This window comes from Microcoleus sp. K1-B1 (assembly GCF_036704705.1).
Taxonomy (GTDB): domain Bacteria; phylum Cyanobacteriota; class Cyanobacteriia; order Cyanobacteriales; family Microcoleaceae; genus Microcoleus.
In genome coordinates this window covers 28,447-86,117 of sequence record NZ_JAUBSH010000004.1, presented here as the reverse complement: position 1 = coordinate 86,117, position 57,671 = coordinate 28,447, and the positions used below count along the sequence as shown (strand labels likewise).

The following is a 57,671-nucleotide window of genomic DNA, read 5'->3' as shown; positions in this document are numbered from 1 at the left end:
CCGCGACAGCAAGGAGTAACGGACTTGATTTGTTGCTAGGGGAACGCCTCTTGCTGCTAGTATTTTGTGGGCTTGGCGCATCTGTTCTGCTGAATAGTTGCTGACTCCTACTGCTTGAATTCTGCCTTGTTTTACTTCATCGGCTAAGGCGTTCATCAGGGTTTCTTGACTGAGTAAAAAAGTGAAGGGCCAGTGCACTTGGTAGAGGGCTATTTGTTCTACTTGCAAACGTTTTAAGCTGGCACTCAAGGCTTCGGAAACTGATTTTCCTGTAATCCGCCAAGGTACGGGGCCGAATTTGGTGGCTATTTGCACGGGTTGGCTGGTTTTTTTGATAAACTGCCCCAGCAATTCTTCTGACAAGCCGTTACCGTAGACTTCGGCTGTGTCGAAGAAGTTGACTCCGCTGTCAAGGGATGTTTTGAATGCTGCTTCGACTTCGGCGGCGCCGTAGTTGCTGCCGTAGTTCCAAAATAGTTTGTCGCCCCAAGCCCAAGTTCCGACGCACAGGGGAATGACGGCTGGGCCATTTTGTCCTAGGGTAATGGTTGTCACGGTTGGTAAATCCACAGTTATTGATTCTCTTTATTTTTATATGAATTTATACGAATAATCGCGATCGAGCTTCTAGCCGGGGGAGGAAACGCGGCTGGTTGCGATATCTCAGTTACTATAAATGCAAATGCTGTGTTTATTTGAATAGTTATGTCGATCGACCGTTTGCCAGATTCAAGATTAACAGATTCCGCGACTCCTGCCATCAAGAGAGTTACCCTCCTGACTATGTTCCGGTTGGGTTTGTTTCAGATGGGATTGGGCATGATGTCGATTTTGACCCTGGGGGTGCTCAATCGCGTGATGATTAAGGAGTTGGCGATTCCGGCTACTGTGGTGGCTGGTACGCTGGCTATGCACCAGTTTGTCGCCCCGGCTAGGGTGTGGTTCGGGCAAATGTCTGATGCTAAGCCTTTGTTTGGCCATCACCGCACAGGTTATGTGTGGATGGGCGGGGTTTTGTTTGTGATTTCTGCTTTTTTGGCAGTGCAGGTGATGTGGCGCTTGGGTAGCAGTTTGGAGGCTGTGGGGTGGACTACTCCTACTTACGGTTGGGTGGGTTTGTTGGGTTTGATTTTTGCACTTTACGGTATTGCTATTTGTTCGAGTTCGACTCCTTTTGCGGCTTTGTTGGTGGATGTTTCCGATGAGGAGGATCGATCGAAGTTGGTGGGTGTGGTGTGGTCGATGCTGATGGTTGGTATTATTATCGGGGCGATTGTTAGCAGCGGTTTGCTGAAGCAAATTGATGGGGATGTGCCGCGGGAAGTGTTGCAGGCTTCGATTAATGGTTTGTTTGTGAAGGTGCCGGCGCTGGTTTTGCTGTTGGTGGGGATTGCAACTTTTGGCGTTGAGAAAAAGTATTCGCGGTACAAGATGCGATCGTCCGCAGTGAATCGAGAAGATAAAATTACTCTGGGAAGTGCGCTGCGGATTTTGACTGCTAGCCGCCAAACTGGTTTGTTTTTTACTTTCCTGCTGATTATGACAATTTGCTTGTTTATGCAGGATGCGGTTTTGGAACCTTACGGCGGGGAAATTTTTAAGATGTCGATTTCGGAAACTACGCAGTTGAATGCTATTTATGGTACTGGTACTCTGATCGGTTTGAGCGCAACTGGTTTTTTAATTGTGCCGCGCATTGGCAAGCAAAATACGATTAGGTTGGGCTGTTTGTCGGTGGCGGCTTGTTTTGGTTTAATTATTTTATCTGGATTCACAGGTAATCCAATTGTGTTTAAGTCTGCTTTAATGTTGTTTGGTTTAGCTTCGGGTATTACTACGACGGGTGCGCTGAGTTTGATGTTGGATTTGACTGCGGCGGAAACTGCTGGGACTTTTATTGGTGCTTGGGGTTTGTCGCAGGCGATGGCGCGGGGTGTGGCGACGATTACTGGCGGTGCTATTTTGGATTTGGGCAGAAGTTTGTTTGGGGTGCCGATGTTGGCTTATGGGTTGGTGTTTGCTGTGCCGGCGGTGGGTATGATTCTGGCTGTTTGGCTGTTGGGTAGGGTGGATGTTGGGGAGTTTCAAGATAATGCTAAAAGTGCGATCGCCACTATTCTTGAAAATGAATTAGACTGATATTTCCTCAGTTGGCAGTTGCCAGTTGCCAGTTGTTAGTTTCAATAACAAATAACCAATAACCAATAACTAATGAATGATTTTTGGGAGTCTATTTTAAGTTTTTCTCAGACTACTGTCAAGACAGTCGGCGAGCAGTTTTTGAAAGATTTCGGTTCTGCACAAGCGGATGAGAAGGATGATGGGAGTTTGGTTACGCAGTCTGACAATTGGGCGGATGCGGAGATTAGAAGTGCGATCGCATCTACTTTTCCCAGTCACGGAATTTTGAGTGAGGAAGGAGAACACGTTTTCCCAGATAAGGAATGGTGTTGGGTTGTCGATCCTCTGGATGCTACGACTAATTTTGCTAGGGGAATTCCGATTTGGGGGATTTCTTTGGGTTTATTGTATCGGGGAACTCCGGTTTTTGGCTGCGTGCATTTGCCACCGGTGAATCAGTTTTTTCACGGTTTTTATGCAGGGGATTTGGCAGGCGACAATGTACTGACAAATATGCCTCAAGGTGCGTTTTTGAACAATCGGCCGATTTCTCCGAGTGCTGATAAGATGAGCGGGAATCATATTTTTAATTTGTGTTCCCGGAGTGTGGGAATCGGGCCTCATCTTCCGAGTAAAATTCGGATGTTGGGTATGGCTAGTTACAATTTTTTGACTGTGGCTTCTGGTGTGGCTATGGGAGGAGTGGAAGCGACTCCGAAAATTTGGGATATTGCGGGGAGTTGGGTAATTGTGAAGGCGGCGGGTGCGGTTTGGCTACCGCTGGAATCTCAGGCTATTTTTCCGCTGGAAGTGGGGAAGAATTACGGGAGGATTTCTTATCCGACTTTGGTGATGAATCGGCAGGAGTTGGTGTCGGTGTTTTTGCCGTTTGTGGAGGCTTGGAAGAAGAAAAAAATGGGGTGATTTACGCGCGAGCGAAGCTATCCCGTAGGAAATCGAACAATTATCAAATAAAACTGCAGGGCAGGCGTGACGGAGGAGTCTCCCACGCCTGCCGTGCTGTTTGGAAGAAATATACCGACCGATGACCGATGGTTTAAGTATGTCTACTCTTGTCTATTTCTGCCAATCTGCGATCGGGTGGTTTTGTTTTACGTCGATCGGGTGATGCGGTTTTGGTACAATTTGTGGTAATGTTTTCCACGAGCTATTATCTCTAGGAAATAAAATTATACCCGTTTTCAAGTAGAGGCACAAGGGTAAATATATTTACTGCGGTGTGGGAAAAAGTAGATGAGTGGTATATGGGCTATGTCGAAGAGTTAGCCTGTGGGAAGATACAAGAATACACCTGGGAAGAAACTCGGAAAAGTCTGTGGTTGGCGATCGAACTAATCTCGATAGCACAATTCTCGCATCCGAGTTGCTGACAGCGGCAGTCCCAATTCTACCAGCGTTTGTAAATACTCGTCAGGCGTTTTTGGCGGATTCTTGAGCCTGATTCTTTGTTTCTCGGCTGCTTTGCATACACCTTCAAACTTTAAGTTGAGAAAGCGCATGATTAACTGATCTGGGTGCAGCGGTTCAATGTTATATTGTTTGAGATTCTCCACAGGAAAATCCCTGAGATTGAAAGTAACGATAAAATCCGCGCGAGAATGAATTGCTGCTGCTAGAACGTGCCGATCGCCCGGATCTGGGAGTTCCAACTCTGGTATAATTGGCTCGTAGCCAGTCACCACACAATTTTTAATGCTTGCATTCATCAGATTTTTGGTTCTGGCAAGCTGTTCTAATGTGAGATTTGGATTGTTTTGAAGCACGTTTCTCATCCACTCGCCGTGAATCTCTTCTGTCCACCTCGGCTCAAACACATCACCAACTGCTAATTCCATCAAAAAATCGCGGAGTGCGGCTGAATACAAAACATTAGCATCGCAGACAACTTTTACAATTTCCATGAGTTAGTCGTACAAACCGAGTGCTTCTGATTCTGCGACAAGTTCGTCAAGTATTTTACTTCTTTTGTCATAATCCTGCTTTTTATATTTCATTACATCTTCATAACGTATCCGGCGACAGGTACTTACCATTTTGTAAGGAATTTCGCCAGAATCTAGCAACTTCCACACATACTCGCGGGAGACATTGAGTATGGCCTCAACCTGCCAGATATCGAGTTCCTCAGTAATTGGAATCAGCTTGACAGTATTGCCGCTGCTTGTCTGTTGCAAAATCGCTAATAGCAGTGGCAATGCTGCGGCAGGTATGTCAATTGTCTTTCCCTCTTTTTCGTTTAATATCAATTTGAGAGATTCGCCAGACGGATGATTTTGCAAGTGCGATTCTAAAGCGCGGCTACTGGTTTTGGCAACCGCTGCTTCTGCTGCTGTGGGCAAAGCAGGTGCTGAGTCGGGATCTCCGGTGAATGTCATGTTAATTTGGGGTTGAGTATAACAGGCAATCAATTATAATTGTAGCAATTTGAGAATGCGATCGCCAAAATCGAGCAAGGAGGTTAACCTGTGGCATACAGCGACTTTACAACTTTAGCGAAAGTTAGAGAATCTTTTAATTTAACCGTAGAAGAACCTTTAAATTTGTTTAGTGATATCCCAGAGGTACAGCCAAGTTCCTATTTGCAAACTACTTTAACTGAAAACCTGTCTTTAGCTACTGCAATTAATACAGAAAAGGCTCGCGCTGAATTAATTATTGCTCCAATATTATTGGAAGTCAGGCGGCAATTTAATTTTCAAGTTGGTTTTTTCTCTGGTTCAGAATTAAATGTAGATGTAGAAGCGGGCTTAAACGGGTATTGCGATTATATTCTCACTGCATCGAAGGATTCCTATGAAATTCGCGCCCCCGTAATTACTATCACAGAGGCTAAGAATGAAAGTATTAAATCCGGTTTAGGCCAGTGTATTGCCGAAATGGTAGCCGCCCAATTATTTAATCAGCGCAGCGGAGAGCAAATTGAAAGCATTTATGGGGCTGTTACTACGGGTACTGATTGGAAGTTTCTTAAATTGAGTAACAGCACAATTTTTATTGACAAGCGAGACTTTTTTATTAATGAAATTAGTCGGATTTTGGGCATTTTAACAATGCCGTTTCAAGGTTTTTATTCTATGAATCGCACTTGATGCAACCAGCGAAATAACAGATACTAGGATTAGGGACACAACATTGCTGTGTCCCTACTGCCAAATGAATTTATTGCTTCAGGCGATTAATTTCGACAGCACATTAGACAACTTAGCACCGAGATTCTCAACAGCGTCCTGCTGTTTGGGATCTTTCATCGTACCGTCAGCATTAAATGCTTCAAAAGCTTGGGGAATTGCTTTCTGATCCGGCAGTACCAATACGTTAATATTCCCCAGGATCGATCGCAAATGCACTAATCCCCGCAAACCGCCGATTCCGCCTGGGGAAGCACTCATAATTACCGCTACTTTGCCAGTAAATGCCACCAATCCCGGTTCACCCGGTGCTGGGCGCGATACCCAATCGATCGCATTTTTCAACACAGGCGTAATTGAACTGTTATACTCCGGGGAAGCTATCAAAAACCCGTCATGCGCTACCATCAATTCCTTCAAGTGGCGGGCATTTTCTGGCATTCCCTCTTTTGCTTCTAAATCTTCGTCAAATAGCGGCAGCGGCAAATCGCGCAAATCTACATAAGTAACTTCTGCGCCCGCCGCAGTAGCCCCAGCCGCCGCAACTTTTACCAGCAGTTTGTTATATGATCCTTCGCGGGTGCTCCCGGCAAATGCAAGTATTTTTGGTCTGTTTGTCATTGATTTTTTCCTGATATTTTGACAAGATAATCTTGACATTTCCAAAATAAATTTTAGCAAAGGGAGGCGATCGCTGTCTGTTGCCTTAACATATATTAGTTAAATAAATAATCACCAATAAAAAACCGGGCCGGCGTGACTGAGGAGTCTCCCACACGCCTGCGCGCGGTTTGTAGTAAATATAACCGACCGAGGACCGATATGTAAAGTGTGCCTTGGTGCATCGAGTTTCTGCAATCTGCGATCGGGCGATTTAATTTTGTGCGATGGGGTGATGTGGTGGAGTTTAATTTTTATTAAGTCCGATCGTCGATCGCGCAATCTTTGGGTAAGATTCAACTTAAGAAACACCAAAATAATTTTTGAGAAAATACAAAACTGCATTACAAAAAGGCTGGTATCGCCCTTGTGCATTCATTTGTTGACAAACTTGAGCTAATAATTCGGCCTCTTGCTGTGTCATGATTCCTTGCAATGCTTCAAGTGCTTGAATTCGTCCCTGCATTAAGTCATAATGATTGAGTCCCAAAACTTTAATGGTTGTTTGAGCATCTTTTTGATGAGCTAAATTATTTGCAGTTGGCAGTATCTCACCACTGCTAGAGTAATCAAAAAATTCTTCACAGTTGGCTTGTAGTGGCGAAACCCCGATCGCAAGATTCTTCTTCTTATTGCCACAATACTCTGGCCAATCTGGATCTCTGCCACAAGAAGCTAGCATATTTGTGTAATCAACAGATAATTCTAAATCTGTCTTGCTCTGAGGGGCTAGATGTTCAATATGGCTCTTACTTTGCTCAACACTCCTACAGCAGTAGCAGCAAATATAGCCTTGTTCACTTAGCAAAGAAATGTGTACCGATCCTCTCTCAGGGTTGAGAAGACATTTGTAATCATAGTTGTAACCGAGAGACTTCTGTGTAGCCTTCCAGTCGGAAAAATTTTGAGGTTCTTTCCCCTTTTGAATATATTTCATTTATTGAGAATTTCCTTGCGTTGAATTAGCCAATCTGCTCTCACAAATTCAGGATCTTCTTCTCCCATTTGGTCTGCTAAATTTTGGCGAAATTGCCGTGCCTTTCCGAGTTCGCCCTTGTCTATCAAGCGAAACAATTCGCGTAAATATTCCTTAATTTCCTGCCGACGTTCGGGAGTTCCCATAAGCGTTTCTAGAATCCGATTGCTATCTTTCCCAAAGGATGGTACTCGATCGATCGCAATTCCTTCAGATGTTGACCTCAAAAGATGAACCCATTTGAGATCGCTGATTACCTGTGGCGAATGAGTCGTAATTATAAACTGGCAATTTGGGAATGTTTGTTTCAGGTTCGGAATAATCGCCCGTTGCCATTTTGGGTGCAAGTGGAGCTCAATCTCGTCAATCAAAACAACGCCGGAACCCTCAAGCGGATTGCAATCTGGATTTGGATTTGCGATCGCCAAACGCCTTGCTAAATCTCCTGCTAGTGCTAACAAGCATTTTTCACCATCGGATAGTTGATTGACGATCAGTTCATCGCCTTGTTTGTCTGCAGTCATTCGCAAAGGCGATCGCCTAACCCGTAAATTTGAAAAGCCGTCTAGTAAGTTAGCGATCGCATATCTGACTGCTTCTAGTTCGCGATCGCGATACTGATCGGAATCATTTAGTCGTACTTCGTTTTCTAAATCTTCCCGATCTCTAAACCATTCAAAAAAGCGCCTAAAATCGATCTGCCCTCCCGTGAGAACCTCATCATAAACAGTTATCTGCTCAAACGAATGTTTCGTCCTAATCTTCAAAGGAATATCAAGTACGGCACGGTTAGTTGGGTAGTAAACAGCCAGAGGCAATGCTGCGTAAGAATTAGCATCTAACTGACTGTGTATGCGATCGACAATTTTTTTTAAGTCCCCAAGGTTGCTGCTAGTATCCTTGCTTCGCCCTTTACTGACTTTGGTTAAAGACCATACCACTTCCGGCCAGTCATTGATTGAAATTGTAATTTCGTTGTGAGTTTCTTTGCATCCTTTTTTGATATCATCTTCGTTGAAAGAACGTCCATTACTATTGGGAGTTTGAATTCGCTTTGTCAGCCAGGAGAGAAGAATAGCCAAACACTCAAGTATGCTGGACTTCCCCACACCGTTAATACCGATGAACACAGTCGGCTCATCTGTATCAAACTCCAGGGCCAAATCGCTGATGCCTCGGAATGAGTTCATTTTTAGACGCTTGACTTTCACGATTTGGTTCTCCCTCTGGCTTAGTGGGTTATATTTTTGAGATCATATCAAATCAATGCTTCCAAACAAAGTCAGCAATGGGTCTATCTGCCGACAAAACAGGATTGTCATTGGAATTGAGTAAAACCGATCGCATTTTTACATTCCCGACTCCCAAACGCCTCTCGACGCGACTGGGAATGCCGTAACCGTAAATAATGTGTCCTTTCCCCGCCAACACCACAACTTGATAGTCGGGGTTTGCTTTGACAAATTCAGCTATTTTTTCCGCCATAGTTTCGTCCCACAAAACTTGGGCTTGCAAGAATCTTTCAAAAGCCGTACTATTTTCCTGTCCTGCCTTTTGGTGTTGCTGGAAAACTTCTAGCAGCATTTGCCGATATTCCGCGTTGTCGGTGCGAATTTCGGATATTGGCGGAATGTGCTTTTTTTCCTCCGCTGTGAGGCGTTCTAAACCTTGACTGGCAACTTTTCTCGTTACTTCGGATGGTGTATTTAAGGCGAGGACAGGTAGTTGATTTTCTTTGGCAAACCGCAAAGTGGGGGCGTAAGATTCCCAGGGAAAGCGCCATCTGCGATCGTACTCTGTTTGCTCGACTAATTGCTGTTCAGTCAGTTTACCTGCTAAGTAGTTGTCGATCGCACTTTGAAAGGGACGCTGAAACATTTCCATCGCGATCGCAATTTTCCGATTTTGCCGCTGCATTTCTCGGATAATCTTTAGTTGAGCTTGGTGGTCTTCCGCGCTATCGTGGGTTTCTCCCAGATACACGACTTTTGCCTTCACCAACTGTTGCAGAATCTCTTGGTTAGTGTAAGTTTGCGGAGGTTGAGGGTTCGCCGTCGTTTGCGCTGTCACTACACTGCTGCACAGCAGAAAGATGCTGAGCGATAAGGCGCACAGTTTGATGAGTTTGGTTGTTTTCATACACACATTATGCCGTTTCTCGCAGCAGCAAGCACAGCCGAACTCTACTATTTTAGCTGAGCAGCTAGAAAGCTCAATGCTTAATTTAACTTCATCATTCTCCGCCGTTACTTCTAAAAATGTAAAGTTTAGTTGCAGGTACTTGCACTTCTAGAAGAAGGTGCTAAATTAATAATATGAAGCGAACAAAAAGCTTCTCTGACAGATACAACATCTAGATACCACAGCGAAGTTCACAATAGAATCTAAGGAGTAAAAACGCTGTTTAATCTCACATCTGTCTCATTAAAAACCAATAGCAGCACCCACCAACAAAGCTGATACTTCCTCAACTAATTAGAGGGGAGCAATGCAACTGAATCCGAGGATTATTGCAACTCCACATCGAAGTTGAAAAAAGAGGAAATCACTCGGTACATATGGCTGGGTGCTGTTGTTGTTAAAAGAGATTTTCGGTTGATGATCTTTTTTTCAGTAAAGGCAGAGCTTCTAGATATGCGTTACCGGGCAGAACCTGGTAAGGAGCATACAAGGATAAAAACTAGAAAATTACTGGAAAATAGTCTCGTCTTCCTTCCGCCACGCAGGATCGACGATACAAATAAATATTAGTGGCTGTGTGCCACAGTTGTAAATAAACTGCTTGGCGTTTGGGGGAATGTAAACTGCATCTCCGGCTTCCACAAATTGATTTTCGTCGTCGATGTGCATTTCTCCAACGCCGCTGAGGATGTAGTAAACTTCAGAAGTTGTCAGGGAGTGCAGCGCAGAAGTTTGTCCCGGTGGCAAAGTGGCGTGGGCTAAACTGTAACGCAAATCCACAGCTTGTTTGTCTGGATGCAGCAATTCTCGCAGTTGAGTACCGTCGCCAGCAATAAACTCGTCGCAGGCATTTAGTTTTTGAATTAGCATTCTTTCGGCACTCCTTAAAATCTCTTTACCACAACTTAAGTTTAATTGAAAGAGCCAGAGTTGTTAAGAAATATGTAAAGCGTCCGCCGATTTTTTTAACCGTAAGTTCCCGAATGCGATCGATAATCAGGACAGTCGATCGCATCTTCAGAAAAAGCTATTGTAGGCTGAACGGGACACTTGAGGTGGTAGTCGCCCGTGAAAAATACGCAGTTAGCACAAGGGATTTGGTGCATCCTCTGAGCTCGGCGCAGGGAGTCGGTGACAGTACGCCCGACACTCAAACACAGCAAAAAAACTAAGCCCCAAGCGGAGACAAAACACAGCGGGACTAAAACAGGCTGTATTGCCTTAAGCAAAAAGTAAAGCATAGCAAGAAAATTTAGCGTTAGAAGCCACACATACATTAGAGTAGTGGAATTGCCGATCGATCGACCCAAAAGTTTAGAATCCTTTACAGCTCGATCGAGAAACCGGGGAATTATGGCATGATAAGGAACAGTCCTTAAATAAAATTAGAGGAAATCAGTTATGACTCTGCGATTAGGCGATACAGTTCCCAACTTTACCCAAGCTTCGTCTGAAGGGGAAATCAATTTCTACGACTGGGCTGGCGATAGCTGGGTCGTGTTGTTTTCTCACCCGAAAGACTATACTCCAGTTTGCACCACAGAACTCGGTGCAGTGGCCCGTCTCAAGTCTGAATTTGAAAAGCGGGGCGTCAAAACCATTGCCCTCAGCGTCGATGATGTGGATTCTCACATGGGCTGGATTAAAGATATTGAGGAAACGCAAAATGTCACCCTCAATTATCCGATTTTAGCAGATGGCGATCGTAAAGTCTCCGACATTTACGACATGATCCATCCCAACTCGCTGAACAACTTAACAATCCGCACAGTTTTTGTGATTGACCCGCAAAAGAAATTGCGTTTGAGCATTACTTATCCGGCAAGCACTGGTCGGAATTTTAATGAGATTTTGCGAGTAATTGATTCCTTGCAACTTACCGACAACTACAGCGTTGCGACTCCGGTTGATTGGAAAGACGGCGACGATTGCGTAATCGTACCTTCGATTACCGACCCCGCAGAATTGGCAGAGAAATTTCCCAAAGGTTATACGCCGATTAAGCCTTATTTGCGGATGACTCCTCAGCCGAATAAATAGGTTTAACATTCCTGGAAGCAGAACCTAATTATGTAAGGTGTGTACTGCACACCTTACCTCTATAATTCCCGCGTCAAACCAGCTTGTAGTGAGGACTAAAGTCCTTAATCCTGATTTTTAAGGACTTTAGTCCTCACTACAAACAAAGAAATTGTGCAATCTTGTGTAAACACTTTAGATTTGAGGAAAGGCAAAATGCTGTCATCAACAATTGTGTTGCGAATACCGCCCAAATTGCAAATGACAGACGACGAGTTTTTCGAGTTCTGTCAAATCAATAGTGAGTTACGCATTGAACGCAACAAATCGGGAGAATTGCTAATTATGCCCCCTACTGGTTCGGAGACGGGAAACCGAGAAGGTAATATATTTGGGCCGCTGTGGGTTTGGGCAGAACAAAATGGTACTGGTTTAGCGTTTACTTCGAGTACAGGATTTACTCTGTCAACAGGTGCACAAAAGTCGCCGGATGCTGCTTGGATAAAATTTGAAAGATGGAATGCTTTGTCACCAGAACAAAAGCAAAAGTTTGCCCCGATTTGCCCGGATTTTGTAGTAGAACTGAGGTCTGCTTCTGACAAGCTCAAACCATTGCAAGAAAAAATGCAAGAATATATGAGAGAACCCGGAGTGCAGTTAGGGTGGTTAATTGACCGCAAAAATCGCAGAGTTTATATTTACCGTCCTGGTTTGCCAGAAGAATGTTTGGAGAATCCGGCTACAGTTAGCGGCGACCCCGTTTTGCCAGGATTTGTACTCAATATGAGCAAGATTTGGTAAAAGTGGTAGCAATAAATATCAACTTATTGTAAAAATTAATCATAGGATACACACACGCAAAAAATATGGATATTAAAAACGGCTTTGTAGGCACAATCGGCAACACACCACTAATTCGATTAAACAGCTTCAGCGATGAAACTGGCTGCGAAATTCTCGGCAAAGCAGAGTTTCTAAATCCCGGCGGTTCCGTGAAAGATAGGGCCGCTTTATACATTATCAAAGACGCAGAAGAAAAAGGCTTGCTCAAACCGGGCGGCACCGTTGTTGAAGGCACTGCCGGCAATACAGGCATCGGTTTGGCCCACATTTGCAACGCTAAAGGTTACAAATGTTTGATTGTGATTCCCGATAACCAATCTCAAGAAAAAATCGGTGCTTTGAAAACCTTGGGCGCTGAAGTTCGGACTGTTCCCGCTGTTCCTTACAAAGACCCGAATAATTATGTCAAATTGTCGGGAAGATTGGCTTCGGAAATGGAGAATGCAGTCTGGGCAAATCAGTTTGACAATTTAGCCAATCGCCGAGCTCATTACGAGACAACGGGCCCGGAAATTTGGGAACAAACCAACGGGAAAATTGATGCTTGGGTAACAGCTACTGGTACTGGCGGCACTTTTGCTGGGGTAGGAATGTTTTTGAAAGAAAAAAATCCTGCTGTTAGAATTGTCTTGGCAGACCCGATGGGTAGCGGGCTTTACAGTTATTTCAAAACTGGGGAAATTAAGACTGAAGGCAGTTCGATTACTGAGGGAATTGGCACCACCCGCGTCACTGCAAATATGGAGAATGCCCCGGTAGACGACGCCATTCAAATTGATGATACTGAAGCTGTCCGGGTGATTTACCAACTGCTGAGGAAAGAAGGGCTGTTTATGGGCGGTTCTGTGGGGATTAATGTGGGGGCGGCCGTGGCTTTAGCGAAGCAAATGGGGCCTGGACATACGATTGTTACGGTACTCTGCGACGGCGGGGCTCGGTATCAGTCGCGTTTGTTCGATCGACAATGGTTGGCTTCCAAAGGTTTGTCACCAGATTAACCGTAGGGTGCGCTGCGGCGCACCTTAAAATCTGGCTCTATATAAAATCTGGGCGTATATGCGCGCACCTATTCCCATGATAAAAAATAGCATATATGCAGCAGAATGTCAAGTAAAAAATATGAAAATTATCCAATCTTCTAGGCAAGTTCTTGTTTGTCAAAACCGCACTTGTCGCAAGCAAAATTCAGCAAAGGTACTGGCAGCTTTTCAGAAATTGTCGCCCTCAGAAGTTGAAGTTGTTGCTAGCAGTTGTTTGGGACAGTGCGGCAACGGGCCGATGGTGTTGGTGCTGCCAGAAGAGGTTTGGTACAATGGCGTTTGCCCTGAAGAAGTGGCGGCAATAACTGAGCAACATTTGCGGGGAGGAAAGCCGGTGGAGAGGATGCTTTACCGCAAGTTTCACCGACTTTCTCATTAGCCGATCGCGCGCCTTTAAAATTCTTCGGCAAACAACCGGCGGAGAATCTCGGTGACTTCGGCGGCGACTCTGGCGTCTTGTTCGATCGCCAAGCGATCGACACTGCTGGAACCGCCTACAGCTTTTTCTGCCCGCAAACTCATGGCTAAAGTTCTGACTTTTGCCGGCTTTTCCGCCGCTTTGGGCCGCTCGTCAACAAACCGCACTAAAGCCACATAAACTGTTTCTAGGGTTCCCCGGATCGAGCTCAGTCCGTAACCCAATTTTGAGATAATTACTGGAGAAGTGATAAGGCTCTCCATCCCCAAAGTTTTAATTGCTACGTCCACATATCGAGCGCTGTCGTGTCCCATTGCTCTGACAATGCTTTCTAAGCTGTTCCACTGAGATGCTTTCATGCGCGATCGCTGTTCGATGTGGAAGTGCCATCCTAACATGGAAATCAGCCTGGTCAAGTCGTAAGCAGATACGGAATTTTTTTGTTTGGTGCTGTTTAATGCGGCACTTAGCAGCACTTGTTTTTTGGTGAGATCGAATATTTTTGGGTTGGTGAGATAAGGATTTTCGCCGTAATCGCCGCGAAAAATTAGGTCATTATTGCCAGTAGCGCTCTTCAGCCATTGCTCTAGTCCTATGCGAGTATCGAAGCGTTTGAACATCGCAGCTAAGGAGTTTGAACTTCCTATATTTGAGGCATAGCTAATCATGTCTTTTGCTACATCGTAAAAGTAAAAATCGTGTCTTAGCCCGTTGCCATCTCTAACAACGCAGTTGTCAATGTCGCAGTCGGGATATTTGCTATTTATTTGACTGACGATATTAAGGAGTGCGATAATTTTAGTGGCACTCCACTGCTCAGCATTGGTAAGTGCGTTTTTTCCCAGCCACTGCGCCTGAATTTTGCCGTCTACAAAAGTACCAATGCAAACGCAGGCTTCCTTAATTTCTGCGTGCAAAAAATTTAAAGCTTGAGAGTTAATTTGAGGTAGTTCTCCCACGCTGGGAAACGGGGTAAGTTTGAGGGGATTATTGGGGCCGGGAATAGAGCTAATTACTTTTAAGCCGTCGGGTTTCTGTTTTAGATAATCGGGATAGTTTTTAATGTGTTGTTGGTAAGGTGATTTTTCAATTCCTCGGTCTAAAAAAGCTAGTTTGTTTATGTTAGCTTTGGCATCTATTTCCATTTGGAGGTAGTTTTTGTAGATGCGCGCTCGGTCTTTTGCGAGTTCGAGGGAGGTGAGGTTCATAATAATTGTTGGCAGCTTGTTACTAATAAGTAAATAACTATACTAGGATTTACGCAAATAAACCGGGTTTCTCTGTAAAATTTTGGGTTAAGGAACGAAAAATTTATGAAGAAACCGGGCTTCAGACAGTAACTGCGTCCCGGAGTATATATCTGATTTCTGGCCCTACGATCGAGCTTTTTTGCCGCGTACTTGAATGCGTTTGTCGGTTTTTTGTTTCTTAATCCAAGAGACAAATTTCTGGAGTTCTGGGTCATTTTTGAGCTTTTCCAGGGTGTCGAGCTCTTGGGCGAGGTGTTTGTTGTCAAATAGAGAGTGAATCTGGCGGTGACAGGCTGAGCAAATGTCGATTGTCTGGCTTGGATCTTCGTTTTTCCGCTTGGTGTTTTGTTTGGGGATGAGGTGATGGGCGGTTAATGCTTCCATTTGTCGATCGCACAATTCGCACTGCATAATTTTCTCAATGCTGCTGGATACGATAATTGCTACTTTTAGTTTAGCGCGATCGGCTTTGAGGAGGTGAAAGAAAGTCGATCGCACTCTCCAAACAATAAAAAAACCCCCAATAGGGGGTCATACAAATCTCTTGTGGCAGAGGCCCAAAAGCCTCTGGGATCACAAAATATACAGTAACAGAAACAAAACAATCCAAATCACATCGACAAAGTGCCAGTAAATCTCAGTCGCTTCGATGCCGAAGTGGTGCTCGCTAGAATAGTGACCTTGCACGCGCGATCGCCACACCACTCCCGCCATCAGCAGCACTCCAAACGTAACGTGCAAGCCGTGAAAAGCAGTCAAAACGTAAAAGCAACTGGCATACAAATTAGTCGTCAAGCCAAACTCTAAATGAGTGTATTCGTAAACCTGACCTGCCAAGAAAACGGCGCCCATAGCAATAGTTACGAGCAACCAATTCCGCATTCCGGCGGCATCATTCTTTTTGATTGCCGTATCAGCATTGTGAATCACAAAACTGCTAGCAATCAAAATCACCGTATTAATTCCCGGCAGCAATAACTCTCGTCCAGGCGTACCTTCAGGAGGCCACACGGGGGCCATCGCCCGATAAATCAAATACGCGGCAAACATACCGAAAAATATCATGCCTTCAGCGCACAGGAACACAATTACACCTAACATTCGGTGGTCGGGATGCTCTTCGCCGTGTGCTTCTACTTCGCCCTCGTGGTGGTAATTTAGGGCTGTTTTTGTCGGATCGATCGCTGGAATTTGCATAAGAAATTGGTAATGAAGAAGTCAGTTGTCAGTTGTCAGTTGTCAGTTGTCCGTGGGCATCAGTCATCAGTTAACAGTCAACAGTTAACAGTCAACAGTCAACAATGCCCAATGACTGATGCCTGATGACTAATAACTATTCGCCATCTTGACTTTCATCAGCAGGAGAATCAGCATTTACCTCTGATTCAGGAGCGACCAAAGTGGCAGTACCGCCAAAGAAAGTTGAAGCTTGAGCCTCCGCAATAGGAATACCTGTTTTCTGGGCGTTGCGGGTGGCATTTTCCCTCAGCTTGAGCCTGAGACGTTCCCCTGTATGCTGAATTTTTTCCATGCCGTAATCGTAGGGCCCCGTTGCCAATACCGGCACTCCTTCAAAATTTTCGATCGGGGGTGGCGAAGTCGTCATCCATTCCAAACTCAAAGCTTGCCAAGGATTGTCACCTGCTTTCGGGCCGTACCTCCAGCTCCAAATCACATTAATGATAAACGGGATTGTAGACACTGCCAGCATATAAGCACCGACAGTACAAATGACATTAATTGTGGTAAATTTCGGGTCGTACATTGCCACCCGCCGAGGCATTCCTTGCATCCCCAAAGCGTGCATCGGCAGGAAAGTTACAGTAAAGCCAACATAGGTTAAAACAAAGTGAACTCTACCCCACAATTCATTAATCATCCGCCCCGTCATTTTGGGGAACCAGTGGTAAAAAGCAGCGTAAATGCCAAACACTGAGCCACCAAACAGCACGTAGTGTAGGTGAGCGACGACAAAATAAGTGTCGTGAACGTGAATGTCGAAAGGTACGGAAGCCACCATGATCCCGGTGATGCCGCCGAGCACAAATGTTGAGATAAAACCCATCCCAAATAGCATGGCGCTGACAAGCCGGAGTTTCCCTCCCCAAATAGTTGCCAACCAGCTAAATATTTTAATCCCAGTTGGTACGGCGATGATCATAGTTGTGATCATAAAAAACATCCGCAGCCAGCCGGGAGTGCCGCTGGTAAACATATGGTGCGCCCACACGATCAAGCCCAAAAAGCTGATTGCGAGACTGGAATAGGCGATCGCCAAATAACCAAAAATTGGCTTGCGCGAATGCACCGGCAAAACTTCTGAAATCACCCCGAAAAAGGGCATAATCATAATGTAAACTGCCGGGTGCGAATAAAACCAGAATAAATGCTGGTAGACGATGGGATCGCCGTTGCCTGTTGGGTTAAAAAATGCCGTCCCTGCTAACAAGTCAAACGACAGCAAAATCAAAGCTGCGGCTAAGACTGGAGTAGCAATCAAAGTCAGCGCTGAAGTCGCAATCATCGCCCAGCAAAACAAGGGCATATCATTGAGACCCATGCTGGGAACGCGCATGGTAAAGATGGTAATGGCAAAATTTACCGCCCCCAAAATCGAAGAAGTTCCCAGAATCAAAACGCTGAGAATCCAAATTTCTTCCCCGGCTTGAGCAGTAACTAAGCTCAAAGGCGGATAGGATGTCCAACCAGCCTGTGGAGCTCCTACTAAAAAACTACTCAACAGCAACACGCCGCCTACGGGAATCATCCAAAAGGCAACGGCATTCAGCCGGGGAAATGCCATGTCTTTGGCCCCGATCATTAAGGGGATCAAAAAGTTAGCAAATCCGGCTCCGGCGGGTACGATCCACAGGAAGATCATCACCGTCGCGTGAACAGTAAATAAACTGTTGTAGAGTTCGGGGGTGACAAAATCGGCGTCGGGGGTGGCGAGTTCGGTTCGCACCAAAGTTGCCATCACGCCGCCGATTAGATAGAAAATAAATGTTGTTACCAGGTATTGAATACCGATGACTTTGTGGTCGGTATTAAAAGTGAAGTAGTCGCGCCAATGTCTATCGGCGGGCGCTGTTCCGCGAGCCTCAGTGTTTGCACTTTCTTGGAACTGTGCTTGTGTCATAGTTATTAGTCATTAGTTATTAGTCATTAGTTATTAGCTCAGGATCGAAGACCCAGTGCCAGGAACTAATGACTATTTTTAGTGATGAGTTGGGTGAAGTTGTTCTAGGGTTTCGGAATTAATTTTTATTTCCCTGACGTAGGGAGCCAAAAATTCTCCGTCTGACAATTCCCCTGGATTGACTGCAACTGCTTGCTCTAAGTTTTGACTGCTAGCAACTTGCTGGCTTTGCAGCCAACCGTCGAATTCTTCGGGCGTGTGAACGACTGCTACAGCTTTCATCGCTCCGTGATAAGCGCCGCACAATTCAGCACAAACAACCCGGTATTCGCCGGTTTTAGTTGGTGTAAATCTCAGTTCGCTCGGCCGCCCAGGAATTGCATCTTGTTTGAGGCGAAATTCCGGCAGCCAAAATGCGTGCAGCACGTCTTGAGCTGAGATATTTAGCTGTACGTCGCGGTTGACTGGCATATGCAGTTCGCCAGAACTAACGCCGCTTTCTGGATAGCTAAAAATCCAGGCGTACTGCAAACCTGTGACATTTACAACTAAGTCTGCTGGTTTGTCTTCATTTTCTGGGGAAGCGCCTACGCCTAAAGCAACGAGTTTTTGAGACGGAATTTGAGGGGCGTTTTGGGGTGTATCTGAGAGTGTGGCTGCGATCGCACTTCCCCGCATTTTAGAGTGCGCTTGCATCGTGCCGTGGTCGTGATTGCCCATCGGATCGAGGCCTCCCATTGAGTTGTAAATCTCAAAACTGTAGACTCCGATTCCTAAAATAATCACCGCCGGCACGGCTGTCCAAAGAATTTCTAAGGGAAAGTTGTCATGCCAAGGCGGCCCGTCTGTGTTGTCACCTTGACGACGGCGATATTTAATTGCAGCAACAATGAGAATTCCTTGGACCATGATAAATAGTCCCGTGGAAATGGTCATCATTGTATTGAAAAGTGCGTCTATGTCGGATGCTTCATCAGAGGCGGCGATCGGCAGTAAACCGTGATTCTGCCCGTACCAGAGACTGATCAGAGTCACTCCGATGCCGGCGAGCATGGTGAGGATGGAACTTGGAATGTTCACGCTGGTACTTCTTAATAGCGACACTTCTTCGCTTGAAAAATGAAGGAAGCGCCTCTGGGTTATCAATTTTTAATTGTAAATGGTATTTTTAGTAAAATGTCTCTCTTAAGGGTTACTTAAGGCTTAGAATTTTTGACCGATCGCCCGATCGCCTCAAAAGTACGTCTTTTGTACCTTGACAAAAATGAGTAAAAATGGTAAACAATCGCTCTGTTTGGCTGCTAAATTTGAGATTTTTTCTCAAACACCATCAAATGCTGCTGGGGCAACATATCTTTTGTCTCTTTCCATACTAAACCGACGGCGGCCATTTCTTTTTTCACCTGCTTCTGCGTCATTTTGTGCAAACCTTTAATGGGAATCAGCGGGTTTTCGCCCCGATACTCGATCGATACTGTGCGGCCTCCCGGTTTGAGTGCTTTCACAATTCCTTGCATCATTTCTCTGGGATATGCAAATTCGTGATAAGCATCGACCATCACAACTAAATCTACGCTGTTTTCCGGCAAATTGGGATTGTCGATACTGCCCAAAACTGGCTCAACGTTAGCGATATTTTTTTCTTGTTTATTCAATTCCAGAAAATTAATCATTTCCGGCTGCACGTCAACGGCTAGAACCTTTCCTTGTGGAACTAAGGGAGCGATGCGAAAGCTAAAATATCCCGTTCCCGCTCCAATGTCGGCTACAATATCGGTTGGTTTTAAATCGAGATTGTTGACTAATCGAGCTGATTTTTCTTCCATGCCACGAGAGGGTCTTTCTAGCCAACTAGCGCCTTGATATCCCATGACTTGGGCAATTTCTCGACCCATGTAAAATTTGCCGATGCCGTCGGGATTGTGGACAGTTCGCTGTTGATAAATGGTGTCGCTGTTGGCGGTTTTACTTGCTGCTGCACAGGCATTGAGCGGCAACAGGCAAAGAATTGTCAAAATTATTACTGTTAAGGGTTTAATTAATTGTGCTGTTTTTTTCACGATATTTCGGATTTGGTGTTTAAATTTATTTCTCGTTATTTCTCGTTCCCTGGCTTTGCCGGGGAACGCAGATCCAGAGGCTCTGCCTCGGTAATATCCACAAGAATTCAAGACTTAATTGACAGCAGATTCTAACAATCTGATTGTACCAGAATTTGCGTCAATTTCGACTTGTTTGCCGATCGGCAAAGTGAACTGCTCCCGGATGTGTCCCACCATGGAACCATACCACGCAGGAATATTCAAAGGGCGAATGTGGTCGGACAAGACTTGAGGTAAGGTTAGCGACTCTTGGGGTTTTTCAGCTTCGCACTTGGTACACTGCCCGAAAATAAAACCGGATATTTTATCAAGAATGCCCGCTAATTTGAGCTGCGTCAACATTCTATCGATGCGATAAACTTCTTCGCCAACTTCCTCGACAAACAAAATACTATTTTCCCACTGCGGTAAATATGCAGAACCCACCATTGCTGCGATTACTGATAAATTGCCGCCGATTAGTTTTCCCCTAGCTGTGCCGCGCCCGATTGTTTGAACTTGCACGCTTGGGGAGTTTTGCATGGTCACAGAGCCGCCCTCAAACAAAACTTTCTTGACGTAATTTACTGTAAAAGGACTCCAAGTTGACGCACCTAAAGGGCCGTGAAAAGTAACTATATTAGTTTTAGCATAAATCGCCAATAACAGCGCCGTAATATCGCTGAATCCCATAATAATTTTGGGATTGTTGCCGATAATATTGTAATCCAGGAGCGGCAATATCCGACCGCAGCCCCAGCCTCCCATCCCGGTAAAAATAGCTTGCACTGAGTCATCGGCAAAGGCTGCGTTGACATCGGCGGCGCGATCGGCATCCTTGCCGGCTAAATAGCCGTAGCGATCGTAAAAATGCTTTCCCAATTTAACTTTTAAACCCAGGTTATCCAGAACTTTAAAAAATGGCTGCACTTCTTTTTCGTAGTTGAAAGCGGCAGGATTGATTAAGGCTACAGTATCGCCGACTTGCAGGCGGCGCGGATTAGCGATCGCACTTTGGGGAGAAAGGTTGGTTTGCGCGATCCTATTCGAGGGATTCGCTAACGGCAAAAGCTGAGTACCAATAGCAGTCAGCCCAAAAGTTGTGAGCAGAGCACGGCGGTGGAGAGTCATAGGTGTTATACCCTTGTTCGATTAAGTGAGGTACAGGTTGAAATTTTAGATTTTAGATTTTAGATTTTAGATTGGGGGATTGAGGAATTGTTAATTCATTGATGAATGGCTCACGCGAGAACTGTTATAGATGGTTTTTGCTATAATTGTATAGCAAAAATTCTGTCATATCAGTTTAAAATTGCGAGTTTCAAATGAAAACAAACGCTAAAATCTCATCTAAAAAATCTTGGGCTCAAGCTTTAGCCCGTCCGGCTGCAGAGTTTCCGCTGACTCAGCTATTGGTTAAAAGCGGTAAAATTCCCGCAGGATTGCGCGGTACTCTTTACCGCAACGGGCCCGGACGTTTGGAACGCGGCGGTGTTGCTGCGGGACACTGGTTTGATGGCGACGGTGCAATTTTGGCAGTACATTTTACCGATGTCGGTGCTACGGCTGTTTATCGCTACGTGCAAACAGCGGGATATTTAGCTGAAGAAAAAGCTGATAAATTTCTCTACAGTAATTATGGCATGACAGCACCGGGCCCTGTGTGGTTGCGGTGGACTAAAACTGTTAAAAATGCTGCCAATACTTCTGTTTTAGCTTTGCCCGATCGCCTTTTGGCATTGTGGGAAGGTGGCCCGCCTCACCGCCTCGATTTGCAAACCCTGGAAACTCAGGGAACGGACGATTTAGGCAGTTTAGATAGTAAATTTGTTTATTCTGCTCACTGCAAGCGCGACCCGATTACTGGCAATATTTTCAACTTTGGAGTTACCAACGGTGCGACTACAAAGTTGAATCTGTATAAAAGCGATTTTACTGGCAAAATCCTGCAACAATCAACAGTTGCTTTAGATGGAATTTACGCGCTCCATGATTTTGTTTTGGCGGGTAAATATCTGATATTTTTTATCCCGCCGGTGCAAGTCAATTTTTTGCCATTGTTAACGGGAATTAGCAGTTATAGCGAGTCCTTTCAGTGGAAACCGGAGTTAGGTACTCAGATATTAATTTTTGACTCTGAAACTCTCTCTTTAGTTAGTCGCGGCGAAACCGAACCTTGGTTTCAGTGGCATTTTGCTAATGGTTTTGTCAAGGAAGATGGTTCCGTGGCTGTAGATTTTGTGCGCTTCGCTGACTTTCAAACTAATCAGCGACTGAAAGAAGTACCGACTGGTGAAACTAGCACCGATGCGGAGGGTACTCTTTGCCGAGTGCATCTCAATCCTCTGACGGCGAAAGTGACAGGAATAGAAGAATTGTTGGATAAACCTTGTGAGTTTCCGGTTGTACCGGCGGACGAAGTAGGACAAGACGCACGATATATTTATCTGGCAATGTATCGCCCTGACGTTGATATTGTACCGGAACGTTATGGTGCGATCGCCCGTTTGGACACGCAAAGCCGCAATCTCACAATTGCCGACTGTGGCGAAAATCGCTATCCCGCAGAGCCCATCTACGTTCCAGATATTTCCTCGGAGAAAGGTTGGATAGTAACAGTTGTTTACGACGGCAATTCTGATAGCAGCGAAGTCTGGATATTTGACAGCGACGGACTTTCCCGCGAACCTGTTTGTCAGCTAGAATTGCCCGGTGTCATACCTTTGGGCTTTCACGGCACTTGGAAATCCGCAGTCTGAGAAAATTGTAAAGAAGTGTTGCGGAAGATTTATTAAAAATTGTTGCCGCTTCTCTGTCAAGTTGTTAAGGTGTGTGTAGATAGGAAATTCTCATATCTAGGAGGTGTGGAATTGATAATCTGCATTGCTCAATTATCCTGTGCCCATTCGCACGAATCCCCGGCGATTGTAAGTCGCCGCTGCACAGGATTTCGTCTGCCTCTGCGGACTAAAACAAGGGGTAATTAAGCCCCGAACAATGACCAATTCGGGGTGAATATTCCCGGCGAATAAATTCGCGACTACACAGGCCAAGTCCGCCTCTGTGGACTGAAGAAAACCAATTCCCGGCGATTTTATTCGCGGCTACACAGGCAAAGTCCACCTCCGCGAACAGAAGAAAAAGCGGTAATAAAGCCCGCTTGGCCATGATTTCCGACTCGGTTTGCCCATCTCAGGTTTGTCTGCTTGCATGAGGTTACATGACCAGATATTTGACTGATTCCTGGCAAACCAAAAGTTTAGTTCAACTCACGCGCACGTTAGCGATTCAACAGTTTTGGGTTTTGAGTTAACCCCACGAATAAATTAGGCTTATCGGAACAAGATAGCCTTTTCAACAATTATGAATTATGAGTTGTTACCGCCAAAACATCCAACTCATAACTAATAATTCACAACTCACAACTCATAACTCCGTGCCGCGATGAGTATCTACCAAAAGGTTTAATCTATGCAACTTCAAGGAAAAACAGCTCTTGTTACAGGAGCTTCGCGCGGAATTGGGCGATCGATCGCCCTGGCATTAGCGAGACAAGGAGTCAAACGCTTGTTGATTGTGGCGCGCAACCGCAAGCAATTAATTGAACTGGCAGAGGAAATCGATCTTTTTGGCACAGAAGTAGTGCCGTTAGCTTTGGATTTAACTCAGTCAGTAGCGGTGAATATTGCGATCGCCCAAGCTTGGCGAGATTGCGGCCCGATTCACCTGCTAGTCAACTGTGCAGGCGTCGCCCACCAAGCATCATTCTTGCGTTCCCCGCTGCCATTAATCGAGGAAGAAATCGCCTTAAATTTGCTCGGAACCTACACAATTACCCGCTTGATAGCTCGACGAATGGCGACTCAAAAAGAGGGAACAATCGTCAATGTTTCGAGCTTAATGGGCAAAATTGCCGCTCCCACAATGGCGACTTATTCTGCTACCAAATTTGCGATTTTGGGATTCACCCAAGCTTTGCGTAGCGAGTTAACTCAGTACAATGTTCGAGTCACAGCTTTGCTGCCATCTCTAACAGATACCGACATGGTGCGAGACTTGGAACAATTCCGGTGGGTAGTGCCCACAACTCCCGAAAAAGTTGCCCTAGCACTTGTCGCGGGATTGCACAAAGATGCACCGGAAATCTTAGTAGGATATCAAAGTCATCTAGCAGTTTGGTGTCACCGAATAGCGCCTTGGTTGCTGGATTTTGTGTTGCGGATGGCAACTCCCGAACTTCGGGATAAATCGCGGGGCCGTAAATTGCGGGAGGCTTTAGCTAGCGGGCGATAAACCCTTTTATGGGCGGGCTTTCCGGCCCAACCCCTACTCCCCACAAGAAAACTCATTCTTTGTGGAACGGGCAAGATGCCCGTTCCGGGCTCTTCGGCCCATTGGTGTAAACTTAAGCTGTCAGCCCGCCCACCCGGTAGTCCGCCAATCCGCCAGGTAGTCCGCCAGGGATTGAAATCCCTGTCTCATAGCTAAAGTCCTCTCAAAGAGGACTGGGAAGAAGAATTTTTGACGTTGCTGATTCACGCCGCCCACCCGTTAGTCCGCCAATCCGCCAGGGGTTGAAACCCCTGTCTCATAGCGAAAGTCCTCGCTCAAGAGGACTGAGAAGAAGAATTTTTGACGTTGCTGATTCATGGTAGGAATCAACTTGTTGCTTGATGTTACAAAACTCACCCTACTTGTCTTATAGCAATTGGGAAATATTAATTCCTACCTGTATTCAGCAACGCCGAATTTTTAAACTAATTAGTCCTCTTCAGAGGACTTTAGCTATGAGACAGGGAATTCATTCCCTGTCTGAGAAGAAGAATTTTTGAGGTTGCTGATTCACGCCGCCCACCCGTTAGTCCGCCAATCCGCCAGGGGTTGAAACCCCTGTCTCATAGCGAAAGTCCTCGCTCAAGAGGACTGAGAAGAAGAATTTTTGACGTTGCTGATTCATGGTAGGAATCAACTTGTTGCTTGATGTTACAAAACTCACCCTACTTGTCTTATAGCAATTGGGAAATATTAATTCCTACCTGTATTCAGCAACGCCGAATTTTTAAACTAATTAGTCCTCTTCAGAGGACTTTAGCTATGAGACAGGGAATTCATTCCCTGTCGGACTATCGGACTATCGGATTGTCGGACTATCGGATTGTCGGACTATCGGACTATCGGATTGTCGGACTATCGGACTATCGGATTGTCGGACTATCGGACTATCGGACTGCCGGACTATCGGATTGTCGGATTGTCGGATTGTCGGATTGTCGGACTATCGGATTGTCGGATTACCGGTTTAACGTGTTTGTTGACACCAATCGGCATTGCCGTGTCCCTACAAGGGCTATGTACTTACTTACCAGCAAAATTGCTGTATATCATTTCCACTCCCCTTGCAAAGTAAAAGCAGCCCAATAATAGGGAGATTTCCATTTTTCCTGCTGCATCATTTCCATCTGCGCCGCCCTCAAAGCTGCCGCCGGCGCTAACTTTTGTTGCACCATTTTTTGATAAAACTTTTGCATTAACACAGAAGTTCCTTCATCATCCACACTCCACAAACTCACCGCCACCCGCTGCGCCCCCGCATACATAAAACCCCTTGTTAATCCCACCATTCCTTCGCCTTTAACATTCTGTCCCATGCCCGATTGACAAGCACTTAAAACCACTAAATTTGCCGCCAGTTTTAAGTTGAAAATATCGGTGAGGCGCAAAAAACCATTGACAAGATTGCCCTTGTCATCTACCATCGACATCACAATTCCTGAAAGTTCGGGATTTTTGTTGTTGGCAAGGCCGTGGGTGGCGAAGTGAACGATTTGATAATTGGCTAAGTTTCCATCGGTGGCGGTAGTGCGACTGGCATCAAGATCAAATATTTGACGGCTAGAAGCTGAAGGGAATAAGGTGGATATTGTTTGGGCTTCTTGGCGGGTAAATGGTAAGCGTTTTGGTGGCCATTCCCGATTAGAAGCACGAAGCGATCGATTTAAACCGAGGTTATTTGCTTCTAACTTTTCAGTCGTTTCTCGGGTGATTTTTCCTTTAATTCTTTCATCGTCTGGACTGAAAACAGGATCTGCTAAAATTGCTAAAGTTTGGCTGGGCGGTTTTCTATCTCCGTAATTTTGCCGGAGAATAGCGAGACTTGAGGCGGAAGGCAGGGTAATAATTTCATGTTCGGCAATTAAGGGAATATTGGTATTTTGGCCGGCGGTTTGGGGAAGAGTTAAAGCCGGGAAAGGGGTATAGTGCAGCACGCCGTCGGGAACAATTAATAAGCGTTTGTTGCCTAATTGGGATGCTGCGGGCTGTAAAATTAATTTGCCCAAATTTGCACTTGCTTCAGCAACTTTTTTGGGAATATCTCTGTAAATTGGTCTAGTTATTGCGTCTCGGAAATTTCGGGCTGCTGTTTCAATGTAGGCGCGTTTTGGCAATTCATAGCTGCTTAGTCCTGTGGATGTCACAACCCACAAATAACTGCGGTTTTGGCCGAGGGAATACTGCAATAAAATCGTGTTTTCATCGAGAATCTGTTTCTGAATTTCTGGCAGCGTTAAAGGTTGGGGTTGGGTAAGGGCAGCGTAGCGGGGGCTGGTACTACGAATTTTTGTTTGAAATTGCTCATATTGTTCCAAAAGTGCGAGGCGCTGTTTGTCGATTTCAGTGATTTTAGTTTGATTAAGTTTGGGGGTGCTGATTGTTTCGATGCGCTGCTTCTCAAGGGCATCAAGTTGCTGTTGTAGGATCTTTTCTTGTTGCAGTAAATTGGGAGAAATGCCTTCGCGAATGTTGGCGTTACTTTCTTGGAGGAGTTCGAGGAGGCTGCGGGCCCTCGAACGTTCACTGGCTTCTAAGGCTTTGCGATCGTACCCGGATTTAGGATTAATTTTATGCAGCTGCATTAACAAAGCGATGTAGAATTCGTAGTAGTCCTGGACGGTGGCAAAGTAGGAGCTGCGGAGTTCTGGGCTGGCTATTTTGGTGCGGAGGTTTTCAATGATTTTGATAGAGGATTCAATGTCGTTGAGGGCTTCAGTGAGATTGCCTTGAGCGCCTTTGACATAAGCCATACTGTAAAGGGTGCGAGCTTCCTGTGAGCGATCGCCCACTGCCCGACTCAGGGGCAAGGACTGGCTGTAATACTCTAGCGCTTTCTGTTTTTCTCCCAAATCTGAGTAGACTCTACCGATATTGGTGAGGGTGACGGCTTCCCCGCTGCGAGATCCTACTGCCCGTCTCAAGGGAAGCGATTGGCTGTAATACTCTAGCGCTTTCTGTTTTTCTCCCAAATCATCGTAGACTAAGCCGATGTTGTTGAGGGTGACGGCTTCCCCGCTGCGATCACCTACTGCCCGTCTCAAGGGAAGCGATTGGCTGTAATACTCTAGCGCTTTCTGTTTTTCTCCCAAATCATCGTAGACTAAGCCGATGTTGTTGAGGGTGACGGCTTCCCCGCTGCGATCACCTACTGCCCGTCTCAAGGGAAGCGATTGGCTGTAATACTCTAGCGCTTTCTGTTTTTCTCCCAAATCATCGTAGACACTGGCGATGTTGTTGAGGGTCCTAGCTTCCCCGTCGCGAAATCCTACTGCCCGAAACAGGAGAAGCGATTGGCTGTAATATTCTAGCGCTTTCTGTTTTTCTCCCAAATCATCGTAGACACTGCCGATGTTGTTGAGGGCTGCAGCTTCGTCTCGGCGATTGCCCACTGCTCGAAACAGGAGAAGCGACTGGCCCAAATACTCTAGCGCTTTCTGTTTTTCTCCCAAATCATCGTAGACTTTGCCGATATTGTTGAGGGTGGTAGCTTCCCCGCTGCGATTGCCAGTTGCCCGACTCAGGGGAAGCGACTGGCTGTAATACTCTAGGGCTTTCTGTTTTTCTCCCAATCCTGAGTAGACTAAGCCGATGTTGTTGAGGGTGGTAGCTTCCCCGCTGCGATCACCTACTGCTCGTCTCAGGGGCAGCGACTGCCCCAAATACTCTAGCGCCTTCTGTTTCTCTCCCAAATCATCGTAGACACGGCCGATGTTGTTGAGGGTGCCAGCTTCCCCACCGCGATCGCCCGCTTCTCTATACAGCTTTAATGCTTCTTCAAACTTGACGAGCGCACTTCTTTTTGAGTCCGCTGTTCCTTGCTGATAAAGTTTCACTGCCTCTTCAAATACTTTTTTGGCAGCCTCGCTACTGTTAGTTTGTGCTGTTTGTACGAGTTTACCAACGGGCACGGCTGCTGCCACTGGCTGACTTAGCTGAATTGAAAGTGCGATCGACATACCAGCCAAAAACCATTGAGTGCGATCGAGCATAGCCACCCCTTTTGTATTTTTGTCGATTTTACTCACTAGCTCGCTTAGTGTAAAGGCAGGAAGAAGTAAGGGCGATCGGCATTTTTGCTAGAGTGAACGAGTAGGTGCGATTCCCTGCGGGATCGCTACGCCGCGCGTACTTTTTCCCAGCATGAACAACATCCTAACTACCCCCGATCCCGTAACAACCCACTGGGATTGCCCCGAATGCGGCGGCACCGGTACCCTCAGCCCAGAAATTTGCCCCGTATGCCTCGGAGCAAAATACATCGATCTCGCTACAATAACGAACTGGATGCTCGATTTTATGGAATCTCGCGGCTGCGATCGAGCTGAGATCGATCGATTGCGAACCGAAAACCCAGACCCGCTAACATTAACTTTTTGCCTCGAAGTTTGTATCGCCCTTAAATAAACAACGATATCAAGTCTGCTTAATTGCTTATAAATCATTTACGGGCATCGGGCATCGGGCATCGGGCATCGGGCATCGGGCATCGGGCATCGGGCATCGGGCATTCGGAAAAAAAACGCACTCTACAAGTTGATTTAACTGAAACAAAATAATGCCCAATTCCCAATGCCCAATGCCCTATTCCCAATATTCAGTGTCCCTTAACCGGATGTTGCCCGTAATAAGGCAAAGCATCCGACCAATCAGGGCGACTTCCTTGTTTCCACTCTAAATAAGCCAATTCCAACACACTAGAAACCGACCAACCCAACTCGCTGCCAACTTCAATTAACTGATAGGAATTTTCCAAACTTTCCAACTTTCCCTGCCAGGATTCTGCCGTCATTACGGTATCAGGAAACAACTCAGTTAAACCAGAATCTTTGTTAACTGAATAAACCGCACCAAACAATTGATCCCGCTGTGCAGGCATTTGCAGCGCCATATCCTGAGTTGAGATAGATTTTTTACTGCTGCTGCAAGCCACAGCCGCCAAAGTTGAAATTGCAAAAACCGGAATATCCAACTGTTGAGCCAAAGTCCGCGCCGTCACCATACCCATCCGAGTCCCCGTGAAACCTCCGGGCCCCTTCGCCACTGCAATAAAAGCCAAATTCGCCCAAGTTTGCGGCTGAATAAACTCGACTAAATACTGATGCAAATGAGTTGCTAAATCCCGATCCAAATTCCAAGTTTGGCAGCGATAATCCCCGGCAAAATTGCTGATGGCTAAACCGAGTTCGCGACTAGCTGTGTGCAGGGCTAAGCCGTATTTTTTAACTGATGTTCCGTCTTGGGGATTGCTATTCACGATTACTGATAATTTTCCTTAACAAAAAACAGCGGCAAAGCCACAACTAAGCAACCCAAAAGAATGCCAAATATTCCCGTGTTTAAAATCCTAGAATTACCCATGCCCCCAGTCATCAAAAACAGCACAACTAAACTTGCAAATAAATTTTTGTTGGCAAATTCTTTGTTTTGGGAAACTTGATGTTTTACAGCCATAAAACCCGAAGAAACTATTAGCGCGAACCACGAATTAAAAATGACTATTTGAGAGCCAAAAATAAACCAAACTAAGGCAAACATTAGTGCATCTATCCAAAAATCCTGAGTTTTCAACTTCGGCAGCCAAAATTCTTGGGTAGTAACAGAGGCGGCTTTCTTGAGTAATTGATTGTGTTGCAGCCGCACAAGTTTGTTTCTCAATTTAATCTTGGGATCGATTTGCAATATTTGCTTCCACTCCGGGCGGCGAGAATTGTTGACTCTTCCCAACAGCTTCACGGCTGTGACTTTATTTAACTCCAAATCGGTGAGTCTGGTGGCAATTATTTGAGATAAGTGCGGATAGTAAACGGGGTTGTCTTCGGTTCTGTTGATGACGATATTGAGCTGTTGCTTGGCTTGACTGACTTGGATTGTAACATTGTAGGGGGCGAGATCCTCTTGCAAAGCTTGCTGAATTTCGGCTTGCTGTTGGCGAGTGAAAAGCGACACACCGGGCGCAGGTGTAACCACCCGTTCTGCGGGCGTTTCCGGCGCGTCTAGCACCGGCTGTGCGTCTAAATACACCGGTTTGGGGTTCAAGTGCCGGATGACTGCTGATGCTGAACTGTAGCGCCGATTGGTGGCACTTTGAAGCATGGTGTCGAGGATGCGGCCGAAATCATCGCTAACCGCAGTCTTCAAATAATTTCGCCAAGCCCAAGAATCCTCTGTACTGTCGAACAAATCGAAGGGAGGAATTTCAGTCAGCAAGTGAATGCAAGTAACCCCCAAACTGTAGATATCGCTGGCAAAAACTGCTTTCCCCATCAATTGTTCTGGGGCTGTATAAGCAGCACTGCCGATGATTGTACCAGTTTGTGGCAACCCGGTTGCTGTTACTTTCTTAGCTGCACCAAAGTCTACTAAAACAATATCTTTTTGGAAAGGAGAGGGTTGATAGGAATTTTCTAAGGCGGGTAAAGGGGCTGGAGATAGCCGGCGGCGAATGATATTTTCTGGTTTGATATCGCGGTGAATAACTTTGGATTTGTGGACGAAGTGGAGCACTGGCAATAAATCGTTGAGGATTTGCCGAATTTGAGTTTCGGTGAATGCTCCTTTTTGTTCTAATTCTCTGGCTAGGTTTTTGCCGTCTATAAATTCTTGTACTAAATACTGTCTCCCGTCTTGTTCAAAATGCGCGATTAATTCGGGAATCTGGGGATGTTTGCCCAAGGTTTCTAGCTGGGCTGCTTCTTGGTGAAATAGTTGAGCGGCTTTTTCGGCTGCGGTATTTTGCTGCAAAAATTGCTTGATTACGCACTGCGAAAAAATCAGGGGTTTGGTTTCATCAACTGCTAGAAATGTTCGTCCAAAGCCTCCTTGCCCGATCGGCTTTATGGTTCGGTAGCGAGATGCTGATGGCGTTTCTGCGTCAATAGTCAACAACAATTTGGCGCCGCAACTTTGGCACAATTCTGCATCCCCTGGGTTTTGCGGATTCTGACAAGTTGGGTTTAAGCAATAACACATTGGATTTTAGATTTTAGATTTTAGATTGGGAATGCGGAATTGGGCATCGGGCATCGGGAATTGGTAATTGGTAATTGGTTATTGGTTGTTATCGCCAACAGCTCACAAAAAACCTATAAAAAACAACAAATAGCAACCAACAACCAACAAATAACTAATGACTACTGACTAATGACTTCTTCCTTAAGTCGGGACGAGTTCGCCTGGCCGCAATTTTGCCCATTTGCCGGTCTCTTGCTTGAAACTCTGACACCCGACTACATCCCATTCCATTTCAATTTCGTCTTGGCGGGGACGGATGTTGACGTTGATGGTGGGTTCTACGGGGTCGAAATCGGGTGTTTCGGTGAGGTGAAGCTGTTCGTGCTGTCCTTCTACGGCGTGGTAGGTGAAGCAGCGGTCTACATAGTGGCAGTTAATACAAATACACATTCTTGATATCCTCTGTGCATTTCAAAAAGATTGGTGAAATTTGAGCTTTCTGTTAATCTAGCGTAGCAAGAGTTTAATTGTTTGTAAGGAAAGTAGATTTTTGTTGCGATGCCGATTAATTTGCCTTCTTCATTATCTCCTGATTCTTGGCCGTTTGATTTGGAACTGCTGACACCGCCTGCTTATCTGGTGGGCGGTGCGGTGCGGGATGCGTTGCTGGGCCGCCGATCGCACTATTTTGATTTAGATTTCGTTATGCTAACACGGGCCGTGAAGACTGCCCGAAAAATTGCCGATCGCACGAATGGTGGATTTGTTTTGTTGGATGCGGAACGCCAAATTGCGCGGGTGGTGTTTGCGGGCGGTACGGTGGATTTGGCGCAAGCGGAAGGGGGGAGTCTGGAGGGGGATTTGCGGCGCCGGGATTTTCGGATAAATGCGATCGCCTGCAATCCTTTTACAGGAGAAATCATCGATCCTTTGGATGGTCAAACTGATTTGCGGTTGGGTTTGCTGCGGATGATTTCGCGGTCAAATTTGGAGGACGATCCGCTGAGGTTATTAAGAGCTTACCGCCAAGCGGCGCAGTTGGGCTTTGCGATCGAAGCTGAAACTCAATCGGCGATTCGGGAATTAGCGCCGCTGTTGAGTCGGGTAGCGGTGGAACGGGTGCGGACGGAATTAGGTTATTTGTTGAGCAATCCTGACGGTGTTCCTTGGATTTGTCGCGGTTGCGAAGATGGTTTGTTTTCGATTTGGTTTGAAAGTGCGATCGAGCGTTTTGATATTTTGACAAAAATTGACGCATCTGCTGACAAATTAGCGGCAATTTACCCGGAATTAGGGAAGGAATTCGGGCGTCAGATTCGAGATACGATTAAAACGCCGTTGTTGGCGGTTGCGAAGTTGGCTATTTTGGCAGATTCCGACCCCACAATTGCTGAAACCCAGTTGCTGCGGTTGAAGTACAGCAATGCGGAGATTAAAAGTGCGATCGGGCTTTTGAAATACTTGCCAAAATTGCAAGCAAAACCTATCGCGGAAATGTCTTTGAGAGAACAGTATTTTTTGTTTCGGGACGTGGGAATAGTATTTCCAGTTTTAGCGGTTTTGGCGGTGGCAGCGGGAGTTGCGGTTGATGAGATTTCACTGTTAATTAATCGCTATCTCGATGCCGATGATATTGTTGCTCATCCCACACAATTAGTTAGCGGCAATGATTTAATGGAATATTTGAATTTGCCGAGAAGTCCGCGCATCGGTCAATTATTAATGGAAATTCAATTAGCGCGGGTGGAAGGGAGAATTGCGACTCGCGAAGATGCGCTGAAATTGGCGGCAGAGTTGGTAGATAAATCAGTTGAAGTTTAGATTTTCCACTAATGTTAGAAACGGGCAAGATGCCCGTTCCACAAGACAATTAATCGTATTGTGGGCCGTTGATCTGAGCAACGCCCTAAAAAGTTAGTATACAAGGGTGCAAAATGTGCATATTAAACAACATCCCTTAATTCTTCCGGCAATTCAAACTTGCCATCTGCACCCGGTTCAAACTCAACAACTTTCAACACAGCATCAACATTCAGCGGCCCGTAAATGTGCGGGTAATTCTCACCTGCTGCCAATTCATACTTAAGTTCAGCTTCCACTTTGTCCGAGTCAATCCAAAGCAGCAGCAACCCTGTTTGTCCAGCAAAAAATTTGTTGGAAGTTCTAACAACTTGCGGGAGTGTCGAACAGTGGATAAATCCTTCTGTATCTAGCGTATCGCCGCGATAGGATTGAACTTGTTTTGCTTCTTCCCACTGTTGGCTGCGGGTGATGTGAAAGATAACGCTCATAATTGAATAAGGTCTAGGTTTAATTGACAATTGGCAGCAAAATTTGAGAGGGACAATTCCCGCCACTACTTACTGTCAGCGTGATAATTTTAGCATCGATCGCCCGCGCTTCACCGCCCGGCGCACCCGTTCCCGGATTCACGTCGTAAGCGGGAAAACAAGCCGCACTCAAACTCAGACGCAAGGCATTACCTTTGGCGATTTGCATACAAGTTGCTTGCAGCACAATTATCACAGGTGTTTCACCTGAATTCAGCCGCACGTAACCTTGAGTAAAATTGTAGACGCTGCCGCTATCTTTGACCTCAGAAAGTACCGCACACAAATCAAAACTCGGCGCATCGGCGGTACAAAATACTTCGACAATTATATCTCCAGCCAAGTGCAAATCTGCCGTTAGCGGTGCCGAAGTGTATGTTAACACATCGGTGCGGCAGTCAATAGTCGATCGCTCGATCGCACCTGCAGGAAATGCAGCGTGACCTCCCAAGGATGGCACCGGGCGCCAAGGGTCATGTACAAATATATCATCAGTGCAAACATCCGCGCAACTCTCTGTTAAAATACCCGCATCTTCTCTCATCGCGGCCAGTCCGGTACTTGCTAAAAAATAAGATTTATGATTATTATTAGGCCATTTATCAAATTTCCGCCAATCATTCCTCCCCATCTCAAATAGCGAAATCGGCCACTCATCTAATATTCCTGTATCAACTCCTTTGAGGAAGTGATCGAACCAGCGAATTTGCAACTCATCCACAGGATTTGAAGCTGCAAAACCATAATCCAACGCTCCAACTTTTTGCCCCCAAGGTAAATGCCCCCAAGGGCCAATTATTAAATGCTGCGGACAGGAACTCCGGCTTGCCATTTCCTTGTAAATATGGATTGTTCCTCGCAAATAATTATCAAACCAACCGCCAATGTGCAGCATTGGCAAGTCTAAATCTTTGATGTTTGGCGATAACTTTTCCCAATACTCGCTCGGTCGATAATTATCCAACCAATCATGATAATATGAGTCGGGTGCGAGATTTTTAATAATGTCAGGACGCGCGGGCACGGTATCGTATAGCGGGAGATTTCTCGAAGCTGCATAAAAGGCTTGATAGGCAGAAATATCGGCTTTTAAGCGAGCGGTTTCTGCGGCTAGCTGAATTGCCCAGCCGAGATTTGATTGCAGACAAAACGCGCCACCTTCATAGGCCCAATCTGCGTATAAATTGCAGCCTACCATTGCCGGACAAATTGTGATTAATGCGATCGGTTTAGCAGCCGCCGCGTAGAGTTGAGTCATGCCTTGGTAGGAAAAACCGTACATTCCGACTTTGCCGTTACTTCCCGGCAAATTAGCTGCCCAATTGACGGTATCAAAACCGTCTTGTGTTTCGCTAACAAATAGGTTAAATTCGCCTTCGGAAGTGCCGCGTCCCCGCACGTCTTGGATGACAACGATGTAGCCGTGTTTGGCGTACCATGCGGGATGGGAATATACTAATGTAGAGGCGATCGCCCTCCCGTAAGGTTGCCGCATTAATAATACTGGAAATTCGCCCGCAGCATCGGGGCGGTAGATGTCAGCGTCTAAACGAACCCCATCTTTAGTTAGCATTGACGCTGTTTCTTTCGGACAAAGTTTCAGCATAAATCCTAAAAAACATCCAATAAAAAAGTTAGTAGTAACTGAGATGTTGCACGATTCTCTATCAGCATTTTATGAACAGGCAAGATGCCTGTTCCACAATAAAATTCATCTCTTGTGGAACAGGCATCTTGCCTGTTCTTGAGGGGCAGGATGCCCAACCCCTACTCCCCACAATAAAATTCACTCTTTGTGGAACAGGCATCTTGCCTGTTTTTGAGAATGGTGCAACATCTCAGTAGTAAGGGCTTTAGCTTTTTCTCTAAGCACTCAAGTTCTTACTACAAATCTAGGACTCAAGTCCTTACTACAAACCTAGCACGATACGAGTACATCCGATCGCCCCAGAACTCTCATATCCTCCTCATCGAGTTCGACTGGTGTACCGCTGCGAATTAGTTCCACAAAATCCTCATTCGGCACCATGATGCACAAAGCGTACAAACGTTCATTGCCCGTATTTTCAATGACGTGAGTACCCGTTGGAGGCACTAACAAACTATCTCCCGGCTGAATACTAACTGTTTTGCCGTCGCAGGTTGCTTGCCCTTTTCCTTTGAGTACAAAAAACATTTCTACTGCGAATTGATGGCGGTTGGGAGGAGTTTTGCCGCCCACATCGAAAATCTCCACGCAAACTGTTAATGAAACATTAGCTATTACCGGATCGAAGACGATAGCTAATCTATTAGTATCGCCCGGACTGATGCGAAATGCTTGGTAGTCTTTCGGAGACTTTATAACAGGAATCATGCACTGGTTTGTCATTTTTTTATTGTTAGTTGTCAGTTGTTATGTTTCTGGTGTCATTACTGAGAATCCAGAGTCATTAGTCCGCCGCTCAACCTCCAAAGTTTATTGATTTCACAGGAGAGTTCGCTGTCAGAGCAGGAAGCGAGATATAGGCTTTGCTGTGCGAGACTCTCGCACTCCTAAAAAATGCTTTTTATACTCCAGAGGGATACTCCCCTGATGACTGCTATTTAATTGCTTCTAACATAGCCTGAGAATCCGACAAAAAACCAAAACATTGTTTAACGTTATAAAGAGTAGCTTGCCAGCAATATTCGGGAGATGTCGTAGCTGTACAATCTTTGACTAAAATACAGTCATAACCGAGGAAATTAGCATCTTGCAGCGTAGCCATCACGCACTGATCGGCGTTTACTCCTCCGAAGAAAAGTGTAGTTCTGCCGAGGTTCCGCAAGATACTATCTAAAGGAGTATCCCAAAAGCCGCTCATCCGATATTTATCAACGCAAATATCCTCCGGTTTGGGTTTTAATTCATCGACAACTGCGGCCGCCCAACTCCCTGCCATCAGTACAGGTGCGTTGTTTTTTGGCAGCGGATCACCCAAACCTACGCCGGAGCCTGTGGGATTGTAAACGTGACGGGAAGCTGCACTAATATTGAGCAAATCGGGGCGGTTCCCCCAGTTTATCCAAATAATTGGTACTGCGTGCGATCGCAATTTGGGCAGCAAATTTGTTAAAGGATTAATTGGAGTTCGGGCGGGCGTTACATCTACGCCAATATGTGCTAGCCAACCGTCGGGATGACAGAAATCGTTTTGCATATCTATCACCAACATTGCTGCTTTTGCTAAGTCCAAACGCAGAGTTTTAGTTTCTGTTTCCAGGGTAACAGGTTGAGGCGCGATCGGCGATCGGGTGATATCGGCAATTTTGGCATCGACTTTCCAAGCATTCGGCGGTACGCCCAAGGTGCGGAGAGAATCAGGATTCATATTGATTTTGACTCAAAAACAATTTCAATCTTATAACTATTTGATTGTTACTAACTTGTCATATCTTAAATATTTGTTATAATTAAGTATCATGGGCAACTTTTTGAAAATTTTTAGGATTTATTAACTTTATTAAAGGCCATCGCAAATGTTAGCGCCTGGGAATCATACAATAAAAATCAATATAAATTTACAAAAAGGGTAAATCTATGAGCTTTACAATTCAAAATGCTTTAATTCCGGTTGATAGCGGTTATGAAACCGCAGATTTGCAAGTGGTGGATAATTGCATCAGTGCGATCGCGCTCAATTTAGAGCCTGCGGGAACAGTTATCGATGGCAAAAATAAGCTGCTGCTACCCGGTTTTGTCAACGCGCACACTCACTCTTCAGAAATGTGGCAACGAGGCATTATTCCCCCTTTGCCGCTGGAGTTGTGGATTGCCGAATTATACGATTTTACACCTCTAGATCCCGAACAAGTTTACTTGAGCGCATTGGGAACTGCGGTAGAAACATTGCTGTCGGGCGGTACAAGCGTAGTCGATCATTTAGTTTTGATTCCGGGGCAAGAATTAGAAACAATCGCCGCCGCTGTTCGCGCTTATCAAGAAATCGGTATCCGCGCTTTTATCGGGCCGTTAATTCAAGATGAATCCCTGACAGCGGGAATGCCTTCTGGCGATAGTGACATCGAACACGCAGCTTACATTCGATCGACTAAGGCAACTTTAGAGTTAATGGAAACAGCCATAAAACAGTTTCACAATCCCGAAAAAGGTGTTAATATGTTGTTGGCGCCGACGGGAATTCAACTCTGTTCCGATGCTTTGTTTGAAGGCTGCATCGATTTGAGCGATCGCTACAATCTTTGTAGGCACGCCCACCTATTAGAAACCCCCGCTCAAAAACAGTTAGCTCACGAAAAATACGGCTGTAGCGCTGTCGAACACCTGCAAAAAATTGGTTATTTTAGTCTACGAACTTCCTTAGCGCACTGCGTTTGGCTGGAGGATTCCGACATTGCGATTATGGCAGAAACTGGAGCGACAGTCGTACACAATCCCCTCAGCAACTTGCGCCTGGGAAGCGGCATTGCACCAATTTTGAAATACCGTCAAGCGGGAGTCAACGTATCTTTTGGCTGCGACGGTGCTGCTAGCAATGACTCTCAAGATTTGCTGGAAGCGATTAAAATTGGTTCGATTTTGCACAATATCACGGATTTGGATTACCGCCAATGGATTACACCGCGCCAGTCGGTAGAAATGGCATCCCTGGGAGGAGCAAAAGGCTTGAATCTCGCCGATGAAATGGGTTCGCTGACAGTGGGTAAAAAAGCAGATTTTGTGCTGTATGATTTAACCAGTTTATCATTGCTGCCGCGCACCGATCCGATTGGCTTGCTAATATTGGGACGCCCGACTAATGCGGTAGACAGCGTTTGGGTAAACGGCAAGCAAATTGTCGCCGAAGGTAAGGTGAAAACGATCGATGTTGATGCTTTGAGGCGGGAATTATTCGATCGCAGCGAGTGGACGAGCAAGCGTCAATCGCAAACAGTAAGTGAAATAGAAGCCCACTATCGAAAAGTCATGAACCTGCAAGGTTATTCTTAAAAATTTCACCAATAGAATATGATATCATGTCCGGTTGAATCACATAATTAGTGCGACCACTAAAAATTAACGCAATCAACCTCGCAAATCCCCATCACTCAGAAGCTCTAGCCATGACACCCCCTAACAACCAGAGAAATGTAGACGCCAGACTTGTTGCAGCTAATACCAAATTTGGTTTTAACTTGTTCCACACCCTCAGCAAACAACAGCCGGATCAAAATATCTTTATTTCCCCTACTTCTGTCGCCCTCGCACTGTCAATGACATACAACGGAGTAAGCGGAGAAACAAAACAAGAAATGACAAAAGTTCTCGAATTAACGGGAATGACTCCCCAAGAAATCAACGCAGCAAATCAAGCTTTGCAAAATAGTTTGCAGAAAGTTGACCCCAATGTCCAAGTATCAATAGCCAACTCGCTTTGGGCGAAACAAGGCTTCTCCTTAAAACCCGAATTTCAGCAAACAAATCAAGAATACTACAAAGCTAATCTTACCGAACTCGACTTTATGAATCCGCAAGTTCCCAGCATCATTAACAACTGGGTAAGCCAAAAAACTCAAGGAAAAATTGATCAAATAGTCAAGGAAATTAGCCCCGATCAAGTCTTGTTTTTGATTAACGCCATCTATTTCAAAGGCAACTGGGAAACGCCCTTTGATAAATCTCAAACTGCCAACCAAACTTTCTCTTTACCCGATGGCACTTCCAAGCAGCATCCGATGATGTCTCAGGAAGGCAGTTATGGGTACTACGAAACAGACAAATTTCAAGCAGTCAGTTTACCTTACGGAGAAGAAGGCGCTCTGGCTATGTATATTTTCTTGCCCGATTCCAATAGCAATTTGGCAACTTTCTTGCAGGAATTAACACCAGAAAACTGGAATCAATGGATGCAATTTTTAAAATTTAGGACGGAAGATGGGAGTATTGAAATACCGCGTTTCAAAATGGAGTATGAAGTTGAACTCAACAGCACACTCATAGCTTTGGGAATGGCAGGAATTTTTGAGAGATCAAAAGCCGACTTTTCTCCGATGACTGATGACAACGTAGCAGTAGATTCAGTAAAACACAAAACATTTGTCGAAGTGAACGAAGAAGGTACAGAAGCAGCCGCAGTGACTTCAATGGACGTAAGCTTCTGTCCGCCTTTTTACATGAATGTAAACCGTCCATTCTTTTGTGCCATTCGAGACAATACTACAGGAACAATATTATTTATGGGTACCATCGTTGACCCCCAATAATATCAAAAATAGTAGGTGCGTCAGGAAATGTTCGATCGACTTTTAATAAAAGACCCCTCGCTGACCCACCCTAACAAGCTAATTATACGGTAAAATATCAGTCTAAAAATAATCATATTTGCGAAAAATTAATGATTAAACTGCACAAATGGCAGCGGATACTGGCTTTAATAGTTGTTTTTACGATCGCCCTTACCTCCTCCGCGATTTTATCCCCGCGTCTCTTGGCTCAAACCCCGCCCAAAACCCCAACAACCGAATTGCGCGGCGTCTGGCTGACAAACATTGACAGCGACGTTATTTTCTCCCGCAACAACATCATTGACGCTGTAAATCGACTGAATCAACTCAATTTTAATACCATCTATCCCACGGTTTGGCAAGGAGGCTATACACTTTATCCCAGCGCGGCAGCCCAGCGAGTATTCGGACAGTCGATCGACCCATCGCCCGGATTGAAAGACCGAGACATCCTCAAAGAAATTATAGCACAATCCCACCAAAAAGGTATAGCAGTAATCCCCTGGTTTGAGTTTGGTTTCATGGCTCCCGCCGAATCGGAATTAGCCACACTTCACCCCGAATGGCTGGCGCAGCGGCGCGACGGTTCAACTATTTGGAAAGAAGGTAAACACGATCGAGTTTGGCTGAATCCCTTTCATCCCGAAGTTCAGCAATTTATCTTAGATTTAATCCTAGAAATTGTCGATAATTATGATATAGATGGCATTCAATTTGACGACCATTTCGGCTTGCCAGTAGAATTTGGCTACGAGCCGTTAACAGTGTCAATGTATCAGGAACAAATCAAAAGTCCTCCCTCCAACGACCCCCGCGAAACCTTCTGGGTGCGCTGGCGCGCTGACAAAATTAACGACTTCGTGGGGCGAGTTTCCCGCGCCATCAAATCCCGCAAAGAAAAATGTATTGTCAGCTTATCTCCGAACCCTTTTCACTTTTCTTTACCCGCCCACTTGCAAGACTGGTTTACCTGGGAAAGACGCGGCTACATCCAAGAAATTGTGTTGCAGGTTTATCGCACCGATATCAAGCGTTTTAGTGCCGAACTGGAACGGGAAGAAGTTAAACTGGCTAAACTTAACATTCCAACTGCGATCGGCATTTTAACAGGTCTTAAAAATAATTCTGTGCCGCTCAAACAAATTCAAGAACAAGTGCAAGAAGTGCGAAAAAGAGATTTCGCTGGCGTGTCGTTCTTTTTCTACGAAAGTTTGTCGAATTGGGCCAAGGAAACCCCCGAACAGCGCAATTCGGCATTGCAAGAATTCTTTCCCACAAAGATGCAGCGCCCCCCCTCCGAAGGCAGAATTTGAAACCCACGGTTAAAATGAGAAAAATCATACAGCGCTTAGGAATTGTCATCTTATCTTTAAGCGCTTTCTTAACAATTGGCTATCTCACTCCCAGAAAGTGGGGAGATTACTCACAAGCAGATTGCACAATCTCTCTATACATTTCCAACCAAGGCATCCACACCGAAATCATTGTTCCAGTTAAAAATGAATATTTTGACTGGAATCAATTTTTACCGCTAACACAAATAGGGCGGGATGCCACTTCTGATTATAAATATTTGTCTTTTGGCTGGGGAGATCGAGCTTTTATGTTGGAAACTCCCACATCAGGAAGTATCAACCCAGTTACAGCTTTCAAGGCGCTATTTCTCCCTACTCCGTCTACCTTACACGTTGCAAGTTATCGGGTTATCCCCCAAAATATAGAAACCAAATGTGTTAAGATTAGCGGTGAAAATTATCTGAAGATAGTAGATTTTATTAAAAATTCATTTCAATTAGACGCAGCAGGTAAGAAAATAAAAATTAGCTACGGCTACGACAACAGCGATAGTTTTTATGAAGCAAAAGGCAGTTACTATGTTTTGAGAACCTGCAACGACTGGACGGCAGAAGCTTTGCAAAAAGCTGATATCAATACTCCTTTATGGTCTACGCTTTCTTCGGCGGTGATATTTCATCTTAATAGCGGTTGCGAATGTCACAAATAAATGGTAGTAGGCAATCGTAATACTCTCTTTACTTTAGGTTATAAAATTTATAATGAATGATTATGTATGGGGAGCTTGGCTAAAGTTGCATTCTTTTTTTTAACTGGTATAATTATTACCAATTTAATCAAAAATCATGAATGTAATTCCAGCGATCGACTTATTGGATGGAAAATGCGTCAGATTGTATCAGGGAGACTACGCGAAGTCTCAAACTTTTAACGACAACCCCGTCGAAGTCGCGAGACAGTGGGTAAATGAAGGCGCGACAATGCTGCATTTAGTAGACCTCGACGGCGCTAAAGCCGGTCATCCAGTCAACCAAGCAGCCATTGAAGCGATCGTCCGATCAGTAGACGTTCCCTGTCAAGTAGGTGGCGGAATGCGCGATCGCGCTTCTGTTGCTGCTATCCTCAATTTAGGCGTTCGGCGCGTCATTCTCGGCACTGTCGCCGTTGAACAACCGCAATTAGTCGGTGAATTGTGCGCCGAATTTCCCGGTCGAATTCTGGTTGGCATCGATGCCAGAAATGGTAAAGTTGCTACTAGAGGCTGGCTAGAAACTTCCGAAGTTTTAGCAACAGAATTGGCGCAAAAAATGGCCGAGTTAGGGGCGGCTGAAATTATTTACACCGACATTCACCGCGACGGTACTATGGAAGGGCCTTCTTTGGAATCTTTGCGCGAAATTGCTAACGCTATTTCGATTCCGGTGATTGCTTCCGGTGGCGTTAGTTCGATCGCCGATTTGTTGAGTTTGCTGGCTTTGGAACCAATTGGTGTCAAAAGTGCGATCGTCGGTAGGGCAATTTATACCGGCGATATCTTGCTAAAAGAAGCAATTCAAGCAGTCGGACAAGGGCGGTGGCAGGATGTACCGCCAGATTTGGGTTCTTCAAGCTTTGCTTGATAGTCATGTCGAGTTAACTGGCTACCCAATATGTAACAGTTATCAATTTTACGACTCACAGTCAACAGTCATTAGTCATCAGTCAACAGTCATCAGTCAACAGTCAACAGTCAACAGTCAACAGTCAACACTCAACAGTCACCGTAGAATCGTCTTTCTTACTATCATCGTAACCATGTTTTTGAACCATACAATTACAGCTTTAAGTTCTGGGATGGCATCCCTAGTTGCCCCCATACCTTTGTTAGCAACAGTCGAGGCAGAAAATTCGCCGATCGTCCTCAGCGGAGTTTTGCTCAGTTTGGTAGTGATTTATCTCGCCAGTAAATTAGGCGCGGAAGTGGCTAGAAACTTCGATTTTCCGCCGGTTTTGGGTGAACTTGTAGCAGGGGTAATTGTTGGCGTATCTGCTTTACACCTGGTCATTTTTCCCGAAGCAGGGCTGTCAGCCTCAGACTCAGGGATTATGACTGTTCTGCAATCGATTAATCATCTGTCTCCTGCCGCCCTCACCAGTGTGTTTGAATCGCAGAGTGAAGTCATTTCAGTGCTAGCTGAATTAGGCGTAATTATTCTGCTGTTTGAAATAGGTTTGGAATCGGATATCAGACAACTAAAAGAAGTGGGGGTTCAAGCCGTCGTTGTCGCTTGTGTGGGCGTGGCAGTTCCCTTTGCTGCCGGTACTGCGGGCTTGATGATAATTTTCCACACGGCGGCGATTCCGGCGATTTTTGCGGGGGCTGCTTTGACGGCAACCAGCATCGGAATTACCTCCAAAGTTTTGTCGGAATTAGGACAACTCAAATCTAAAGAAGGTCAAATCATTGTCGGTGCGGCGGTGATTGATGATGTGCTGGGAATTATTGTCCTGGCTGTTGTCGCCAGTTTAGCGAAAACCGGTGAAATAGATGTTGTTAATGTCATCTATTTGATTGTCAGTGCAACTGCGTTTCTGTTGGGTTCTATTCTGTTGGGCGGCATTTTCAACAAAAGCTTCACTGCGGCGGTGGAGAAACTCAAAACTCGCGGCAATATAGTCATCCCGGCATTTGTCTTTGCTTTCTTCATGGCTTTTCTGGGCAATGCAATTCATCTCGAAGCGATTTTGGGTGCGTTTGCGGCTGGTTTGGTGTTGGATGAAAGCGATGCCCGCAACGAGTTGGATGAATTGGTGAAACCCATCGCCGATTTATTTGTACCCATCTTTTTTGTAACCGTGGGGGCTCGGGCGGATGTGGGGGTTTTGAACCCAACAGTGCCGGATAATCGGGCTGGTCTTTTGATTGCCGTATTTTTGATTGTGGTTGCGATTTTCGGCAAGCTGGTGACTGGTTGGGTGGTGTTTGGTCTGCCGGGAATCAATCGATTGGCGATCGGAGTGGGGATGATTCCTCGGGGCGAAGTCGGGTTAGTGTTTGCCGGCATCGGTTCGGCGAGTGGGATTTTGGATAAACCCTTAGAAGTCTCGATTATTATCATGGTGATTCTGACGACATTTTTAGCGCCGCCTTTTCTGCGGGTTGCCTTTGGCGATACGGTAGAGCCTCCTGCTAGCGGGGAACCTTCTAGCGAGCAAATCGTTTGATTGAGGGAATTTGACTCTAGGGCGATCGACTGATGGACAAACACAAATGTCGATCGTCCACATTTATTTAGCCGTAATCATCAGCCATAAGGATCGTCAATTAAATAATTTCCCTTTTTTCTTGTGGGATGGGCGTCCCGCCCGTCTATCGGGGACGGGCGGGACGCCCATCCCACAACAGTCATGAAAAGTGGATTTTATTTAATTCTCAGCCCTAAGTTTTGATAAGCGGCTACAACTTGACTTTCAAGTGATAACAATTGTCAGCGAGTGGAATGAGTTCGCCCAGACCCCACCTACCCCGATCGTTCAAAAATTCCGCTAGTTGACGCGGGATGGCTTCTAGGCCCAGAAATGCCCCGCTGATGGCACAAGCCATTGCTGCGGTGGTATCCACATCGCCACCGACGGCGATGCTAGTGCAAAGAGTTTCCCAGTAATCTTGAGGCGATCGCAAAAACGCATATAAACTCCACAAGACGCTACCGACTACAAAGGGCGAAATTCCTTGCCAAGAGTGCTCGTAGTTTAACGGTAGTCCAGCTCTAGAAATCAACTCTACGGCTGATTCTGGGGGCAATTTGACCCATTCAATCAAATCTTTCAGCAACGCGGCAAAGGAAGAATCAACTTCTCCTACCCAGTCGCTCAGTTGACCGAGAAATGGCTCAGTTTCAATAGTTGCAGATTGAAGGGCGATCGCCACAGCCCCCGCGATCGCCACAGCACCGGCAGAACACCGCGAATCTTGATGGGTGATGCGCCCTTGATCGCAAGCAGCTTGTACAAGCTGGGACGGGCGATCGTAGAATATTAAGCCTATCGGTCCCGCCCTCATAGCACTGCCATTACCAGCATTGGGAGCAGGAGTACCAGCTTCTTGCCAAGCAACGCCCCGAATCAGGCGGTTTGCAGCTTCTTCTGTCGATCGACCGCGCCCGACAATGCGCTCTTGAGCGAAAATGTCAGCAATACGGGTGGCGTAGTCGCTGGGGTCGAATTCGCCACAAGCGAGGTAGCTTTGGAGGAGTTCGCGGGCGAGTTGGGAGTCGTCGGTGTATTGACCAAAAGGAAAGCCGAAGCGATCGCGATCTTTGATTTTTTTGAGTCTAACTTCGTAGTTGACAAAGTTTTGGCAAACTTCGGGAGGATAGCCTTCTACTCTACAGCCTATAGCGTCGCCGAGACACTGACCGATCAGACAACCTCTAAATTGTTCGAGACGCGGTACTGTCATATAAATCAGTTAATTCCATAATGATATCCGTTTTAAAACTCAGCGTTAAATCTTTGAGAGCATTGGCGATCGCCACTTGAGAAGTTGGTATTTGTTCAATTAATTGCAGCAGGAGATCCCCATCACAATAGTACGCCGCATCATACATTTGCTGTAACCATTCGGGGGGCATCATTGCTAAAGCATCTCTCGACAATTCAACCCTCGGCAGTGAAGACTCTTGAGAGGTAAGGGGCGGGATGCAATTTGCTTTATTCTCGTCTCGCGGCAATATCTCCGCTAAAATTTGTAATAACTGTGCGAGCGTGTAAGGTTTTAACAAAAATGTTTTGACATTAGCCTCTAATGCCAGCTTTCTGTTAGCAAGGAGTCCGCTAGTCCCAATGATTTTAACCCCAGGATTAATTTTTTGCAACGCGCGCATTGCGGAAACACCATCTAGGTTCGGCATCATCATATCCATTAAAACCACACTAATTTCCTGTTGATTTTCCCTATAGACAGCGATGGCTTCAAGCCCATCACTAGCGAGTATTGTTCTGTAGTTATAGTTTTCTAGAGAAGTCTGTGTGATTTCTCGAATAGAGGCTTCATCATCAACAATTAAAATCAACTCACCCTTACCTCTAGGCATTGCTTTTTCTACGGTTTTGAGGCTCACTTCTCCCTCTATAGCTGGTAAAAAAACCTGAAATTCCGTACCCTTACCCAACTCGCTATAAACCTTAACAAAACCGCCATGATTTTTGACAATACCCATTACAGTTGATAATCCTAGCCCTGTTCCTTTGCCAACTTCCTTGGTAGTGAAAAAGGGGTCAAAAATTCGGTTTAACAATTCTGGCGGAATACCCATTCCTGTATCAGCAACCGTCACAGCCACATAACAGCCTGCTTTTGCTTCCAAATTCATCAGGGCATCTTCTTCATCCAATGGGCGATTTTCGGCAGAGATGGTCAAACTTCCTCCTGATGACATGGCATCCCTAGCGTTAATCATCAGATTCATAAATACTTGGTGTAGCTGGGTAGCATCACCCGATATTGTCCATAGTTCCATTGCCGGAACTTTAGTCGAAATAGTTATTGATTTTGGAAATGTGTGTTGAGCAATAGCAATCACTTCTAGGAGCAAATTGCCTAGTTGTAGTATTACAGAGTTACCATCCGTTGCTCGACTAAAAAGAAGAATTTGCTGGACCAACTCAGCCCCACGTTTAGCACTACCCGAAAGGAGTCTTAACAGTCTTTGTGTTGGTTCATTTATATTGGTAATTTTTAGAGGAAGCAGTTGACTAGCTCCCAAAATCGGGGTGAGAATGTTATTGAAATCATGTGCAATTCCACTTGCTAACGTTCCTAAACTCTCTAATCGCTGGGCATGGTAAAACTGTTTTTCAAGTTGTTTTTTTTCAGTAATATCACTATTAACAACGAGGATAGAGCGGGAGTGGGAAAATTGATTGTTTATCAGTGTTTTACGACTTTCTACGATTATATTTTTACCGGTTTTAGTAAGTTGATCTATTTCCCCTTGCCAACTGCCTTGCTCCGTAGTGATTTTGATCGGATCAGTTAGTTTACACGGTTGATTAAATAAGCTTTGAGTTTTCTGCCCTATAACTTCGGCTTCTGCCCAACCATATAAACGTTCAGCTCCTTTATTCCAAAATAAAATATTATCGTCTAAATCCTTTACAAAAATTGCATCACTAGCAATATCAATTAAGGCTGCTTGTTCCGCAATTGTTTTCTCTGTTTCTTTACGTTGGGTAATATCCGTAATAATTTCTATGCCCACCCAACAATCTTGTTCTTTATCCCATTCAGCAACATAGTTTGAGGCAAGCCATCGAATTGTGCGATCGCCATGCAAAAACCGATATTCGATAACACCAGAGCGCCCTGCTTGAATATTTTTGATAAATGAGGCGAGCGTTTTTTCTCGATCTTCGGACAATATATTCGCTATGATTAAAGCAGAATCTGCTTCCACTGCTTCTAAGCTATAGCCAAAAATCTGTTGAGTTCCGCCTGTCCAAGAATCAATCTCTAAAGTACCATCGGTCAAAAGACGAAAATTTTTAATAACGGCGAGTGCGCTGTTGAGAATGTGACTGAGTTTCGCAGCTTCTTTTATTTTAGATTCTGTAATATCAGTAACAATAATACTATTAACTAAAATCTCATCTATCTGCAGTTGTTTAAACGATAATTTAACAGGGACTTCCTTATTTCCCGTTGCTGTGATCAAAGATAATTCTCTAGTCAGACTTTTTTCAGTCTGAACCTGCTGCAAAAGTAGTAAAAATGCTTTTTTATCCTGGGGCGCAATAAAAGTTTCTAATTGAGAGCCGATCAGATTTGTTAAAGGACAATTTAAGAGTTCTGATAGTCGCTTATTACAGTACAAAATTAAACCTTCAGAAGATACGGTAGCCGCTCCTTCGCCCATTTGTTCCACTAAACACTGATAAACATAATCTGCCCCCTGAAGCGTAAAAACTCGCTTTCCTCGCTGCGTAGAAACAACAACAGCATCAACTTCCCCAGAACCAATCGCCTGCAACGTTTCTTCCGCTAAATTTAGGCGTTCCTGCACCTCTGCCAATTCCCGATGTAGGGTTTCGACTTCTTGGCTCATTTTTTCAATAGGGGTCAGAGAATCCTTCATTATTTTCCTCTCCACTTATATTTTTTTTAGGCACAAGATTAAGACCAATTAAGACTTTTTCTGTATTCGATAAATTGCCAATCATTTTTTGTAAGGGCAGAGGTAACTTTTTTATCAAGGTGGGAACAGCCACAATGTTCTCCGCAATAACAGCTTCTGTCTGTTGATAAATATCAATAACTTCTAACTCATAACGCCCTTGGAGATGTTCCTCACAAATCTTTTTGATATTTTGCAAAGCCGTCACCGATTGAATCGTTGTACCTGAAATATAAAGACGTAGGGTATAATGCTCTTCCTTTGATTGGGACAGAGACTGTTCAAAAAGTTCTGTGATTGTTTCTTTAACATCTTCGGAGTCAATCATTGTTAGTTCCTCTATCTTGAGTTATTGTTCATCGACTAGACGAAGAATTTGCAGTCCTACCAGAACTTTTTCAGTATTTGATAAATCACCAATAATCTTTTTAATCGGTTCTGGCAATTTTCTAACGAGAGTCGGTAGAGCAACGATGCTATCTTCTATGGCTAGCTGCGGTTGTTGACTTAAGTCAATAATTTCAATGGTATATTGACCGTGAAGATATTCCTCACATATCTTCTTCAAATTGGCAAAAGCAACCAGAGATTTAGGTGTATGTCCCGCCACATATAACCGCATTTGCCAAAGCTGTGACTCTTTTGTGTTAGTGGGCTGTGAGAAATTATCTGTTAAATTATCTGTCATGTTTTTTATCCTTAGAGACAGGTTTTAGGGATTAAGATGACGTAATCTTCCCATAAAGGTTCGATGCTCCAGCACCGCTTTTTCTTCCTCTTGTTGTTCTTCAAGCAGCAAATCCAACTCCGCATCTCGATTGAGCAATTGCATTTGTAGAGCATTTATCTGAGCTTGTACGATTTTTTTCTCTTGTTCATACTCCCGTTTTTTTTGTTCAAAATTATGTCGGCGTTTTTTAGCGGCAGATTCTTCTTTTATTTCTTGATTGAGTCTTTCCGTTCCTGTTAATACCTTGCCATCTCCCAAGTAAACCTCGACTAATTTTACACCTTGATTAGTTACGATAAATTCCCGTACTTGATTAGAGTGCATCATACCACGAGATTTGAGGGCATAGATAATGCGATTGCGCTCCCCATTGACCTTGATCGTTTGGAGTTCTAACCAAGTATCCATCAGAGAGGAAACACCCACTTCTGTCTGTTCGTGGTCATGGTCAGCATCACCAGCCGTTAAGTTGGTCATAAAAACGGTTATTTGCTTACTCTTTAAATAGTCAATTAAACGCATGAAAAAGTTTTTTGTTTGGATTAAACTCCCACTCAATACGAGATTACTCATCGGATCAATGATGATTGTCCTTGGTTGAAATTCTTGTACCCAGCGATGAATTTTAAACAAACGCATTTCTAAATTGTAATTTGTGGGACGTACCGCATCAAATTGGAGTAATCCCTGCTCCACATAAGAAGCTAAGTTAAGACCAATCGAGCTTAAATTGCGGATAATTTGTTGGGGCGATTCTTCCGTGGCGAGATATAAACACCGTTCGCCCCTCACACAGCTTGCGTGGGCAAAATAATTTGCAAGAGTCGTTTTGCCCGTTCCAGCTCTGCCTGTGACGAGAATACTGCTACCCCGATAGTAGCCTTGACCACCAAACATTTCATCAAGTTCGGCGATGCCCGTTGAAACTCGCTCATTAGAAACCACATGGTCTAATTTTAAGGAAGTAACGGGTAAGACCGAAATGCCACTTTCTTCAATTAAAAAAGGATATTCATTATTACTATGACGAGAGCCGCGATACTTGACAACTTGAAGGGTTCTTGTGGCGATGTCTTCAAAGGTTTTTTGATCTAATTTGATCACACAATCCGAAACGTATTCTTCTAAACCTTGACGGGTTAAGGTGTGATCTCCTCGCTCCCCTGTGATCACGGCTGTCACACCTTGGTCTTTTAACCAATGAAATAAACGGCGTATTTCTGCTCGGACAATGTTGGCATTGGCTAAACCAGCAAACAAGACTTCAATCGTGTCTAAAAGTACACGTTTAGCACCAATTTTTTTGATCGCATACCCTAAACGAAGAAATAGGGCTTCTAGGTCATATTCTCCTGTTTCCTCAATTTCGCTGGGTTCAATATAAACATGATCTATTAATATTTTACCTTCAGCAATTAACTGATTTAAATCCCACCCTAAAGAGGCGACGTTTTTGGTAATTTCTGACGCAGTTTCTTCAAAGGTGACTAAAACGCCTGGTTCTCCGTACCGCGTTGATCCGCGTACGAGAAACTCCACACCAAATAAGGTTTTGCCGCAACCAGCAGAACCACAGATTAAAGTTGGTCTGCCTTGGGGCAACCCTCCATCGGTGATTTCATCGAGTCCCTGAATTCCCGTTGGGCATTTGGATAATTGTAAATCTTTAATTTTCTCCATAAAATATTAAAATTTCCTTTTTGATAGGAGTTACATAAGCGCACAACTATCCTACCTGTGACACTCTAGGAATCTGTGCTATTGTCTTGATTACCTGTATATGATTAACAATAGCACTTTTTCTCACTTGAGTATCCATAGCTTTTCGTTTCTTAATAGAATCGTAAGCAGGTGGCGGATTACATCGCGGCAATTGAGAGAAGGAATGCGATCGCAGTTATTTACCCACGAGTGCTACAGCACCGCTTTGCAAAACAGGAATTTCTATTCGGAACTCTGCTCCTTGATGGGGTTGAGAGAAACACTGGAGTAAGCCACCATGCTTATCAACTACTATTTGATAGCTGATGGATAGTCCTAATCCAGTTCCTTTACCAATTGGTTGGGTGGTGAAGAAGGGATTGAACACCTGTTGTCTAACAGTTTCCGTCATCCCTGGCCCATTGTCTTGAACTTGAATCACCACGTTTTTAGAACAATTGGGCCCAGTTTCGTTTGTGACTAGCTTAGTCCGAATAGTGATGCGACTGGGATTTGTTTGGATGTCTTTTCGAGAACGCTGATTGTCGTAGTTTTCTAAAGCATCAATCGCATTTGCCAGAAGATTCATAAAGACCTGGTTCAACTGTCCGGCATAGCACTCTACTAGCGGTAAGTCCCCGTACTCTTTAACAATTTCAATAGCAGGATGATCCGGTTTCGCCTTCAGTCGATTTTGCAAAATCATCAATGTGCTGTCAATTCCCTCGTGGATATCAACTGGCTTCATTTCTGCCTCATCCAGCCGCGAGAAGTTTCGTAGCGACAGGACAATTTCACGAATGCGATCGGCTCCTACCTTCATTGAAGTCAGGATTTTGGGTAAATCTTCACTAATGAAGTCCAGCTCGAACTCTTCAATTTTTTCCTGAATTTCGGTATTAGTTGGATAGGTTTGCTGGTAAAGCTGAATCAACTTTAGTAAATTTTGCGTGTAGTCCGCAGTATGGCTCAGGTTGCCATAGATAAAGTTGACTGGATTATTAATTTCGTGAGCAACACCCGCAACCAGTTGCCCCAAACCTGACATTTTCTCTGCCTGAATAAGCTGTGCCTGAGTTTGCTGTAAGGTTTTGAGTGCAACCTCAGCTTCCTCTTTTGCTTGCCTTAATGCAGCTTCGGCTTGCTTGCGCTCAGTAATATCCAGTGCCAAGGATGCCACTCCAAGAATCTTTCCACCATCCCCTACTAAAGGCGTATTGAACCATTCGCAAATAATGATTTTGCCGTTTTTTGTAAAATTTTCATTGACGCTGTAGATTCCTTGGCTCTGCATCAACAACTCGTTCATAATTTGATCGACGACCTTTCGGGCAGATGCAGGCACAATTAATTCTGCGGGATGGTGTCCGATCGCCTCTGTAGCCGTGTAACCAAAAATCTGCTCGGCTGCTGGATTCCAGGCAGTGACTTGAAAGTTTAAATCCCATTCCACCACTGCCAGTGCACTTTGGCGGAATAGAAAAGATAGCCGCTGTTCCGACGTTCTGAGTTCTTCTTCTGCCTGTTTCCGTTGAGTAATGTCAATCCCTGTTTTGATGATGTACTCAATTTCACCTTGATCATCGACTAAAGCAGTATCTGACCAAGCAATCAGTCTGAGTTGTTGATCTTTGCTCATCCAACTGCCTTCATACTGCAGGGGAAAATTACCAGATTGTAAAGACTCAAAAGTAGTTTTGGCTTGTCTAGCTAAGTCTGAGTTCGGGAACAAGTCCCAAATGTAGCGCCCTTTCACTTCACTAAACGAGTAATGAGTCATTTGTTCGCAAGCTCGGTTAAAGCGAACGATTTGTCCCTGCGGGTCGAGCACAACTACCAGGGCACCTGCAATTTCAAGAATTGCTGAAACAAAATTGCGTTCCACTTCAACAGCTTTAATCAGTTCCTCTAACTGGGTTGCCATATTGTTAAAGGCGATCGCCAATGTCCCCAATTCGTTTTGGCTGTGGATGTTGACCCGTGTATCTAATTGCCCCGCACTGATTTCAGTAGCTGCCGTGGTTAAGCGCTGTAGCGGCACCACAATTTGCCGAATAAATAGATACCCAATGCCAACAGCGACGATCGTCACCAGCGTCAATGAGCCTCCCATAATTGAGAGCATTTGGTAAACGGGAGCATACGCCTCAGCCGTTGGCAGTTCTACAACCACATTCCAATTCACGCTCCGAACTAAGGCACTGGCTCCCAATACTTCTACCTGCTTTAGACCCTCATAAACGTTAAGGCGCTTAATATCTTCTGATGCTTTCAAAAATTGAAAAAAGGGACGCTTAGAAATATCTTGAAGTTGAAATGTTTCTGGCTTACTACCCTTTTGAGCAATGAGAAAATTACGCTCATCAACTACATAGACATAACCCGTATTGCCAACCTCCGTTTGGGAAACAATAAACCAGAGAAAGTGGAGATTTATCTCTGCTAATAGCACCCCATCCACCTCATCTCGCTCATTCCGAATCGGAACCGCCATAATGGTTGTTAGTTGCTTGGTTCGAGGATTAATTTCTACAGGACTGACATAATCTTCCTGTTGTTTGAAGGCACGAATAAACAGTGGCGAATTGGCTGGATTTTCTAATTTAAGCGGTTTATAGGGTGAGACTGATACAACAACTTGTCCCTTCCTGTTCAAAATGGCAACGGCTTCATAAGCATCATTATGACGAATCAACCCTTCCAACAGGCTCTGCTGCGCTTGAGGTTGAAAGTTGGTGAGTCCTTTGACCCTAGCTAAATAGCTCAGTTTTCGTTTCAAGTCATCTAGATAATTATCAATCTGCCCTCCTGCTGTCTGGCTACGCTCTTCTTGGAGCGATCGCGATTGCTGGATCTGCGCCTGAAAGCTGAGGTAGATCAGCAAGCCACCTGTGGGCAGTAAGCTCAGGAGAACCAAAAATATTAAACCATATCGGAGCTGATTTGCAATAGAAAAGAAGCGTTGCCAAGGATGAGAACGAGAGCTTCTGGCGATCAGCAGAACGCGATCGTTGCGTTGATTTTGCATCGGACTTAAGGATCAATATTGGTAAATCAATTAATGCGCGCACTAAGGAGACACATCAATTTGGCCAGTCGTCACAGCTTCTCGGATGGTCTTGAAAGTGTCCTCTTCCTGAGACGTGAGACTACCACGGAAAGGGGCAAAGTCGTAGATCTTTTCCTTGAGCCCAAACTTGTAAAGTTTTCCTTCCCAGCGACCTTGCTGAGTTAACACTGCCACATTTAGCACCAGATTGGGAATGTCCTGCAGAACGCTAGTGAGGACTTTGCCAGGAGCCACTTCATACTGATCCTTTGTCCTACCAATCACAAAGACTCCTGGCTTTTGCGAAACGGCTGTTAGTGCTGCTAAGCCTGCCTCACCGGCGTTGAAAGTCAAAACATCTACTCCAGAGGCAACCATATCCGTTGCAATTTTGATGGCTTTTTCCGTATCAACCCAAGAATCGAGAAAAGCCGTCGAGGCTTGAACAGAGGGATTCGTTGCCTTGACTCCCCGCCTAAACAAGGCTTCTTCTTCTTTGTAAACCGGATAAGGTTCACCCACAATATAGCCAACTTTATTGCTTTTGGTCTTCATGGCAGCCAAAGCGCCTGTGAGGTATCCCACCTCACCCGATCGAAAGGCAACAGCCCCTAAATTTCTGTTATTCCCTGGATGCGTTGTAATCAGGGCAAATTTCGTTCGTGGAAATTCTTTAGCGAGCTTTTCGGCAGTTGTGGAATAGGCACCACTGGCGGCAATTATTAGGTCATAGCCGGACTGAGCATATTTGCGAATGGTAGGTTCACTATTTTCACCGTCAATACTGTCAGTAATTTCTACCTCAGCATTAAATTTATTTTTGATTAGATTCAATCCTTCAAAGCAAGCTTGATCCCAACTTTGGTTGTCTTTGGCGCCTGTGGTGAGCATTGCCACTCTAAAGCTGCTAGAGGTGCTGGCTTCAGGGGCAGAGTCTACGTTGGGAGTCGATCGACTGCAACTAATCGCAAAAACCAGAGCTAGAGCCGCCAGAGTCATTTGTTTGAAAAGAGATTGAATTCGCATAATAGCTTTTCGCAGCAAGATTTCTTTTTATACCCCGATAAAATTTGTTGAACCGTATCTCAACAATCTTCACAACTCTTACTGTAGCTGGGATTTAATGACTCTGGCCGATTCAGCGTACCACTCATTTAAGCTCAAAAACAAGTAAGGACACGGCAGTGCCGTGTCCTTACAAATCTAACCTGCAATTAACCAAATTCGCGATTACTTAACAAACAGCATTTCTTGATAAGTAGGCAGAGGCCACAAATCATCAGCCACTTCACCTTCCAGAGCATCCGCATACTGGCGAACCTCATCCATCAAAGGACGAATTGTTTGCGAAGCATATTGCATATGGTCTTCTGTCGAAGCAAAATCGTGCTTGCTCAAAGCCGCACTCAATTTGCTCGTAGTATCCATCATGGACTTAACTAGCACCGCTACTTTTTCGGCACTTTCCTTTTCCATTTCAATTCCAATCTCTTTCAATTTAGAAATCGTGCTGGAAAGTTCAGCTAAATACCTCAACGCTGCGGGGTAAACAATGGTTTTTGCCATGCTTATTACCAGTTTTGCTTCGACTTCAATTGCCAGTAAATACTGCTCAGCATAAACATCGTAACGGCTTTCCAATTCAACTGGAGTCAGAACACCTGTCTTTTCAAACAAGTCTTCAATGTATCCTTCCTTCAACACGGGTAAAGCATCTGCCGTAGTCCGCAAGTTAGCTAAACCCCGTTCCTCAACGGCCATTTTGTGCCATTCTTCGGAATAGCCATCGCCACCAAATACAACCGCACCGTGCTCGTCCATCACTTCTTTGAGAATAGTTTGGATGGCAGCATTCAGTTCAGTTCCCTTAGCCAAATCGCTTTCTAATTTGTTAGCAATCCAGTCCAAAGAATCTGCAAGAATTGTATTCATCGCCACCAACGGCCCGGAAACAGACTGACCGGAACCTACGGCCCGGAATTCAAACCGGTTTCCAGTAAAAGCAAAGGGCGAAGTCCGGTTTCTGTCTCCAGCATCCTTCATGAAAGTAGGCAATGTTTCTACACCTAAGTTCATAATTCCCCGACCTTTAGAGTCCTTAACTTCTCCCCGGCTAATTTGCCCGAAGATATCTTCTAATTGCGAACCCAAATAGACAGAGATAATTGCTGGTGGAGCCTCATTTGCACCCAATCGGTGGTCGTTGCTGGCAGTAGCAACTACCGCGCGCAATAGTGGGCCGTATTTGTGAACTCCGCGAATCACAGCGCCGCAGAAAACTAGAAATTGTATGTTCGAGTGCGGTGTATCGCCTGGGTCTAATAAGTTTCCTTGGGTGGCATTGCCTACCGACCAGTTGACGTGTTTGCCAGAACCGTTAATGCCGGCGAAAGGCTTCTCGTGCAGCAAACACATAAAACCGTGTTTCTTCGCAGTGTTGCGAAGAATTGTCATGGTTAATTGTTGGTGGTCGCTGGCGACGTTTGCAGCTTCAAAAACTGGTGCAATTTCAAACTGACCGGGAGCTACTTCGTTGTGGCGGGTTTTGGCAGGAATTCCCAGACGGTACATTCTTTCTTCTACTTCCTGCATGAAGACTTGAACGCGCTCTGGTATCGCTCCAAAATAGTGGTCGTCAAATTGCTGACCTTTCGCAGGAGCTTTGCCGAAAAGGGTGCGACCTGCTAGCAGTAAATCGGGGCGGTTGTTGGTGAAATTGGAATCTACCAGGAAGTATTCTTGTTCGGAACCGCAACTGGAATTTACCGGAGCAACTTCGGTATTGCCTAATAGCTTTAACACTCGAGTTGCTGCTTTGTTCATGGCGGCAATGGAACGCAAAAGCGGCGTTTTCTTGTCTAAGGCTTCACCTGTCCAGGAGATGAAAACAGTGGGAATGCACAATGTCATGCCGTTGTCTGTTTCCATGACATAAGCAGGGCTGGTGACATCCCAGGCTGTATATCCGCGAGCGGCGGCGGTGGAACGGATGCCGCCGTTGGGGAATGAGGAGCCATCGGGTTCGCCTTGGACTAGAACTTTGCCTGCAAATTCTGAGATGACGGAACCGTCGCCTTGCACTGAGATGAAACCGTCGTGTTTTTCGGCGGTGCCGTTGGTTAGCGGGTAGAATACGTGGGCATAGTAGAGGGCGCCTTTGGAAATAGCCCAATCTTTCATTGCTACTGCAACTACATCAGCTACAGAAGCATCAAGTTTTTGGCCGGTTTGAACGGTGTTTTTTACTGATTTGAAAATGCTTTTGGGCAGACTTTCTTGCATTTTGCTCAGAGTAAAAACGTCTGTTGCCCACATATCTTCTAGCCGCTTGGGAGGCCGACCAGGCATCAGTTTGCGGTTGACGATTTGAGAAATTGCTTGAACGCGCGATTCGTTTCCACTCATGGTTATTTTTATTGGTATTGCGGGACGAGTAGTTGAGAAAAAATAGATGTTAGCAAAAGTCTAACGATTGAAGAATATCCTGGATTTACCCAAGATTTTTTGTCAAAGCTAACTTTTGGGAGAAGGCCTTTTTTGGCAGGCTCGAAAATATTGGAGGAGCGAGGCGCCATGACTTCGCCGTCCATCGGGTGTGACAATCCAGTGTGAGATGCGGTTGGATTGCGGTTATTACCAAGAAGATAGATGGCAAGAGCCTGTACAAACTTGAGTCAACATTATAGATGTCTGCACTGCACAAATTTAGTAATTAATCTTTACCCTGGTCTGCTCAAAAATTTTGTGCGAATCAATTCCGATGAATTCAGGTCAAAACTACTTATGGTTTTTAACGGTTCGACGATCGATAAATCGCAGTCCAGCAAACAACGCACTCGTTTAGGAGTTTTGGAGAATTATGGAGAGTACACAATCTACACTTGGAGAGTTTAAACAATCATTAACCAAATAAATGTATTGTAGGCTACAGAATTTTAGGTTTTTTTCAGAAAGGTCGATCGCACCAAGCGCACACAACCGCAGGGTTTCAGTTTAACAGGGCAT

At 45.1% G+C, this 57,671-nt stretch carries 50 protein-coding genes (1 of these 50 running past the window's edge); 18 read left to right on the top strand and 32 right to left on the bottom strand.

What is annotated here, in order from left to right; genetic code table 11:
• Positions 1–555, bottom strand: partial view of an aldo/keto reductase gene (locus QUA83_RS02425; protein WP_333291311.1) — the 5' portion only. 390 nt of this gene lie to the left of the window's left edge; the window shows 555 of its 945 coding nt (coding positions 1–555); its start codon is at positions 553–555; the stop codon falls past the left edge of the window.
• Between the two features lie 150 nt (positions 556–705).
• On the opposite strand from QUA83_RS02425, the gene QUA83_RS02420 reads away from it, so the two are divergent.
• The 3 genes from QUA83_RS02420 (at position 706) to QUA83_RS02410 (ending at position 3,276) form a co-directional block, all read left to right on the top strand.
• Positions 706–2,139: a BCD family MFS transporter gene (locus tag QUA83_RS02420; protein ID WP_333291227.1), complete on the top strand. Its 1,434-nt coding sequence runs from the start codon at positions 706–708 to the stop codon at positions 2,137–2,139.
• A 72-nt stretch (positions 2,140–2,211) separates the two neighbouring features.
• Positions 2,212–3,045 carry an inositol monophosphatase family protein gene (locus QUA83_RS02415; protein WP_333291226.1) on the top strand — a complete coding sequence of 278 codons (834 nt, stop codon included), beginning with the start codon at positions 2,212–2,214 and terminating at the stop codon, positions 3,043–3,045.
• 66 nt (positions 3,046–3,111) lie between these two features.
• Positions 3,112–3,276: a hypothetical protein gene (locus tag QUA83_RS02410; RefSeq protein ID WP_333216390.1), complete on the top strand. Its 165-nt coding sequence runs from the start codon at positions 3,112–3,114 to the stop codon at positions 3,274–3,276.
• A gap of 197 nt (positions 3,277–3,473) precedes the next feature.
• Here the strand turns inward: QUA83_RS02410 and QUA83_RS02405 are convergent, their stop codons facing one another.
• On the bottom strand, positions 3,474–4,043 hold the full coding sequence (locus QUA83_RS02405; protein ID WP_333291224.1) for a PIN domain-containing protein: 570 nt from the start codon (positions 4,041–4,043) through the stop codon (positions 3,474–3,476).
• Between the two features lie 3 nt (positions 4,044–4,046).
• A complete protein-coding gene (locus QUA83_RS02400; protein ID WP_333291222.1) occupies positions 4,047–4,517 on the bottom strand; it encodes an excisionase family DNA-binding protein in 471 nt (156 codons plus the stop codon).
• 90 nt (positions 4,518–4,607) lie between these two features.
• Here QUA83_RS02400 and QUA83_RS02395 point away from each other — a divergent pair, with 90 nt between their 5' ends.
• Positions 4,608–5,231 (top strand): hypothetical protein, encoded by a 624-nt coding sequence (locus QUA83_RS02395; RefSeq protein WP_333291220.1) that lies wholly within the window; start codon positions 4,608–4,610, stop codon positions 5,229–5,231.
• A gap of 78 nt (positions 5,232–5,309) precedes the next feature.
• Here the strand turns inward: QUA83_RS02395 and QUA83_RS02390 are convergent, their stop codons facing one another.
• The 6 genes from QUA83_RS02390 to QUA83_RS02365 all read right to left on the bottom strand — a co-directional run bounded on the left by QUA83_RS02390 (position 5,310) and on the right by QUA83_RS02365 (position 10,328).
• On the bottom strand, positions 5,310–5,891 hold the full coding sequence (locus QUA83_RS02390; protein ID WP_333291218.1) for an NAD(P)H-dependent oxidoreductase: 582 nt from the start codon (positions 5,889–5,891) through the stop codon (positions 5,310–5,312).
• 340 nt (positions 5,892–6,231) lie between these two features.
• Positions 6,232–6,867, bottom strand: a complete 636-nt coding sequence (locus tag QUA83_RS02385) for a retron system putative HNH endonuclease (RefSeq protein ID WP_333291216.1) — start codon at positions 6,865–6,867, stop codon at positions 6,232–6,234.
• Positions 6,864–8,117, bottom strand: coding sequence for an AAA family ATPase (locus tag QUA83_RS02380; protein ID WP_333291214.1), 1,254 nt, complete (start codon positions 8,115–8,117; stop codon positions 6,864–6,866). Before QUA83_RS02380 ends, QUA83_RS02385 begins: the two co-directional genes overlap by 4 nt.
• Before the next feature lie 52 nt (positions 8,118–8,169).
• Positions 8,170–9,045, bottom strand: coding sequence for a ChaN family lipoprotein (locus QUA83_RS02375; protein WP_333291213.1), 876 nt, complete (start codon positions 9,043–9,045; stop codon positions 8,170–8,172).
• 549 nt (positions 9,046–9,594) lie between these two features.
• A complete protein-coding gene (locus tag QUA83_RS02370) occupies positions 9,595–9,957 on the bottom strand; it encodes a cupin domain-containing protein (protein ID WP_333291211.1) in 363 nt (120 codons plus the stop codon).
• 95 nt (positions 9,958–10,052) lie between these two features.
• On the bottom strand, positions 10,053–10,328 hold the full coding sequence (locus QUA83_RS02365; RefSeq protein ID WP_333291210.1) for a hypothetical protein: 276 nt from the start codon (positions 10,326–10,328) through the stop codon (positions 10,053–10,055).
• 160 nt (positions 10,329–10,488) lie between these two features.
• On the opposite strand from QUA83_RS02365, the gene QUA83_RS02360 reads away from it, so the two are divergent.
• The 4 genes from QUA83_RS02360 to QUA83_RS02345 all read left to right on the top strand — a co-directional run bounded on the left by QUA83_RS02360 (position 10,489) and on the right by QUA83_RS02345 (position 13,368).
• Positions 10,489–11,127, top strand: a complete 639-nt coding sequence (locus QUA83_RS02360; RefSeq protein WP_333291208.1) for a peroxiredoxin — start codon at positions 10,489–10,491, stop codon at positions 11,125–11,127.
• Between the two features lie 195 nt (positions 11,128–11,322).
• Positions 11,323–11,907 (top strand): Uma2 family endonuclease, encoded by a 585-nt coding sequence (locus QUA83_RS02355; protein WP_333291206.1) that lies wholly within the window; start codon positions 11,323–11,325, stop codon positions 11,905–11,907.
• Positions 11,908–11,972: 65 nt separating this feature from the next.
• Positions 11,973–12,947, top strand: a complete 975-nt coding sequence (locus QUA83_RS02350) for a cysteine synthase A (RefSeq protein ID WP_333291204.1) — start codon at positions 11,973–11,975, stop codon at positions 12,945–12,947.
• A gap of 121 nt (positions 12,948–13,068) precedes the next feature.
• Positions 13,069–13,368 carry a (2Fe-2S) ferredoxin domain-containing protein gene (locus QUA83_RS02345; protein ID WP_333291202.1) on the top strand — a complete coding sequence of 100 codons (300 nt, stop codon included), beginning with the start codon at positions 13,069–13,071 and terminating at the stop codon, positions 13,366–13,368.
• Between the two features lie 14 nt (positions 13,369–13,382).
• Here QUA83_RS02345 and QUA83_RS02340 read toward each other — a convergent pair whose 3' ends face one another.
• The 7 genes from QUA83_RS02340 to QUA83_RS02310 all read right to left on the bottom strand — a co-directional run bounded on the left by QUA83_RS02340 (position 13,383) and on the right by QUA83_RS02310 (position 21,008).
• Complete coding sequence (locus QUA83_RS02340) at positions 13,383–14,615, bottom strand: hypothetical protein (protein ID WP_333291201.1); 1,233 nt, start codon at positions 14,613–14,615, stop codon at positions 13,383–13,385.
• A 165-nt stretch (positions 14,616–14,780) separates the two neighbouring features.
• Positions 14,781–15,155: an HNH endonuclease gene (locus QUA83_RS02335; RefSeq protein WP_333291199.1), complete on the bottom strand. Its 375-nt coding sequence runs from the start codon at positions 15,153–15,155 to the stop codon at positions 14,781–14,783.
• Positions 15,156–15,230: 75 nt separating this feature from the next.
• Positions 15,231–15,854, bottom strand: coding sequence for a heme-copper oxidase subunit III (locus tag QUA83_RS02330; protein ID WP_333291197.1), 624 nt, complete (start codon positions 15,852–15,854; stop codon positions 15,231–15,233).
• 136 nt (positions 15,855–15,990) lie between these two features.
• The gene (ctaD, locus tag QUA83_RS02325; protein WP_333291195.1) at positions 15,991–17,796 is read right to left on the bottom strand and encodes a cytochrome c oxidase subunit I; all 1,806 of its coding nucleotides are present in this window, start codon (positions 17,794–17,796) and stop codon (positions 15,991–15,993) included.
• Positions 17,797–17,874: 78 nt separating this feature from the next.
• A complete protein-coding gene (locus QUA83_RS02320; RefSeq protein ID WP_333291194.1) occupies positions 17,875–18,876 on the bottom strand; it encodes a cytochrome c oxidase subunit II in 1,002 nt (333 codons plus the stop codon).
• A gap of 221 nt (positions 18,877–19,097) precedes the next feature.
• The gene (locus tag QUA83_RS02315) at positions 19,098–19,856 is read right to left on the bottom strand and encodes a class I SAM-dependent methyltransferase (protein ID WP_333291192.1); all 759 of its coding nucleotides are present in this window, start codon (positions 19,854–19,856) and stop codon (positions 19,098–19,100) included.
• A 114-nt stretch (positions 19,857–19,970) separates the two neighbouring features.
• The gene (locus QUA83_RS02310) at positions 19,971–21,008 is read right to left on the bottom strand and encodes an LD-carboxypeptidase (RefSeq protein ID WP_333291190.1); all 1,038 of its coding nucleotides are present in this window, start codon (positions 21,006–21,008) and stop codon (positions 19,971–19,973) included.
• Positions 21,009–21,202: 194 nt separating this feature from the next.
• Here QUA83_RS02310 and QUA83_RS02305 point away from each other — a divergent pair, with 194 nt between their 5' ends.
• Both QUA83_RS02305 and QUA83_RS02300 read left to right on the top strand, forming a co-directional pair.
• Positions 21,203–22,636, top strand: a complete 1,434-nt coding sequence (locus QUA83_RS02305) for a carotenoid oxygenase family protein (RefSeq protein ID WP_333291188.1) — start codon at positions 21,203–21,205, stop codon at positions 22,634–22,636.
• A 712-nt stretch (positions 22,637–23,348) separates the two neighbouring features.
• Positions 23,349–24,170, top strand: a complete 822-nt coding sequence (locus QUA83_RS02300) for an SDR family NAD(P)-dependent oxidoreductase (RefSeq protein WP_333291187.1) — start codon at positions 23,349–23,351, stop codon at positions 24,168–24,170.
• Between the two features lie 1,088 nt (positions 24,171–25,258).
• Here the strand turns inward: QUA83_RS02300 and QUA83_RS02295 are convergent.
• Entirely contained in the window at positions 25,259–28,198 is a 2,940-nt protein-coding gene (locus tag QUA83_RS02295) for a CHAT domain-containing protein (protein ID WP_445301755.1), read from the bottom strand.
• A 151-nt stretch (positions 28,199–28,349) separates the two neighbouring features.
• On the opposite strand from QUA83_RS02295, the gene QUA83_RS02290 reads away from it, so the two are divergent.
• The gene (locus QUA83_RS02290) at positions 28,350–28,613 is read left to right on the top strand and encodes a hypothetical protein (RefSeq protein WP_172185550.1); all 264 of its coding nucleotides are present in this window, start codon (positions 28,350–28,352) and stop codon (positions 28,611–28,613) included.
• 190 nt (positions 28,614–28,803) lie between these two features.
• Here QUA83_RS02290 and tsaB read toward each other — a convergent pair whose 3' ends face one another.
• The 3 genes from tsaB to QUA83_RS02275 form a co-directional block, all read right to left on the bottom strand.
• Positions 28,804–29,463 carry a tRNA (adenosine(37)-N6)-threonylcarbamoyltransferase complex dimerization subunit type 1 TsaB gene (gene tsaB, locus QUA83_RS02285; protein WP_333291183.1) on the bottom strand — a complete coding sequence of 220 codons (660 nt, stop codon included), beginning with the start codon at positions 29,461–29,463 and terminating at the stop codon, positions 28,804–28,806.
• Positions 29,464–29,465: 2 nt separating this feature from the next.
• The gene (locus QUA83_RS02280; RefSeq protein ID WP_333291182.1) at positions 29,466–31,178 is read right to left on the bottom strand and encodes a serine/threonine-protein kinase; all 1,713 of its coding nucleotides are present in this window, start codon (positions 31,176–31,178) and stop codon (positions 29,466–29,468) included.
• Positions 31,179–31,361: 183 nt separating this feature from the next.
• Positions 31,362–31,610: a Ycf34 family protein gene (locus QUA83_RS02275; protein WP_333291180.1), complete on the bottom strand. Its 249-nt coding sequence runs from the start codon at positions 31,608–31,610 to the stop codon at positions 31,362–31,364.
• A 108-nt stretch (positions 31,611–31,718) separates the two neighbouring features.
• Between QUA83_RS02275 and QUA83_RS02270 the strand changes: the two genes are divergently transcribed.
• The gene (locus QUA83_RS02270; RefSeq protein WP_333291179.1) at positions 31,719–32,981 is read left to right on the top strand and encodes a CCA tRNA nucleotidyltransferase; all 1,263 of its coding nucleotides are present in this window, start codon (positions 31,719–31,721) and stop codon (positions 32,979–32,981) included.
• 122 nt (positions 32,982–33,103) lie between these two features.
• Here the strand turns inward: QUA83_RS02270 and QUA83_RS02265 are convergent, their stop codons facing one another.
• From QUA83_RS02265 to QUA83_RS02250, 4 genes are all read right to left on the bottom strand, one after another.
• On the bottom strand, positions 33,104–33,451 hold the full coding sequence (locus QUA83_RS02265; protein ID WP_333291177.1) for a DUF952 domain-containing protein: 348 nt from the start codon (positions 33,449–33,451) through the stop codon (positions 33,104–33,106).
• Positions 33,452–33,470: 19 nt separating this feature from the next.
• Entirely contained in the window at positions 33,471–35,063 is a 1,593-nt protein-coding gene (locus tag QUA83_RS02260) for a CocE/NonD family hydrolase (RefSeq protein WP_333291175.1), read from the bottom strand.
• Between the two features lie 345 nt (positions 35,064–35,408).
• Positions 35,409–35,846: a cupin domain-containing protein gene (locus QUA83_RS02255; protein ID WP_333291174.1), complete on the bottom strand. Its 438-nt coding sequence runs from the start codon at positions 35,844–35,846 to the stop codon at positions 35,409–35,411.
• Between the two features lie 226 nt (positions 35,847–36,072).
• Positions 36,073–36,843, bottom strand: a complete 771-nt coding sequence (locus QUA83_RS02250; RefSeq protein ID WP_333291172.1) for a cysteine hydrolase family protein — start codon at positions 36,841–36,843, stop codon at positions 36,073–36,075.
• A 209-nt stretch (positions 36,844–37,052) separates the two neighbouring features.
• Here QUA83_RS02250 and QUA83_RS02245 point away from each other — a divergent pair, with 209 nt between their 5' ends.
• The 6 genes from QUA83_RS02245 (at position 37,053) to QUA83_RS02220 (ending at position 44,236) form a co-directional block, all read left to right on the top strand.
• On the top strand, positions 37,053–38,462 hold the full coding sequence (locus QUA83_RS02245; protein WP_333291170.1) for an amidohydrolase: 1,410 nt from the start codon (positions 37,053–37,055) through the stop codon (positions 38,460–38,462).
• Positions 38,463–38,575: 113 nt separating this feature from the next.
• On the top strand, positions 38,576–39,715 hold the full coding sequence (locus QUA83_RS02240; protein WP_333291168.1) for a serpin family protein: 1,140 nt from the start codon (positions 38,576–38,578) through the stop codon (positions 39,713–39,715).
• Positions 39,716–39,846: 131 nt separating this feature from the next.
• Entirely contained in the window at positions 39,847–41,049 is a 1,203-nt protein-coding gene (locus tag QUA83_RS02235; RefSeq protein WP_333291167.1) for a glycoside hydrolase family 10 protein, read from the top strand.
• Between the two features lie 14 nt (positions 41,050–41,063).
• Positions 41,064–41,741 (top strand): TIGR02117 family protein, encoded by a 678-nt coding sequence (locus QUA83_RS02230; RefSeq protein ID WP_333291165.1) that lies wholly within the window; start codon positions 41,064–41,066, stop codon positions 41,739–41,741.
• A gap of 136 nt (positions 41,742–41,877) precedes the next feature.
• The gene (gene hisA, locus QUA83_RS02225; RefSeq protein WP_333291163.1) at positions 41,878–42,651 is read left to right on the top strand and encodes a 1-(5-phosphoribosyl)-5-[(5-phosphoribosylamino)methylideneamino]imidazole-4-carboxamide isomerase; all 774 of its coding nucleotides are present in this window, start codon (positions 41,878–41,880) and stop codon (positions 42,649–42,651) included.
• A gap of 175 nt (positions 42,652–42,826) precedes the next feature.
• Complete coding sequence (locus QUA83_RS02220; protein ID WP_333291162.1) at positions 42,827–44,236, top strand: cation:proton antiporter; 1,410 nt, start codon at positions 42,827–42,829, stop codon at positions 44,234–44,236.
• A gap of 232 nt (positions 44,237–44,468) precedes the next feature.
• Here the strand turns inward: QUA83_RS02220 and QUA83_RS02215 are convergent, their stop codons facing one another.
• The 8 genes from QUA83_RS02215 to QUA83_RS02180 all read right to left on the bottom strand — a co-directional run bounded on the left by QUA83_RS02215 (position 44,469) and on the right by QUA83_RS02180 (position 57,071).
• Positions 44,469–45,473, bottom strand: coding sequence for an ADP-ribosylglycohydrolase family protein (locus tag QUA83_RS02215; protein ID WP_333291160.1), 1,005 nt, complete (start codon positions 45,471–45,473; stop codon positions 44,469–44,471).
• Positions 45,445–48,147: a PAS domain S-box protein gene (locus QUA83_RS02210; protein ID WP_333291158.1), complete on the bottom strand. Its 2,703-nt coding sequence runs from the start codon at positions 48,145–48,147 to the stop codon at positions 45,445–45,447. Before QUA83_RS02210 ends, QUA83_RS02215 begins: the two co-directional genes overlap by 29 nt.
• Positions 48,122–48,514 carry a circadian clock KaiB family protein gene (locus QUA83_RS02205; protein WP_333291157.1) on the bottom strand — a complete coding sequence of 131 codons (393 nt, stop codon included), beginning with the start codon at positions 48,512–48,514 and terminating at the stop codon, positions 48,122–48,124. The genes QUA83_RS02210 and QUA83_RS02205 overlap by 26 nt, the downstream gene beginning before the upstream one ends.
• 21 nt (positions 48,515–48,535) lie before the next feature.
• Positions 48,536–48,874: a circadian clock KaiB family protein gene (locus tag QUA83_RS02200; RefSeq protein WP_333291155.1), complete on the bottom strand. Its 339-nt coding sequence runs from the start codon at positions 48,872–48,874 to the stop codon at positions 48,536–48,538.
• A gap of 24 nt (positions 48,875–48,898) precedes the next feature.
• Positions 48,899–50,596, bottom strand: a complete 1,698-nt coding sequence (gene kaiC / locus QUA83_RS02195) for a circadian clock protein KaiC (protein WP_333291153.1) — start codon at positions 50,594–50,596, stop codon at positions 48,899–48,901.
• 217 nt (positions 50,597–50,813) lie between these two features.
• The gene (locus tag QUA83_RS02190) at positions 50,814–53,645 is read right to left on the bottom strand and encodes a PAS domain S-box protein (RefSeq protein ID WP_333291152.1); all 2,832 of its coding nucleotides are present in this window, start codon (positions 53,643–53,645) and stop codon (positions 50,814–50,816) included.
• A 42-nt stretch (positions 53,646–53,687) separates the two neighbouring features.
• Complete coding sequence (locus tag QUA83_RS02185) at positions 53,688–54,692, bottom strand: BMP family protein (protein ID WP_333291150.1); 1,005 nt, start codon at positions 54,690–54,692, stop codon at positions 53,688–53,690.
• A gap of 204 nt (positions 54,693–54,896) precedes the next feature.
• A complete protein-coding gene (locus QUA83_RS02180) occupies positions 54,897–57,071 on the bottom strand; it encodes a glutamine synthetase III (protein ID WP_333291148.1) in 2,175 nt (724 codons plus the stop codon).
• Positions 57,072–57,671: the final 600 nt, after the last annotated feature.

What these genes read in the sequence shown, in the direction of transcription:
- QUA83_RS02365 (WP_333291210.1), bottom strand. Translation starts at nt 10,328, where the DNA reads ATGCTTTACTTTTTGCTTAAGGCAATACAGCCTGTTTTAGTCCCGCTG.
- QUA83_RS02215 (WP_333291160.1), bottom strand. Translation starts at nt 45,473, where the DNA reads ATGACAGTACCGCGTCTCGAACAATTTAGAGGTTGTCTGATCGGTCAG.
- QUA83_RS02275 (WP_333291180.1), bottom strand. Translation starts at nt 31,610, where the DNA reads ATGTGTATTTGTATTAACTGCCACTATGTAGACCGCTGCTTCACCTAC.
- kaiC (WP_333291153.1), bottom strand. Translation starts at nt 50,596, where the DNA reads ATGGAGAAAATTAAAGATTTACAATTATCCAAATGCCCAACGGGAATT.
- QUA83_RS02235 (WP_333291167.1), top strand. Translation starts at nt 39,847, where the DNA reads ATGATTAAACTGCACAAATGGCAGCGGATACTGGCTTTAATAGTTGTT.
- QUA83_RS02345 (WP_333291202.1), top strand. Translation starts at nt 13,069, where the DNA reads ATGAAAATTATCCAATCTTCTAGGCAAGTTCTTGTTTGTCAAAACCGC.
- QUA83_RS02255 (WP_333291174.1), bottom strand. Translation starts at nt 35,846, where the DNA reads ATGATTCCTGTTATAAAGTCTCCGAAAGACTACCAAGCATTTCGCATC.
- QUA83_RS02310 (WP_333291190.1), bottom strand. Translation starts at nt 21,008, where the DNA reads ATGACTCTCCACCGCCGTGCTCTGCTCACAACTTTTGGGCTGACTGCT.
- QUA83_RS02370 (WP_333291211.1), bottom strand. Translation starts at nt 9,957, where the DNA reads ATGCTAATTCAAAAACTAAATGCCTGCGACGAGTTTATTGCTGGCGAC.
- QUA83_RS02375 (WP_333291213.1), bottom strand. Translation starts at nt 9,045, where the DNA reads ATGAAAACAACCAAACTCATCAAACTGTGCGCCTTATCGCTCAGCATC.
- QUA83_RS02305 (WP_333291188.1), top strand. Translation starts at nt 21,203, where the DNA reads ATGAAAACAAACGCTAAAATCTCATCTAAAAAATCTTGGGCTCAAGCT.
- QUA83_RS02220 (WP_333291162.1), top strand. Translation starts at nt 42,827, where the DNA reads ATGTTTTTGAACCATACAATTACAGCTTTAAGTTCTGGGATGGCATCC.
- QUA83_RS02205 (WP_333291157.1), bottom strand. Translation starts at nt 48,514, where the DNA reads ATGATTGACTCCGAAGATGTTAAAGAAACAATCACAGAACTTTTTGAA.
- QUA83_RS02180 (WP_333291148.1), bottom strand. Translation starts at nt 57,071, where the DNA reads ATGAGTGGAAACGAATCGCGCGTTCAAGCAATTTCTCAAATCGTCAAC.
- QUA83_RS02265 (WP_333291177.1), bottom strand. Translation starts at nt 33,451, where the DNA reads ATGAGCGTTATCTTTCACATCACCCGCAGCCAACAGTGGGAAGAAGCA.
- QUA83_RS02355 (WP_333291206.1), top strand. Translation starts at nt 11,323, where the DNA reads ATGCTGTCATCAACAATTGTGTTGCGAATACCGCCCAAATTGCAAATG.
- hisA (WP_333291163.1), top strand. Translation starts at nt 41,878, where the DNA reads ATGAATGTAATTCCAGCGATCGACTTATTGGATGGAAAATGCGTCAGA.
- QUA83_RS02340 (WP_333291201.1), bottom strand. Translation starts at nt 14,615, where the DNA reads ATGAACCTCACCTCCCTCGAACTCGCAAAAGACCGAGCGCGCATCTAC.
- QUA83_RS02270 (WP_333291179.1), top strand. Translation starts at nt 31,719, where the DNA reads ATGCCGATTAATTTGCCTTCTTCATTATCTCCTGATTCTTGGCCGTTT.
- QUA83_RS02250 (WP_333291172.1), bottom strand. Translation starts at nt 36,843, where the DNA reads ATGAATCCTGATTCTCTCCGCACCTTGGGCGTACCGCCGAATGCTTGG.
- QUA83_RS02360 (WP_333291208.1), top strand. Translation starts at nt 10,489, where the DNA reads ATGACTCTGCGATTAGGCGATACAGTTCCCAACTTTACCCAAGCTTCG.
- QUA83_RS02200 (WP_333291155.1), bottom strand. Translation starts at nt 48,874, where the DNA reads ATGACAGATAATTTAACAGATAATTTCTCACAGCCCACTAACACAAAA.
- QUA83_RS02390 (WP_333291218.1), bottom strand. Translation starts at nt 5,891, where the DNA reads ATGACAAACAGACCAAAAATACTTGCATTTGCCGGGAGCACCCGCGAA.
- QUA83_RS02260 (WP_333291175.1), bottom strand. Translation starts at nt 35,063, where the DNA reads ATGCTAACTAAAGATGGGGTTCGTTTAGACGCTGACATCTACCGCCCC.
- QUA83_RS02330 (WP_333291197.1), bottom strand. Translation starts at nt 15,854, where the DNA reads ATGCAAATTCCAGCGATCGATCCGACAAAAACAGCCCTAAATTACCAC.
- QUA83_RS02290 (WP_172185550.1), top strand. Translation starts at nt 28,350, where the DNA reads ATGAACAACATCCTAACTACCCCCGATCCCGTAACAACCCACTGGGAT.
- QUA83_RS02405 (WP_333291224.1), bottom strand. Translation starts at nt 4,043, where the DNA reads ATGGAAATTGTAAAAGTTGTCTGCGATGCTAATGTTTTGTATTCAGCC.
- QUA83_RS02400 (WP_333291222.1), bottom strand. Translation starts at nt 4,517, where the DNA reads ATGACATTCACCGGAGATCCCGACTCAGCACCTGCTTTGCCCACAGCA.
- QUA83_RS02280 (WP_333291182.1), bottom strand. Translation starts at nt 31,178, where the DNA reads ATGTGTTATTGCTTAAACCCAACTTGTCAGAATCCGCAAAACCCAGGG.
- QUA83_RS02230 (WP_333291165.1), top strand. Translation starts at nt 41,064, where the DNA reads ATGAGAAAAATCATACAGCGCTTAGGAATTGTCATCTTATCTTTAAGC.
- QUA83_RS02415 (WP_333291226.1), top strand. Translation starts at nt 2,212, where the DNA reads ATGAATGATTTTTGGGAGTCTATTTTAAGTTTTTCTCAGACTACTGTC.
- QUA83_RS02420 (WP_333291227.1), top strand. Translation starts at nt 706, where the DNA reads ATGTCGATCGACCGTTTGCCAGATTCAAGATTAACAGATTCCGCGACT.
- QUA83_RS02350 (WP_333291204.1), top strand. Translation starts at nt 11,973, where the DNA reads ATGGATATTAAAAACGGCTTTGTAGGCACAATCGGCAACACACCACTA.
- QUA83_RS02210 (WP_333291158.1), bottom strand. Translation starts at nt 48,147, where the DNA reads ATGAAGGATTCTCTGACCCCTATTGAAAAAATGAGCCAAGAAGTCGAA.
- QUA83_RS02240 (WP_333291168.1), top strand. Translation starts at nt 38,576, where the DNA reads ATGACACCCCCTAACAACCAGAGAAATGTAGACGCCAGACTTGTTGCA.
- QUA83_RS02245 (WP_333291170.1), top strand. Translation starts at nt 37,053, where the DNA reads ATGAGCTTTACAATTCAAAATGCTTTAATTCCGGTTGATAGCGGTTAT.
- QUA83_RS02190 (WP_333291152.1), bottom strand. Translation starts at nt 53,645, where the DNA reads ATGCAAAATCAACGCAACGATCGCGTTCTGCTGATCGCCAGAAGCTCT.
- QUA83_RS02185 (WP_333291150.1), bottom strand. Translation starts at nt 54,692, where the DNA reads ATGCGAATTCAATCTCTTTTCAAACAAATGACTCTGGCGGCTCTAGCT.
- QUA83_RS02295 (WP_445301755.1), bottom strand. Translation starts at nt 28,198, where the DNA reads ATGCTCGATCGCACTCAATGGTTTTTGGCTGGTATGTCGATCGCACTT.
- QUA83_RS02300 (WP_333291187.1), top strand. Translation starts at nt 23,349, where the DNA reads ATGCAACTTCAAGGAAAAACAGCTCTTGTTACAGGAGCTTCGCGCGGA.
- ctaD (WP_333291195.1), bottom strand. Translation starts at nt 17,796, where the DNA reads ATGACACAAGCACAGTTCCAAGAAAGTGCAAACACTGAGGCTCGCGGA.
- QUA83_RS02385 (WP_333291216.1), bottom strand. Translation starts at nt 6,867, where the DNA reads ATGAAATATATTCAAAAGGGGAAAGAACCTCAAAATTTTTCCGACTGG.